Origin of the sequence: Alteribacter aurantiacus DSM 18675 (assembly GCF_000429705.1) — a bacterium.
GTDB classification, from domain to species: Bacteria; Bacillota; Bacilli; order Bacillales; family Salisediminibacteriaceae; genus Alteribacter; species Alteribacter aurantiacus.
On sequence record NZ_KE386941.1, the window covers coordinates 804,714 to 862,384 of the forward strand.

Annotated in this window: 61 protein-coding genes (2 of these 61 cut by a window edge); 43 read left to right on the plus strand and 18 right to left on the minus strand. The window is 39.9% G+C overall.

Annotated elements, in window-relative coordinates; all coding sequences use genetic code 11:
* Positions 1-101 carry the 5' portion of a hypothetical protein gene (locus tag G476_RS24020; protein WP_281170441.1) on the minus strand. The gene continues 28 nt to the left of window position 1, outside the view, so 101 of the gene's 129 nt are visible here — the first part of the coding sequence; the start codon lies at positions 99-101; its stop codon lies beyond the left edge, outside the window.
* Between the two features lie 264 nt (positions 102-365).
* Between G476_RS24020 and racA the strand changes: the two genes are divergently transcribed.
* From racA to G476_RS0107355, 3 genes are all read left to right on the plus strand, one after another.
* Positions 366-908, plus strand: a complete 543-nt coding sequence (gene racA / locus G476_RS0107345) for a chromosome-anchoring protein RacA (RefSeq protein WP_026689529.1) — start codon at positions 366-368, stop codon at positions 906-908.
* Between the two features lie 49 nt (positions 909-957).
* Positions 958-1,332 carry a YppE family protein gene (locus G476_RS0107350; protein WP_026689530.1) on the plus strand — a complete coding sequence of 125 codons (375 nt, stop codon included), beginning with the start codon at positions 958-960 and terminating at the stop codon, positions 1,330-1,332.
* Between the two features lie 101 nt (positions 1,333-1,433).
* Positions 1,434-1,880 carry a TcaA NTF2-like domain-containing protein gene (locus tag G476_RS0107355; RefSeq protein WP_026689531.1) on the plus strand — a complete coding sequence of 149 codons (447 nt, stop codon included), beginning with the start codon at positions 1,434-1,436 and terminating at the stop codon, positions 1,878-1,880.
* A gap of 102 nt (positions 1,881-1,982) precedes the next feature.
* Here the strand turns inward: G476_RS0107355 and G476_RS0107360 are convergent, their stop codons facing one another.
* Entirely contained in the window at positions 1,983-2,591 is a 609-nt protein-coding gene (locus G476_RS0107360) for a trimeric intracellular cation channel family protein (protein ID WP_026689532.1), read from the minus strand.
* Between the two features lie 132 nt (positions 2,592-2,723).
* On the opposite strand from G476_RS0107360, the gene G476_RS21445 reads away from it, so the two are divergent.
* Positions 2,724-2,984, plus strand: a complete 261-nt coding sequence (locus G476_RS21445; RefSeq protein ID WP_169720877.1) for a DUF2524 family protein — start codon at positions 2,724-2,726, stop codon at positions 2,982-2,984.
* Positions 2,985-3,338: 354 nt separating this feature from the next.
* Here the strand turns inward: G476_RS21445 and G476_RS23250 are convergent, their stop codons facing one another.
* Positions 3,339-3,422, minus strand: a complete 84-nt coding sequence (locus tag G476_RS23250) for a YjcZ family sporulation protein (protein WP_035186236.1) — start codon at positions 3,420-3,422, stop codon at positions 3,339-3,341.
* Positions 3,423-3,585: 163 nt separating this feature from the next.
* Between G476_RS23250 and G476_RS0107380 the strand changes: the two genes are divergently transcribed.
* The gene (locus G476_RS0107380; RefSeq protein WP_026689534.1) at positions 3,586-4,164 is read left to right on the plus strand and encodes a cysteine hydrolase family protein; all 579 of its coding nucleotides are present in this window, start codon (positions 3,586-3,588) and stop codon (positions 4,162-4,164) included.
* 42 nt (positions 4,165-4,206) lie between these two features.
* Here G476_RS0107380 and G476_RS0107385 read toward each other — a convergent pair whose 3' ends face one another.
* Entirely contained in the window at positions 4,207-5,448 is a 1,242-nt protein-coding gene (locus G476_RS0107385) for a YeeE/YedE family protein (RefSeq protein WP_245579642.1), read from the minus strand.
* A gap of 300 nt (positions 5,449-5,748) precedes the next feature.
* Between G476_RS0107385 and G476_RS0107390 the strand changes: the two genes are divergently transcribed.
* The 8 genes from G476_RS0107390 (at position 5,749) to G476_RS0107425 (ending at position 11,457) form a co-directional block, all read left to right on the plus strand.
* Positions 5,749-5,940, plus strand: coding sequence for a hypothetical protein (locus tag G476_RS0107390; protein WP_026689536.1), 192 nt, complete (start codon positions 5,749-5,751; stop codon positions 5,938-5,940).
* A gap of 486 nt (positions 5,941-6,426) precedes the next feature.
* A complete protein-coding gene (locus G476_RS0107395) occupies positions 6,427-7,068 on the plus strand; it encodes a cyclase family protein (RefSeq protein ID WP_026689537.1) in 642 nt (213 codons plus the stop codon).
* A complete protein-coding gene (locus tag G476_RS0107400) occupies positions 7,065-7,382 on the plus strand; it encodes a thioredoxin family protein (RefSeq protein WP_026689538.1) in 318 nt (105 codons plus the stop codon). The genes G476_RS0107395 and G476_RS0107400 overlap by 4 nt, the downstream gene beginning before the upstream one ends.
* Positions 7,383-7,394: 12 nt before the next feature.
* Entirely contained in the window at positions 7,395-7,811 is a 417-nt protein-coding gene (locus G476_RS0107405) for a TlpA disulfide reductase family protein (RefSeq protein ID WP_026689539.1), read from the plus strand.
* An 85-nt stretch (positions 7,812-7,896) separates the two neighbouring features.
* Positions 7,897-9,030: a conserved virulence factor C family protein gene (locus tag G476_RS0107410; protein WP_026689540.1), complete on the plus strand. Its 1,134-nt coding sequence runs from the start codon at positions 7,897-7,899 to the stop codon at positions 9,028-9,030.
* A 177-nt stretch (positions 9,031-9,207) separates the two neighbouring features.
* On the plus strand, positions 9,208-9,432 hold the full coding sequence (locus G476_RS0107415; RefSeq protein ID WP_026689541.1) for a hypothetical protein: 225 nt from the start codon (positions 9,208-9,210) through the stop codon (positions 9,430-9,432).
* A gap of 5 nt (positions 9,433-9,437) precedes the next feature.
* Complete coding sequence (locus G476_RS0107420) at positions 9,438-9,935, plus strand: PH domain-containing protein (protein ID WP_035186241.1); 498 nt, start codon at positions 9,438-9,440, stop codon at positions 9,933-9,935.
* The gene (locus tag G476_RS0107425) at positions 9,928-11,457 is read left to right on the plus strand and encodes a PH domain-containing protein (RefSeq protein WP_026689543.1); all 1,530 of its coding nucleotides are present in this window, start codon (positions 9,928-9,930) and stop codon (positions 11,455-11,457) included. The genes G476_RS0107420 and G476_RS0107425 overlap by 8 nt, the downstream gene beginning before the upstream one ends.
* Positions 11,458-11,485: 28 nt before the next feature.
* Here G476_RS0107425 and G476_RS0107430 read toward each other — a convergent pair whose 3' ends face one another.
* Together G476_RS0107430 and G476_RS0107435 are read right to left on the minus strand one after the other, a co-directional pair.
* Complete coding sequence (locus G476_RS0107430) at positions 11,486-12,451, minus strand: DUF2777 family protein (protein ID WP_026689544.1); 966 nt, start codon at positions 12,449-12,451, stop codon at positions 11,486-11,488.
* A gap of 103 nt (positions 12,452-12,554) precedes the next feature.
* Positions 12,555-13,502, minus strand: a complete 948-nt coding sequence (locus tag G476_RS0107435) for an MBL fold metallo-hydrolase (RefSeq protein WP_245579643.1) — start codon at positions 13,500-13,502, stop codon at positions 12,555-12,557.
* 264 nt (positions 13,503-13,766) lie between these two features.
* Between G476_RS0107435 and sigI the strand changes: the two genes are divergently transcribed.
* The gene (sigI, locus tag G476_RS0107440; protein ID WP_084405773.1) at positions 13,767-14,453 is read left to right on the plus strand and encodes an RNA polymerase sigma-I factor; all 687 of its coding nucleotides are present in this window, start codon (positions 13,767-13,769) and stop codon (positions 14,451-14,453) included.
* Positions 14,450-15,634: an anti-sigma factor domain-containing protein gene (locus G476_RS0107445; RefSeq protein ID WP_026689547.1), complete on the plus strand. Its 1,185-nt coding sequence runs from the start codon at positions 14,450-14,452 to the stop codon at positions 15,632-15,634. The genes sigI and G476_RS0107445 overlap by 4 nt, the downstream gene beginning before the upstream one ends.
* A 256-nt stretch (positions 15,635-15,890) precedes the next feature.
* Here G476_RS0107445 and G476_RS0107450 read toward each other — a convergent pair whose 3' ends face one another.
* Together G476_RS0107450 and G476_RS0107455 are read right to left on the minus strand one after the other, a co-directional pair.
* Positions 15,891-16,796 (minus strand): hypothetical protein, encoded by a 906-nt coding sequence (locus G476_RS0107450; RefSeq protein ID WP_026689548.1) that lies wholly within the window; start codon positions 16,794-16,796, stop codon positions 15,891-15,893.
* Positions 16,797-16,880: 84 nt separating this feature from the next.
* On the minus strand, positions 16,881-17,906 hold the full coding sequence (locus G476_RS0107455) for a toxic anion resistance protein (protein ID WP_026689549.1): 1,026 nt from the start codon (positions 17,904-17,906) through the stop codon (positions 16,881-16,883).
* A gap of 219 nt (positions 17,907-18,125) precedes the next feature.
* Between G476_RS0107455 and G476_RS0107460 the strand changes: the two genes are divergently transcribed.
* The 5 genes from G476_RS0107460 (at position 18,126) to tatC (ending at position 21,792) form a co-directional block, all read left to right on the plus strand.
* Positions 18,126-19,448, plus strand: a complete 1,323-nt coding sequence (locus G476_RS0107460; RefSeq protein WP_035186245.1) for a purine-cytosine permease family protein — start codon at positions 18,126-18,128, stop codon at positions 19,446-19,448.
* A 14-nt stretch (positions 19,449-19,462) separates the two neighbouring features.
* On the plus strand, positions 19,463-20,224 hold the full coding sequence (locus G476_RS0107465) for an NRDE family protein (protein ID WP_026689551.1): 762 nt from the start codon (positions 19,463-19,465) through the stop codon (positions 20,222-20,224).
* Between the two features lie 95 nt (positions 20,225-20,319).
* Positions 20,320-20,646: a hypothetical protein gene (locus G476_RS0107470; RefSeq protein ID WP_026689552.1), complete on the plus strand. Its 327-nt coding sequence runs from the start codon at positions 20,320-20,322 to the stop codon at positions 20,644-20,646.
* A 100-nt stretch (positions 20,647-20,746) separates the two neighbouring features.
* Positions 20,747-20,944 (plus strand): twin-arginine translocase TatA/TatE family subunit, encoded by a 198-nt coding sequence (locus G476_RS0107475; RefSeq protein ID WP_026689553.1) that lies wholly within the window; start codon positions 20,747-20,749, stop codon positions 20,942-20,944.
* A 122-nt stretch (positions 20,945-21,066) separates the two neighbouring features.
* A complete protein-coding gene (gene tatC / locus G476_RS0107480) occupies positions 21,067-21,792 on the plus strand; it encodes a twin-arginine translocase subunit TatC (RefSeq protein ID WP_026689554.1) in 726 nt (241 codons plus the stop codon).
* Between the two features lie 132 nt (positions 21,793-21,924).
* On the opposite strand, the gene G476_RS0107485 is transcribed toward tatC, so the two are convergent.
* On the minus strand, positions 21,925-22,617 hold the full coding sequence (locus G476_RS0107485; RefSeq protein WP_026689555.1) for a deoxynucleoside kinase: 693 nt from the start codon (positions 22,615-22,617) through the stop codon (positions 21,925-21,927).
* 18 nt (positions 22,618-22,635) lie between these two features.
* Positions 22,636-23,277, minus strand: coding sequence for a deoxynucleoside kinase (locus G476_RS0107490; protein WP_026689556.1), 642 nt, complete (start codon positions 23,275-23,277; stop codon positions 22,636-22,638).
* A gap of 499 nt (positions 23,278-23,776) precedes the next feature.
* Here G476_RS0107490 and yfcC point away from each other — a divergent pair, with 499 nt between their 5' ends.
* From yfcC to G476_RS0107540, 10 genes are all read left to right on the plus strand, one after another.
* On the plus strand, positions 23,777-25,288 hold the full coding sequence (gene yfcC / locus G476_RS0107495) for a putative basic amino acid antiporter YfcC (protein ID WP_035186248.1): 1,512 nt from the start codon (positions 23,777-23,779) through the stop codon (positions 25,286-25,288).
* A 13-nt stretch (positions 25,289-25,301) separates the two neighbouring features.
* Positions 25,302-26,474 (plus strand): beta-aspartyl-peptidase, encoded by a 1,173-nt coding sequence (gene iadA, locus G476_RS0107500; RefSeq protein ID WP_026689558.1) that lies wholly within the window; start codon positions 25,302-25,304, stop codon positions 26,472-26,474.
* Positions 26,475-26,834: 360 nt separating this feature from the next.
* Positions 26,835-27,680 carry a DegV family protein gene (locus G476_RS0107505; protein ID WP_026689559.1) on the plus strand — a complete coding sequence of 282 codons (846 nt, stop codon included), beginning with the start codon at positions 26,835-26,837 and terminating at the stop codon, positions 27,678-27,680.
* Positions 27,681-28,139: 459 nt separating this feature from the next.
* Positions 28,140-29,003 (plus strand): patatin-like phospholipase family protein, encoded by an 864-nt coding sequence (locus tag G476_RS0107510; protein ID WP_026689560.1) that lies wholly within the window; start codon positions 28,140-28,142, stop codon positions 29,001-29,003.
* Between the two features lie 228 nt (positions 29,004-29,231).
* On the plus strand, positions 29,232-29,603 hold the full coding sequence (locus G476_RS0107515; protein ID WP_156906532.1) for a hypothetical protein: 372 nt from the start codon (positions 29,232-29,234) through the stop codon (positions 29,601-29,603).
* 54 nt (positions 29,604-29,657) lie between these two features.
* Positions 29,658-30,905, plus strand: a complete 1,248-nt coding sequence (locus G476_RS21455; protein ID WP_281170442.1) for an MFS transporter — start codon at positions 29,658-29,660, stop codon at positions 30,903-30,905.
* A gap of 59 nt (positions 30,906-30,964) precedes the next feature.
* Positions 30,965-31,144, plus strand: coding sequence for a hypothetical protein (locus tag G476_RS23800; RefSeq protein ID WP_245579644.1), 180 nt, complete (start codon positions 30,965-30,967; stop codon positions 31,142-31,144).
* Positions 31,145-31,266: 122 nt separating this feature from the next.
* On the plus strand, positions 31,267-32,493 hold the full coding sequence (locus tag G476_RS0107530; RefSeq protein ID WP_051314698.1) for an MBL fold metallo-hydrolase: 1,227 nt from the start codon (positions 31,267-31,269) through the stop codon (positions 32,491-32,493).
* Between the two features lie 6 nt (positions 32,494-32,499).
* Positions 32,500-33,054 carry a DUF420 domain-containing protein gene (locus G476_RS0107535; RefSeq protein ID WP_035186255.1) on the plus strand — a complete coding sequence of 185 codons (555 nt, stop codon included), beginning with the start codon at positions 32,500-32,502 and terminating at the stop codon, positions 33,052-33,054.
* Positions 33,055-33,194: 140 nt separating this feature from the next.
* The gene (locus tag G476_RS0107540; RefSeq protein WP_026689564.1) at positions 33,195-35,012 is read left to right on the plus strand and encodes a S8 family peptidase; all 1,818 of its coding nucleotides are present in this window, start codon (positions 33,195-33,197) and stop codon (positions 35,010-35,012) included.
* Positions 35,013-35,059: 47 nt separating this feature from the next.
* Here G476_RS0107540 and G476_RS21460 read toward each other — a convergent pair whose 3' ends face one another.
* Both G476_RS21460 and G476_RS24025 read right to left on the minus strand, forming a co-directional pair.
* A complete protein-coding gene (locus tag G476_RS21460) occupies positions 35,060-35,206 on the minus strand; it encodes an aspartyl-phosphate phosphatase Spo0E family protein (protein ID WP_156906533.1) in 147 nt (48 codons plus the stop codon).
* A gap of 106 nt (positions 35,207-35,312) precedes the next feature.
* Entirely contained in the window at positions 35,313-35,444 is a 132-nt protein-coding gene (locus G476_RS24025) for a hypothetical protein (RefSeq protein WP_281170443.1), read from the minus strand.
* Positions 35,445-35,811: 367 nt separating this feature from the next.
* On the opposite strand from G476_RS24025, the gene pgmB reads away from it, so the two are divergent.
* Complete coding sequence (gene pgmB, locus G476_RS0107555) at positions 35,812-36,462, plus strand: beta-phosphoglucomutase (protein ID WP_026689565.1); 651 nt, start codon at positions 35,812-35,814, stop codon at positions 36,460-36,462.
* A 52-nt stretch (positions 36,463-36,514) separates the two neighbouring features.
* A complete protein-coding gene (locus G476_RS0107560; protein ID WP_026689566.1) occupies positions 36,515-38,830 on the plus strand; it encodes a glycoside hydrolase family 65 protein in 2,316 nt (771 codons plus the stop codon).
* A 281-nt stretch (positions 38,831-39,111) separates the two neighbouring features.
* On the opposite strand, the gene yppF is transcribed toward G476_RS0107560, so the two are convergent.
* Both yppF and G476_RS0107570 read right to left on the minus strand, forming a co-directional pair.
* On the minus strand, positions 39,112-39,327 hold the full coding sequence (gene yppF / locus G476_RS21465) for a YppF family protein (RefSeq protein ID WP_035186259.1): 216 nt from the start codon (positions 39,325-39,327) through the stop codon (positions 39,112-39,114).
* Between the two features lie 117 nt (positions 39,328-39,444).
* The gene (locus G476_RS0107570) at positions 39,445-41,097 is read right to left on the minus strand and encodes a PucR family transcriptional regulator (RefSeq protein WP_026689567.1); all 1,653 of its coding nucleotides are present in this window, start codon (positions 41,095-41,097) and stop codon (positions 39,445-39,447) included.
* Between the two features lie 181 nt (positions 41,098-41,278).
* Between G476_RS0107570 and G476_RS0107575 the strand changes: the two genes are divergently transcribed.
* The 8 genes from G476_RS0107575 to G476_RS0107610 all read left to right on the plus strand — a co-directional run bounded on the left by G476_RS0107575 (position 41,279) and on the right by G476_RS0107610 (position 50,092).
* Complete coding sequence (locus G476_RS0107575) at positions 41,279-42,640, plus strand: aspartate aminotransferase family protein (protein ID WP_026689568.1); 1,362 nt, start codon at positions 41,279-41,281, stop codon at positions 42,638-42,640.
* 13 nt (positions 42,641-42,653) lie between these two features.
* Positions 42,654-43,361 (plus strand): CoA transferase subunit A, encoded by a 708-nt coding sequence (locus G476_RS0107580; protein WP_026689569.1) that lies wholly within the window; start codon positions 42,654-42,656, stop codon positions 43,359-43,361.
* A complete protein-coding gene (locus tag G476_RS0107585; RefSeq protein ID WP_026689570.1) occupies positions 43,340-43,996 on the plus strand; it encodes a 3-oxoacid CoA-transferase subunit B in 657 nt (218 codons plus the stop codon). The genes G476_RS0107580 and G476_RS0107585 overlap by 22 nt, the downstream gene beginning before the upstream one ends.
* 45 nt (positions 43,997-44,041) lie before the next feature.
* Entirely contained in the window at positions 44,042-45,316 is a 1,275-nt protein-coding gene (locus G476_RS0107590) for a peptidase (RefSeq protein WP_026689571.1), read from the plus strand.
* A gap of 4 nt (positions 45,317-45,320) precedes the next feature.
* Positions 45,321-46,667: a 4-aminobutyrate--2-oxoglutarate transaminase gene (gabT, locus tag G476_RS0107595; protein WP_026689572.1), complete on the plus strand. Its 1,347-nt coding sequence runs from the start codon at positions 45,321-45,323 to the stop codon at positions 46,665-46,667.
* A gap of 6 nt (positions 46,668-46,673) precedes the next feature.
* On the plus strand, positions 46,674-48,092 hold the full coding sequence (locus tag G476_RS0107600; protein ID WP_026689573.1) for an aldehyde dehydrogenase family protein: 1,419 nt from the start codon (positions 46,674-46,676) through the stop codon (positions 48,090-48,092).
* 238 nt (positions 48,093-48,330) lie between these two features.
* Complete coding sequence (gene ablB / locus G476_RS0107605; protein ID WP_026689574.1) at positions 48,331-49,119, plus strand: putative beta-lysine N-acetyltransferase; 789 nt, start codon at positions 48,331-48,333, stop codon at positions 49,117-49,119.
* A gap of 580 nt (positions 49,120-49,699) precedes the next feature.
* Complete coding sequence (locus G476_RS0107610; RefSeq protein ID WP_026689575.1) at positions 49,700-50,092, plus strand: hypothetical protein; 393 nt, start codon at positions 49,700-49,702, stop codon at positions 50,090-50,092.
* 366 nt (positions 50,093-50,458) lie between these two features.
* Here G476_RS0107610 and G476_RS0107615 read toward each other — a convergent pair whose 3' ends face one another.
* The 3 genes from G476_RS0107615 to G476_RS0107625 form a co-directional block, all read right to left on the minus strand.
* On the minus strand, positions 50,459-50,737 hold the full coding sequence (locus tag G476_RS0107615; protein ID WP_026689576.1) for a YokU family protein: 279 nt from the start codon (positions 50,735-50,737) through the stop codon (positions 50,459-50,461).
* 16 nt (positions 50,738-50,753) lie between these two features.
* The gene (gene kamA, locus G476_RS0107620; RefSeq protein WP_026689577.1) at positions 50,754-52,163 is read right to left on the minus strand and encodes a lysine 2,3-aminomutase; all 1,410 of its coding nucleotides are present in this window, start codon (positions 52,161-52,163) and stop codon (positions 50,754-50,756) included.
* A gap of 161 nt (positions 52,164-52,324) precedes the next feature.
* Positions 52,325-53,719, minus strand: coding sequence for a sigma-54 interaction domain-containing protein (locus G476_RS0107625; protein ID WP_342664047.1), 1,395 nt, complete (start codon positions 53,717-53,719; stop codon positions 52,325-52,327).
* A gap of 216 nt (positions 53,720-53,935) precedes the next feature.
* Here G476_RS0107625 and G476_RS0107630 point away from each other — a divergent pair, with 216 nt between their 5' ends.
* The gene (locus G476_RS0107630; protein ID WP_026689579.1) at positions 53,936-54,538 is read left to right on the plus strand and encodes a cell wall hydrolase; all 603 of its coding nucleotides are present in this window, start codon (positions 53,936-53,938) and stop codon (positions 54,536-54,538) included.
* Between the two features lie 76 nt (positions 54,539-54,614).
* On the opposite strand, the gene acsA is transcribed toward G476_RS0107630, so the two are convergent.
* Positions 54,615-56,324, minus strand: a complete 1,710-nt coding sequence (gene acsA / locus G476_RS0107635) for an acetate--CoA ligase (protein ID WP_026689580.1) — start codon at positions 56,322-56,324, stop codon at positions 54,615-54,617.
* A gap of 402 nt (positions 56,325-56,726) precedes the next feature.
* On the opposite strand from acsA, the gene G476_RS0107640 reads away from it, so the two are divergent.
* Positions 56,727-56,951 carry a hypothetical protein gene (locus G476_RS0107640; protein WP_156906534.1) on the plus strand — a complete coding sequence of 75 codons (225 nt, stop codon included), beginning with the start codon at positions 56,727-56,729 and terminating at the stop codon, positions 56,949-56,951.
* Positions 56,952-57,110: 159 nt separating this feature from the next.
* A protein-coding gene (gene fumC / locus G476_RS0107645) for a class II fumarate hydratase (RefSeq protein ID WP_026689582.1) crosses the window boundary here: on the plus strand, positions 57,111-57,671 show its 5' end (the start). The gene runs 825 nt beyond the window's last position; the window shows 561 of its 1,386 coding nt (coding positions 1-561); its start codon is at positions 57,111-57,113; its stop codon lies beyond the right edge, outside the window.

Genomic DNA, 57,671 nt, shown 5'->3' on the forward strand with positions numbered 1-57,671 from the left:
GTCTTTTTATCGCCATAACCAACTTTAGATTGTGAGGCTTGGCGACTTTTCGCTTGTTGCTTTACTTGAGGCGGGTTTTGAGCTTGTTTCTTATGGGGCATTGTATTCGCTCCTTTCATTAACGATTTTTCCGAATAATGTTTTTCTCCGTTAAAGGTGATGCAACGTTCTCTTTAAGGTGTAACCCTTTAAATAAAAGCCTTTGTCGGGCATTTATTAGGTTTCCTTTTAAAGGTCGAAATCATGTGTCTAATTTACGCACATCCATTTTCTTTGCCGAATACAAACTAGTTTTGTCATCCATAAAGGAAGTTGCAAGGGGAAGGGCGAAAATATGAGCAAATGAAAGCGAGGGGGAGTTAAAAATGAGTACAGCTTTCAAAACAAAAAAAGTGGCGGAAGAGATTGGGGTTAATCCCACAACAGTTCAAAGGTGGATCAAGTATTTTAAAATAAACTGCGAAGTCAATGATCTAGGGCATTATGTACTTAATGAGGAAACAGTTATGATGCTCAAATCGATTCATCATCAACTCAGTGAAGGGAAAAGATTAAAGGACGTAAAAATCGAAGGGTTGAAGGTGGATAAAGAAGATGAGAATCGAACTGGAATCGTGTCTAGTCATATCTTTAATGAACGGTTTGGTCAAATCCTTGTCCATGTAGATCAATTGGAAAAGAAATTGTCCGAGAAGGCTGATGAAGTCGTTGAATACCAAATGCTTCAGCACCGTCAGGAAATCGATGAATTGTCTCAACTATTGAGAACAGTGGACCGCAGACTAAAGTCTTTGGAAGACAACTTGTCGGAAAAGGAAAAGCAAGTTGTATATATGAACAAAGGAAAGAAGAACAAACCAACACGTAAAAGGATGTTTGGGAATATCTTTTCATTTATGCTCAAGTAGGATGTTCCTTTTCCTCTTAGTCTGATACGATAAGAGGGGAGGTGAGCGTATGAGTGAACAAGAAAGACTTCTTACACTCACAAATGAATTACTCAAATTAAATGATGAGGCACTTCAGTATTTCGAACGCTATGCAAAACAAAAGGAAAATGCACCTTTTAATGAATTTGTTAAACCCTTTGCTGATCGTGTTAGGGAAGCGAGTGATCAATGGTTGCCATTAGCTGCCGAATACGTCACTGCTAAAAAGCCTAAGTACATTCATTTAAAACAAATCGAAGCTGCACATGAGAACATTAACATTACTGCCGTTACATGCTTTCAGGCAGATACGAAAAAGAAACGCTTTATCGAGACGAACAAGTCGATTCGCTATACGGTTGAAGCAGTACAATCGGATATGGAAAAGGTCAATGACAACTAATTGTCATTGACCTTTTCTATGTAGATCATAGCGCACGCTACATTTTTTAGATATACTAACCTTTGAAGCGGTTATTGACAGAAGAAGAGAGGGACACGGTTTTGCAAAAAAAATGGTTTATTTTTCTAATGACATCGCTACTCATAATTCTTTCTGCATGTGATGATAAAGAGTGGTATGAAGCTGATGAAGAGACGACAGAGGAAGTCGAAGAATTCATTATCTCTTTTAGAGAAGCTTGGGGGGATAGTTTATCCACACAATCGTTTAGGCCGGTCGAGGAATTTCTTTATCCCAACTCCCAATTTTTCCATATGAAGCGACGAAACCACCAACAGTATGCGAGCCAACGAATCGTTGAAGAAACGGTCTCACTGGAAGTTGCATCGGTTGAAGCAAGTGATGATGGAGAAGTTCGTGCCAAAGTTGAGGAAAAGATTGAACAAACTGGAGGTCAAATAGGAGAGGAAGAAAGAATTCGTACCTACTACCTTCTACCTTTTCGTGATACGTACCGAGTAGTATCAATGGAAAGACACGATAATTAAAATAAGGCCGGGACAGAAGAAGTGTTTCTTAGAATCCGTTAGTGGGAAGTCACTCGGATTTTAAGCTCGTCATTCTTCTATGTCCTAGCCTTTTTTACATGTTTAGTGTGAAATCTCTTTAACATGCCTGTGTGGAAGTTGCCATTTATATTGCACGCTTAGCATCCTAAGTGTCACAATGACCATAGCCAAAATGACAAGTTGCCATGTAGAACTTGCAATACCAAGGCCAATTACGAGGCCCCCTAGAATTGCCCATAATACGTATATGTCACTTCGAAAAACGAGTGGTTTCCTTCCAGCTAAAATATCACGAATGATACCTCCGCCAGTTCCGGTCAATACTGCTGCTACAATAACTGCGCTTAACGGGAGTCCCATCCCTTTTGCAAAGAGTGCTCCTTGAATAGCAAAGGCAGCTAACCCGATCGCATCAAAAAACATGCCCCACTTCAGCCATTTATTAATCCAGATTGGAAAAACAAAAGCAAAGGTCATTACAATCAACGCAATGGTAAACAACGTCCCTTGTTCCCAAAGGGCAGTAACAGGTAGTCCAATCAGAAGGTTACGAACAGCTCCACCTCCAAAAGCGGTTACAAGGCCAAGTATATATACACCCATGATGTCATAGTCCTCTTCCATTGCTACGATGACGCCACTTAACGCAAATGCAATAGTTCCGATAATATTAAAAAGATCCCATGTCACGATTGCGCTCATCCTTTCTGCACCAGAATAAAGTACCACGTATCTTTGTTTGTGCCAACCTATTTTTATTGGATAAAACATGAGTAATGGAAAAATAATAGGTACAACATATGAAGGGTGAGGTGTATGGATATGGCAAATTATAATCAAATGGAAGAATTTATTACTGAAATCAGATCCGTCATGGATGAAGCGCAAATACAATTAGACAATTCAAGGAGGGTAAATCCTGGTGATCCAGCTGATTTCTCTGATGCCCAGCGTCATTTAAATGACGTTCATATCGAGCTTGAAAAAATGATCCGTAGTGCTTCACCTGAACAAAGAGACCAATTATTGAGAGTTGAACAACAAATTCATCAGCTCCAAAACCGTATGATCCTAGGTATGTAATCCTCTATTGTTTCTTAAACGCTGTTTTGGGAAGCATTGTTGCTTTTATACAAGAAAAGTTGAAGCAGAAGGGCACAAGACTCCTGTGGCCGTGGGGGCAATGCAAGACCCCACAGGGCGCAGTCCGAGGAGGCTTGCTAGCACCGCCACGGAAAGTAAAGGGCCCGTATGCTTCAACAACAATTCTAGTGATGAAGAATATAATAAAAAAGCAACAATCAATACGAATACAGCGTTCTTAAAAAACATGATTGGTTTATCATGGTTTATGACGACAATGCCTGGAAACGATCTGACTAATATGTATAAGAGAAGAGGGTTCCGAACTCATTCGGAACCCTCTTCTTTAAATAATTAACAGATGTAAGCTGACCCAACGATTACAAGCAAAATGAAAAGCACAACAATTAGCGCAAACCCGTTGTAGTATCCAGACATGAAACAAACCCTCCTTTGTTTCATTAGATAGATGTTCATAATTAACATATGAGTGGGAGAACAAAGTGTATAGGCTGTTATCATATAGCGAAAATAAATTCCGTGCGCTATAGGATTTTGCACTGCTATAATATATAGAAAAGACTTCTAGGAGGCAGATCATATGCGCGCGTTACTTGTGATTGACTATACCTACGATTTTGTTGCGGATGATGGGCGGCTTACATGTGGTAAGCCGGCACAGCAGATTGAACAGAGAATCGTATCATTAACCGAGGAATTTATTACGAATGGAGATTTTGTCGTTATGGCAGTGGACGTTCATGACGAGGGAGATCATTATCATCCGGAGAACAAGCTGTTTCCTCCTCATAATATTAGAGGCACAAAAGGAAGAAAACTGTTTGGGGATTTAGGGGATCGTTATAATCATTATCTAAAATCAGAAGAAAATCATCTCTTATGGATGGATAAAACGAGATACAGTGCTTTTACAGGGACAAATTTGGAACAGAAGCTGTCTGAGCGCTCCATCAGAGAAGTACACTTAGTGGGGGTTTGTACGGATATTTGTGTCCTTCATACTGCAGTAGATGCTTACAACAAAGGGTATCACATCGTTATTCATAAAGATGGAGTCCAAAGTTTTAATCAAAAAGGCCACGAATGGGCTCTTGGTCACTTTAAAGACGTTTTGGGAGCAACAATGATGGAAACCGGAAGAAAAATGATTGAGGAATAAGAGTAGAAAAAGCCCGTTCATTTGAATGAACGGGCTTTTGATTTAACAAAATTTATCGTCTTTACTTGGGTTCTTAATGCCGAATATTGGTCGGATAAATAAAGCTACATATGTTCCTAACATACCGAAAATCATCCACACCCAGCCGTGAACACTGAATGAAGCAATTCCGCCAAAATAAGCACCAATGTTGCATCCAAAAGCAAGCCTTGCCCCATAACCCATTAATAGACCGCCTACAATGGAAGCTAAAGCAATATTTAAGGGAATTCTCTTTGCAAAGCTAAACATTCCTCCAGCGGCAGCTGCGATAAAGGCTCCGGTCATGACTCCAAAGTTCATGACACTTGTAGAGTCATGAAATACCGATTGTTCAAGCTGCTGTGCATTCTCGCCTTGCCAATAACCCCATTGAGTGACGTCAATGCCAATCAATTGGGCAATTTGAGAGCCCCACAAAGCAAACGCACCGGTAATGCCCCATGGTTGTCCTCTGACCATCAAGGTTAAAGCGTTAAACACAGCCAAAACAACAGCTGCGACCCAGATCGGCCAAGCACCTCGTATTATTCGTTTCCAGCCTGTTGTAGATGGAAGAACCGCCACAGATGGGGGACGACGTTTTTTTCTAACATAGAAAGTCAATAGAATAATCCCACCGAAAATACCCATTTGTAATAACCAAGCCCCAAAATATCCAAGACCAGTATCTTCTGCAAGGCTGATGGGAGCCATATTAGGCATACTTTCTGTCCAAAATTCAAAGTGCCAAGCGCCAATAACAGATCCAATGATAAAGCTAATAAGCACAAGAATCATGGATGAACGTCCACCACCGATGGAATAAAGGGTACCAGAAGCACACCCATTACCTAATTGCATGCCTATACCAAACAAAAAGGATCCAACGATTACACTTGTTCCAACAGGGGAAACAAATCCTTGTGGATCAGCCTCGAAAAAACCAATTCCAAAGTGAAGTATTGGTGCAAATAACGTAATGGCAACAGCAAGCATCAGCATATGTGCACGTAATGCCTCGCCATTACCTACAGCAACGAATCGTCTGTATGCTGAAGTAAAACCGAATCTTGCATGAAATAAGGCAAATCCAAAGACGAGGCCAAAACTTAATAATATGACCATCTCAATCCCTGAAACCAAGTAGCTTACAAATGCAAGAATCAAAAAGGCAAACGTCCCTATTGCAACATTCCCCTTTTGCATGGGTGGAAGGGGCGAGTGTATCGCTTGTTCTTTTTTGGCTAGTTGATTATTGTTCACTTCTATCACCTCATTAATCCCTATAAGTGCGATCGGGATTGTTGTCTTTACGTATCCTAACTTATTTATTTAAGAATGTAAACTCATATGCCCTTGTTGGAAAACACTTCTTGAAAGTGGAGGTTATAGTTTGATTAGTATAGGGAAACAGAATCATACTGAGGTTACTGAAAAAAGTGTAACCTGACTTTTTCACGGCCTCTATTTAAATGGCAATTACGCTTATTGCTTCAAAGCCATTGAAATAGTTTATGATCGAACTTTTTCAGTATTTTCAATTATAGTAAGGAGGGGTAACACATGGATGATTTAAGGATGATTAGAAGAAAGTTAAAAGACTTTACACACCAAGGTTCTGAAGTGAAAAATGAATTCAGAAGACTGGACGAAACAAGCAAAGAAGAGTTCCTAAAAGGGTATGAAAGTAATCAAGACTTCGAATCGCTAATCAACTCCCTTATGGATTGGATGGATGAACAAGCAAAACGTTAATACAAGAGGCTATGACACAAAAGGTAGTGTTGAAGCCACCGAAAAAGGAAAGACCAACTATTTTTCTGTGCGTTTATTTGAATGGCAATGGCCTCACTAGATCGCCTGTTACGAAAAAACCACTCGTATCAGGCTTATAAAACATGCAACCGATCCGTTCGTTAATTCGAAGGCACTGAAAAAGGTATAGATCGACCTTTTTTGGTGTCTTTATTGTTTAAAGGGAGTCCGAACAATTCTCTAACGGAGTAGCGGCTTATTTGCACTGTATCCCATTGTCCGGATTTTCATATAACACTCATGTCTCATTCTCTTTCTAATGTTAAACTTAAACATAGGGTCAAATGAATAGATGAGTTTATATCTTAATCAAGGTGCCTCTTTACTATCGTTTTAGTGATAGTTTTTTTGGTTAAGCGTAGTTTGTTGCACTACATACTGCAATCAAAATATACTCATTACAATACATGCAGGAGGTCAATACTTATGAAAATGATTGATATTTCTCAACCGCTTCAAGCTGAGATGAATGTATGGCCCGGTGATACACCTTTTACATACGAACCTATGATGAAAACAAGCGATGGTGACAGTGTTAATGTTGCGAAAATGACGATGAGCACCCATACAGGTACACACATGGATGCTCCATTCCACGTGAATGGAAAAGAGAGGAAGATTGATGAATTACCTCTCGACTTTTTTAATGGGGAAGCAGTCGTAATTGATATTACGGATGCAAAGACAATTACTGTAGATTCTATTCAATCGATTCCTTTTAAAGGAGTAAAAAAAGTTCTGTTTAAAACGACAACTAGTCATGGAGGTCACACGTACGAAGGTTATCCTGAAATTGATCCAGGAATTCCACCATTCTTGCAACAAGCTGGTGTTCATTTAATCGGTGTTGATTTTCCATCTGTAGATCGGCTCACCTCAAAAGAGCTACCTATCCACCATGCTTTAAACAAAGCTGAAATCTTGATTGTTGAAGGTCTTGATTTAAGTAAAGTGAAGCAAGGCTTTTATGAGCTTTATTGTTTTCCATTACCCTTGGCTGATGGGGATGGAAGTCCTGTAAGGGCTGTTTTAAAAGATTTGGGTGAAGCAGGTGAGGATAAGAAATGATTGTTTGTGATCATGAAGAGGATTTAAGAAAGAAGATTGCACACAATAAAGTAATTGTGTATTTCCATACGCCAATGTGTGGCACTTGCGGAATTGCTGAGCATTTTTTAACACTTACAGAACCTCTTATTAGAGGTATTGCCCCTGTTTACAAGAGTAACATCTCATTTTTTCCAGAGTTTGCGAAAACCTTTGAAATTAAAAGCGTTCCGTGTGCTCTTTTTATTGATCAAGGTAAAGAAGTAAAGAAGGTTTATGCCTTTGAGTCTGTAACCAATATGTATGAGCATATTCAAACATTCATTTCGAAATAGGAGTTGGTTTTGTTGCAAGCACCTGAACTACAAGTGAAAAACCCCGACACCAATGAACCGATTTTGTTAGAGAATTATAAAGGTAAAGCGTTGCTTCTCACCTTTTGGGTGTCATGGTGCCCTGATTCAATGAGAGATTTGCCGAATAAGGAACAATTGTATAAAGCGATGGAAACAAATCAATTGGACCTTCTCATGATTAACGTGACAGGACGGGAAGGGGAGCAAGATGCAGGAATTAACTATTATAAAGAGAATCATTTTACTGCTCCCCTAGGGCTAGACACAGGGACAAAAACATATGATTCATACCGTTGCATGAGCGTTCCAACGACTTTTTTGTTGGATAAAAACCATAACATTGTAGCGAGCTTCAATGATAAAGCACCTTTTCAAGAGATCTTGGGAAGTTTAAGTCGCGTTCTCTAACCTGTTGAGCTCATTGCTTGGGCTTCTTTTGGCACTGTGTTAGGATTTATAGTGGATATTACACAAAAAAGGGGATTGATCAAGGATGAGGATTAAAGATATCGAACCAACACCTAGTCCGAATACAATGAAGCTTACGTTAACGGAATCGTTGCCTGAAGGAAAAAGCAACAACTATACCCCTAAGAACATTGATGAAGCTCCGAGCTTTGTAAAAGAACTTTTCGCTATTGAAGGGGTCAAAGGTATTTATCACGTAGCCGACTTTATTGCTGTTGAAAGAAACGGAAAAGTCGATTGGCAACTCATCCTTCCAAAAGTACGAGAGGTCTTTGGAGAGGAAGGAGGAGAGTCCGAAGGTCATCAAGTTACCATAGATGAGCACTATGGTGAAGTAAACGTCTCAGTACTTATGTTTAAAGGGATTCCCATGCAGGTGAAAGCCACTTCTGGTGATGAAGAAGTTCGAGGAGGACTTCCAGAAGAGTTTCAAAAAGCCTTGCTTGAGGCTCAACTCCCAGATGACAATGTCGTTTTTCAACGAAAGTGGGTTGACCAAAAACCTCGATACGGTGACGTAAATGACGTTATGAAGGAAGTGGTCGAAGAACTTGAAGCAGCTTATACGGATAAACGACTTGCTAAATTGGTCGAGGAAGCCAAAAATCCATCCCTTTCAAAGGAACAAGGAAAAAAGAAAGAATGGCTAAAAGTGACTCTGGAAATGCTTGAGGAACCCGACTGGCGAAAAAGGTTCGAGTATTTTGAACAGATGAATCCAACTATTGACGACCTTCCAGTAATTGAAAAGGCCTTGGATGATGAAAAAGCATCCATGCGAAGGTTAGCCACAGTATATCTTGGTATGATTGAAGATGAGAGCGTACTTCCTTTATTGGAGAAGGCGTTAAAGGATAAGTCTGTGACAGTAAGAAGAACAGCTGGTGACTGTATGTCAGATATCGGCAGTGAGAAGGCCATTCCAGCAATGATAGAATCCCTGAAGGACAAAAACAAACTTGTTCGTTGGCGTGCTGCCATGTTTTTATATGAAGTAGGAGATGAGAGTGCTGTTGAAGCTTTAAAACAAGCTCAAGACGATCCTGAGTTTGAGGTAAGTATGCAAGTTAAGCTTGCTCTTGCTCGAATTGAAGGTGGAGAAGAAGCGAAGGGATCTGTTTGGAAACAAATGACGGATACGATTCAGTCAAAAGGATAAAAGTAAAATAGCAATGGTCCCACTTCTAGGACGAGGCCACGGAAAAAGTAAAACCACACTTTTTCAATGTCTTGTAGGACGTTTATGGGACCATTGCTTTTATTACTGGTGCTTGAAGATACAAAATCTCTTATGATAGGATAGAAATGGTAATAAAAATAGCAAAGGAGTTTAACAATGAAAAGGGAAGAATTGATTACGGTACTTGAAAAAAACAATTATGCTGAAGTGTTGGAATTAATTGAGGATGCAGAAAGAGGCCGACTTGAAGAGTTGGAACTGGCAGAATCTTTGGGGCTCTTATATGATAAAACATTAAACGATGAAGTCATTCACTATTTAAAAGAACAAGGTGTAAACATTATCTATGTAAGTGATGATACACCGGCAGAAGAGGAGTAGTGACATTGAATGAGCATGAAAGTAGACCCTTACCCGATCAAAAAATTTCTCTTAAAGCTTTAACTGTATGGAGAATTGCTTCAGGTATTGAATTCTTATTGTTCGCACTGGCTCCATTCGCTTATTGGTGGCTTTCAAACACGGTTGAGTTTTTGCCGTTTTGGATCATCTATTTGTTAGCTGTAGCATGGCTTCTATATGGTTTATTAAACGTCGTTCTTTTACCGAAATGGCAATGGAAGCGTTGGAGATACCGTATTTATGAAAATGAAGTTGAATTGTATTATGGTGTTATTGTGCGAAGACGGGTCATTATACCAATGATTCGAGTTCAGCATGTAGACACAGAACAAGGACCATTACTTAGAAAATACAGCCTTTCTTCTGTAAAAATATCTACGGCCGCTACAACACATGAGATCCCTGCCTTAGAAGAATCTAAAGCGGATGAAGTACGTGATCATATCGCTCGCTTAGCAAGGGAAGCGGATCCTGATGAGTGAATTTAAACGACAACACCCAATATCCATATTCGTATCTTTTTTTAGTAACTTAAAACAAATGATTATTACATTAGTCGTGTTATTCTTTTTCGGGTCCTCTCAAACAAGAGGTCCATGGTATTACTTAATTGTGTTAGGTGGACTCCTTGTATTCTCGTTTTTATCCGGATTCTTACATTGGCTTACTTTCCGTTATCGACTTGAAGAACAAGAATTACATATCAGGCACGGACTTATTTTCAGGAAAAAACGATTTATCCATCGAGATCGCGTTCAAAGTATCGATCTAAATGCAAAAGTGATTCAAAGAATGTTCAATCTTGTTGAAGTGCGAATCGAGACTGCAGGTGGGGGAGAAGAGCCTGAATTCCGTATTATTGCTCTTAACAAAAATGAGGCGAACGACATACGAAAAGAGCTTTTGTATGGAAAGAAAAAAGTCGTTAAAAATGAGGAAGACCTTTCTCTAAACGCTGAATCTACAGATGAGGATCAAGAAGCCTTTGAAGACCTAGAAGAAGTAATAGAAGAGGAAAATGAGAAAGAACCCGATTATAAATGGAGCCTTTCTACCAAAAGATTGCTGATTGCTGCCTTAACTTCCAGTGGAATAGGCGTGGCGGCCACGTTTGTAGCTGCGATCTTTTCGCAATTCCAGCAATTTATTCCTGAAACTTGGTACGAAACGGCCGTTGGTTTTTTAATTGAGTCTTCGATTGCTTTTATTTTGTCTTTCATTATATTTGTGGTTATTGTAGCTTGGATGATTCGTTTTGTGAGTACTGTTCTAAAGTATGGGAACTTCACACTTGAAAAGACAGGGAATGACATCGTTATCTCAAGAGGTCTTCTTGAAAGACGGCAACTGACGTTAAATAAAAAAAGAATTACAGCCGTGAGACTTGTGCAAAATGTTCTGAGACAGCCCTTCGGCTATACTTCTGTCTATGTAGAGAGTGCCGGTGGTGGGACAAAGGATGAAGATTTATCCACCATTCTTATACCATTATGTAAGGAAAAAGAGGTCATGGACCATCTCGAAGCGATTGCTCCTGAATTTTCTTTTGAACGCCCTATGTCGAAGCTGCCTAAAAAAAGCATGAGGCGTTATGTGATTCGTCTAACTGTGCCAGCGATCCTTGTGGCGTCTTTTTTAACTTACTTCATAGATTATGGGTACTATAGCTTTATCGCCATTTTATTTGCCCTGGGTCTTGGCTATTGGCAGTATAAAGACGCAGGAATTGGCGTTAACGACCGTTTCTTGTGGATGAGAACGAGGAAGTTTGCTCGGACCACAGTTGTTGTTCCAAAGAAACGAATTCAGACCATTGAAGTGTCGAGTAATCCGCTTCAACGGTTAAATGACCTTACCACATTGGAAGTGTCCATTCTTACAAGTATTACGGGTAAAACGTTTGCTTTGAACCATCTGTCAGAACAACAATCCATTAAGTACTTCACTTGGTATTCGTACGAAGAGCCAACAGACAATAAAAAAAGGGATGACGAGGAAGACTGAACAAGTCTAACGTCATCCCTTTTTTATGTTAGTCTTTTGAAAGCTGTGTAGCATAAGTTGTAATAAGTCGTTCACCTGTATCCGATGTGAATTCGAAACGGTCATATGTTAGATCAGGAGCATCTTCCATTATTTCTCGTTCATAATGATGTTGCACCATAAATTGATGCTTATCGGTTGCATAAGAAATAAAGTTAACACCTTTGAATGTCGTCTCTTCCACAGTACTTAATAGTTGAATCAGTAATGAGTTATGACAATAAACACTATTCTCATGGAAGATGTCAAGTTTTTTTAACCCACGCTCCAAGGCTTGGAGAGCAGGGAGGTCTAGCTCATTAATGAGAATTCGGTACGGATCGAATTGGGACTTATTAAGTCTTAACCGATCACCGTGACTAAGTTCAACTTGCTTTTTATTTTCAAGTTCGAATGTGGATCCTGATACATTGTGAGCTCGTTTCCATTGATCTTTTACTTTCACTTCAAATTCGAATGGACAACCATCTAATGAAAGAGCTTCCTGTTTTTCTTCATCATACACATAGTAATGTCGTGCTTTTTTTACAAGGCTGTAGTAAACATACACTTCTCTATAAAGAAGATGGTCTGCTTTTCTTCGTTTTAACTCTTGATTAATCATGGCTAATACAGATTCGTTGTTTTCCTTTTCATCATCGACTTCATTCCATCTGCTGGCTAATGCATAATCAACAGATTCTTTATACGAGTATGGGAAATCTTGTTTTAGTGGTGAAATTTTGTTTCCGTTACAAAACACCTTTTCTCCATCATCGTAAAGAGGTGTTGGAAGAGTCTCGGAGTGTACATGAATCTCTGGGTATAGGAGAATACCAGTGATTTTCACAAAACCGCCCCACATTTTTTTAGGTTCGGCTTCTATGCTTTCCAAAACACCTACATAACGGCCATGCTTACCTTCATTCACTACGACATACTTACCGGCAAAAGATCTTGCTGTTTGTCGATCCATGGTCATCCCCACTTTAAAGAGTAAATTTCCAAAAATTTGGATGGATCTTATTCATTCCATTATAATACACTTTTTTCGTAAAAAAAAACAATACGCCTTTTACTTATTTCCTTCTCTTTTGTCGAGAAAGGTAGTCAAGAATGCCCATAGTACTTACGAATAAATCAACCTCTATAGATCTATATGCTTCTTCAGGTATATCATCAGCGAATTTGAGCAACTCTTTTTGAACTTTAGTAAACAATGCCTCTTTCAATCCTTCAAAATCATTTTTCTCTAAAAAGCTTTCGCCAAGTTGCAGGAAGATTGGCAGCCAATATGTTAACTGTTCATATACCATAGAAGGATCGTGGCTGACACCAAAATGTCCGAATGCGATACGTTTTGGAGACAGACTTTTTACAAGTTCCTTTGATTTTAGCATCAGCTCCGGGTCAAACTGATTCGGAGAAGTGGAAGGTAGCACAAGTTTGATCCCTACTCTTTCTAATGAGGGATAGATGACCCCAAGTGTGTCTCCTGCGAAAAATGTCTTCTTTCTTTCATCATGTATGCCTATATGATGATTTGCGTGCCCCGGTGTGTGGTAAAAAGTAAGGGTGGATTGATCACCAATCGTTAAAGTACCTAAGTGTTGAGCAGGACGAACTCGATTTTCGTCCACCGGTAATACAGGGCTAAATAAGCTATCGAACGAAGAACCATAAACCACTTTTGCTCCTTTTATAAGTCTGGTGGGGTCGATTAAATGTCGAATTCCCTTGTCATGAGCATACACGGTTGCATTTGGACAATCGTTTAAGAGCAAACCAAGTCCGCCCGAATGATCAAGATGAATATGAGTGACGATGATATAACGAACTTGCTCAAGGCTATAACCAAGACTTTTTAACCCTCTCTTTATATATGGAACACTTATAGAGGGACCTGTTTCAATCAAGGTCAGTTGCCCTTCGTCTAGAACAAAAGTCCCAGTCCTTTCTGCTACACCTAAATCAAAACCATCAATTAAATATCGATCTTTGTCGATTGAAATCACTTGATCTGCCAACGCTCCACGCCCCTTACCTAAAAATGGATGTAGCTTCATTTTAATGGTTCGTAATACAACTGTAAACCGCCTAACACTGAAATGTAATTGATAGTTAGGTCGAAGGTCCACTGAATTTGTAAAAAAAAATCGTTAAGATATGAAAATGACCCCTAAAAATAATTGCGATAAGTCGAATACATATGAATACGCACAAGCGAGGTGCTAGTGGTGCTAAAGCGCTTAACAATAAATTCAAATAAAATAGATATTAATGAAACAGTAATGGAAATTCAACGTGGGAATGTAAGGTTAGAAAACGATCTAATCGAACAATACATTCCATTCATTCGTAAAACGACAGCAAAAGTTTGTAAAAGATATATTAATACATCTGAAGATGATGAATACTCAATTGCTTTAATTGCTTTTAATGAAGCTATTCATCAATATTCTCCCGATAAAGGAAGCTCGTTTTTATCTTTTGCAAGTTTAGTAATCAGAAGAAGAGTTATTGATTTTATTCGCCAAGAACAACGTAGAAAAACACCTCTATCGATTGATTACCAAGATGATGAAAACGAAAACATGGAGAATGTGGCTGAGATTCATGCTTCTTTTCAAGATTACTACGAGAAACAAGAGAGGGAGTACCGTCGCGAAGAAATCCTTCACTTGAATGAACAATTAAAAGCATTTAAGATATCGTTGTCTGATGTAGCCAAACAATGCCCCAAGCACCAAGATGCACGTGAAAATATGGTGCAAATAGCAAAGACTGTAGTAGATCATGATTTGTTACGTACAACGCTAATAACAAAAAAACGTTTGCCAATCAAAGAACTTACTAAACATATCTCAATGAGTCGAAAAACCATAGAAAGGAACCGTAAGTATATCATTGCGGTATCATTGGTACTCATGGAAGAATACCGTTATTTGAAGGACTATCTTAAGGAGTGGTTAGGGTGAAAAAAGGGGTCGTCATGGAAAAAAAGAAACGGTTTATGATCGTTTTAACGAAAGAAGGAGAATTCGTTAAAGCCAAACGATCGAATGACGCAAAGGTTGGTGAGGAAATTTCTTATCAACCGGCGAAAACCTTTCTTGTTTCCAAGGTATATCGAAACAAATCCATGACGATCCCACTAGCGGCAGCACTTTGTCTTTTCTTATTCTTTGTGTTTCCTTTCACAAATGAGGATAAAGTGTATGGTGTTGTTGCTTTTGACATCAATCCTAGTATCGGAGTCACGCTTGATCGTGACTATCGAGTACTTGATGTGGTGGCATTTAACCAAGAAGGAAAACAGTTATTAGAAAAGATTGATAAGGTTGAGGATCTAAAAGATCGGGACTTTGACTATGTGGCAAATCTAATTGTAAATGAAAGTCATGAACGAGGATTTTTAACGGAAGACCATGACATCTATATATCTACTTTTGATTCTTTTTTCGAAGATGAAGAGTGGATGTTTCAGTATGAGCGTTGGGCGAAATCGATGGAAGAAGAATATACGATCAATATTGTTTCATTGCTAATAGACCAGCAATTATTGGATGCAGCCCGAGAAAAAGCTGTTTCACCAGGTAAGATGGCCTTATTTTATACATACCCACTTGAATTCAATGAGATAGAAGAACTTAGAGCGTTATCGATGAACCAAATTGTGTCACTTGTTGGCGCCAATATGACAGATACAAATCTTGTTCACCAGCCAACCCCAGAACCTGCACAAAAAGGACAAGAAACCATTGTAATAGAAAAGCAGGAGCAGCGGAAGTCTGAGGAGGAGCGCACCATTCAAGATTCGGATTATGAAAAAAATCTTGAAGATAGCGGCGCGGAAAAACAGAATACCGTTGAAGAAAGTACCGAACAGGGAAACCTTGATACCACGCACTCTGAGAGTGATGAAGAAGAAGTGAAAGCACGTAACCCTTCACAATCAACGGAAGAAATTGAGGAGAAAGAAGAAAAAGGGGCAGAAGAAGAGTCGGAAGAAAAACAAGAGTCATCAAATAGTGAGGAAAAGCATGAAACAGATGAAGAGATCGATGAAGATGAAAATAAAAATAAACAAAAGTGTCCACCCGGGCTTAAAAAGAAAGATGATGACCACCCTGGTAAAAAGAACAACCCGAATTGCTAAGCCTTGATCTAACTTATGGTTGGATTTAGTGTTAGGAACGTAAATCATTGAAATCATTATTTATACTTTTGACTTAACCCTGACTAATTCAAGGCAATAGCGATAATACCAACATTCTATCTGTTACTTCCTTTGTTTTATTAGAACGCCTCTAGTATCCGTAATCTTAAGCCGTTATTGCACTTTCACTTCAAATGACTCATTTAAATAAAAAAGGTTGCTTAATAAGGCATTAAACCTTATTAAGCAACCTTTTTTAGCTTTCGTCGTCATAACGCATCTTGTTTACCCTCAGAAGGTGATTTAATCGTTCAATGCGGTTGTTTTCCAGGGATATAATAATCTTTTGGAGAAAACGATTCATTTTTTCAAACGCAAGAATCATATTATCTTCCATTTCATTACGTTGTACCGGAGTTAGGCTTTGGTAGCTGGTTAATAATTCAGGAATTTCCTTTAAAACCATTCGCTTTATTTGGTGCCTTTCTTCTACGTCTAAAAGCTCGAACTCCTCCAGGCAACGGCTGAGGGAAGTGGCTACCTTTGAAAAAGCGTTCGACATGCCTTCGTTTACTCCTGTATAGCGATTACGAAGTTGCTTGAGTTCAGATAATAACTTTGCCTTATCTTCATCTTCATGAAGGTGAGAGTCAACTATCTGTTCATGGCCCCTTTCTGGGAGGGGGAGGGCACTTTGACCGGATAAGGAACTATCTAGTAAATGCAAGTGTGTAAAAACGGATCTGAACAGGTGGTGGTGCTTGATATTACGAACGACGTTTCTACCGTCCGTTTGGAAGTAGATTGTCGCATCAATACACTTTCCCAACCCTTTTTCTGCCTTGATTGATTTTCTGTAAATGGTAATGTAAATTCGCTTGTTGATTGAGGCATCTGAACGCTTAGTGTCGTGCATTTCAAGGTGGAGTTTTTTTGGTTTAATTTTTACTTTTAAAAGGAAACCTTTTATTTTTCGTTTAAAAGTTTTATTGAGTCTCGGTAATTCCGATAAAGAAGCAAGGTCTGAGAGGAATTCTTCCGTTTCATGTATCATGAGACTTGTGGCGTCTTCTTCAATCCTTGGCTCTTGTAACGGTTTCATATAATTAGGTAAAAAAGGCTGGATCCACTCTTGGTGAAGGAGCTTTTCTTTAAATGTCATGGTTTCTTCACCTGCTTTTCTTTAGGTGTTTATCAGAATGTATTGGAACGGACAGACAGATGATAAGGGATATGGCTTAAAATCCTAGTTTAAAAGTTTTTTCTCCATTTTCGTATTTAATTCATCCATCTCGGTGATAAACTGCTTACTAGATTCAATGATTCGCGCATTTGATTGTTCGGTCATTTCAATGGCGGCGTAAACGTCTTCATAAGCCTTTTTAAATGTTTCAAGAGCAATGGACGGCTTCTCGAGTGTCTTTAATGTTTCTTCAGTGTTTGATTTGAGAAGTGCGGCATTCGATAACAGCATCGCTTCTGTAGATTCATTAACATTCTGCACAGCGTCAATTACTTTTTTCTGATTTCCAAGGGCAAGTTGGATGGATGCAGTTACAGTAATAATGTTTTTCGTCATCGTTATAGCATTAAAAATTGCTTCTTCTAACTTCTCGTTATTTTCGGCGATAATATCTACAGATGCTAAAGATTGTTGAAGTACCAGGACTGCTTGTTGCATGTTTTTTACTCGTGATAGCACTTTTTGCTGCCCTTTTTGAATAGGAACAGGATCTTTTTGCCACTCTTCTTTCCGCATTTCTTCTTCGAGCATTTGGTTTAGTTCTTTACCCAGGACGATTTGCTCTTCGAGTGAAGCCATGCGTTCCTTGGCTACAACCTTAAGTTGCTCAAGCATAACAGTATCTTCTTGAAGTTTGTCTTTACCGTGAAGGAGAGCTTCAATAATTGTTTCTACCTCAGACTCGATCGATTGGTATTTCTTTGCGTATTTATCTATTGGACTTTTACGTACAAGCTTGCTCATAAACTTTTCAAAGCGCCCTTGCTTTAGGTAATTCGGTTCCAAGTCGGCTACAACCTCTTTGAGTTTGGAGAGTTGTTCTGGTAATTCGTGATTAGGGTTATTCATCATATCGCTAACAGGCCTTTTAAGTGCCTCCAGGGTTTCACCTGCTTTCTCTTGTTCCTGGGTGCCGATTCGCCCGATGGATTCGAGTATCTTTTCAAGGTTTCCGTTTGAACGAATCTCCTCAATCATGTTCTTTGTTGTATTGTCTTTTTTTACTTCGTTGTTTTCTGACACAAACATAACCTCCCGACTAAAATTGACTCTTTTATTTACGAATGAACCGCGTAAAAGTTCCGTATCTTTTGCAAAGATTATATAATGCTTAAATGATCGTGAGCAAGAATTTCATTTCACTTTTATTCATTCTTTACCCGTTCTATCTTGTTGGGAACCTTTCACACAAGAAAAGAAAGGTAATATGAGAACTAGTATACACGATAGGGAAAGGGGTTGCACTTAGTGGGAGAAACTGTATCGAAGAGACAAACAACATTTGAAAGACTCGGGCTTGAGTCTGTGCCATTAAATATGAAAACGACGAAAGCGTCTGATTATGTGAGGATCCAAACAGCTGTGGCTATAAATGCAGGGAACTTTCTTGTTCCGGCTATTGCTGTACTAGAAGGCGGGTTGAACTTTTACGCAGCTGTTCTTTCTACTATGCTCGGTGCTTGCTTTGCCTTTTTATTTGTTTCCCTTTTAGCAATACCGGGGGCGAAGTATGGATTGCCCGCTCAATTTGTGATTCGTTCTATGATTGGTACAAAAGGGGCTATGTATTTATCATCACCCGTTCGGACAATTACCTCTCTTTATTGGTTTGGTGTACAAACAGTTGGAGGTACGTACATACTAAAAGAAATACTGTTTCGTTCATTTGGTGTGAGCGTTCCTTTTTTATGGCTCTCATTACCATTAGCTTTGCTTATGGCTTACTTGGCGTTAGTCGGTTTTGATGCACTCAAACGCCTAACTGTTTTTGTGCTTCCGTTAATGGCGGTAGCTGCCACTTTGATCGTATATGTATATGTAACAAATGATTACGACGGTCAATCAGCAAGAGAAGTTGTTCATTTTATTGGTCATTGGTCGTTACCGACGATGATTTTATTTGGTAGCTTAGCTTTTGTGCAATACGTATCAGGTGCTGGTACCTCATCGGATATCGCACGGTACGGAAAATCGCCAAAGCATGCCTTTTGGGGAATTTTTATTGGTAATAGTTTCGGCTTTTTCATTACGTCAGTACTAGGGGCATTTACAGCCACTATAGCTATGGATTGGAATCCTTTTGTTGTAGCTACTCAAATGACGGACTCGTTTTTAATCATAACCATTATTTTTTTGGCTGCAATTTTGTCGATGGTTACGATTAATTTAAACAATGCTTATACAGGAGGGTACAGCTTACTTAATAGTTTTCCTCGATTAGGGAGGGTAAAGAGTGCGGCTGTTTTTGGGCTAATGGGCATTTGCATCAGTGGCTCGCCGGTTATTGTTGAAGAGGCTGAGCAATTTATTTATCTGTTGGGAACAGTGATCATACCTTTAACAGCTGTATTTATAGCCGATTACGTATTTGTAAAAAAGAGGACATTAACAAACACAGTAGTGGATCGACTGATAAGTGGTGGTGAATCCTTAAACAAAGTTGGAGCTTGTGCCTTTTTATTTGGGGTCGTTATCTATATAGTGGTACCTGAAGGGTACTCACCAAGTTTTGTATCCTTCTTTTCAACACAAATGGCATATCTAATGTTGGTATTCATGAATAGACGATAAGGTGGGATCATCTGATGTGTTTGATTGGAGTATCAATGAAACAAAATAAGGACTTTCCATTTATATTGGCTGCTAACCGAGATGAGTTTTACGATAGACCAACTGCTGCTCTTCATAAATGGGAAAGTGCCGGCTCAATATACGCTGGAAAAGATCTCGAAAAGGGAGGAACCTGGATGGGAATCTCCAAAAAAGGATACATAGGTGCCCTGACCAATGTGAGAGAGAAGCCGTTACGTTTTGAAGCTCGGTCTAGAGGTGAACTGGTGGTGAACTTCTTAAAGGACGAAGAAAAGGACCCTGAGGGGTATATAGAGCGTGTTGTTAAAAATGGTGATTGGTATCAAGGATTCAACCTGTTAGTAGGTACTCCGGAAACATTATGGTTTGGTTCCAATCGGAAGGAGCGTATTCAAAGGCTTACAAATGGAGTATTTGGATTAAGTAATGCCTCACTAGATACGAATTGGCCTAAAGTAAATGCCATAAAGAAAGCGTTACACGAGATCAGTAACGAGTCGGAGAAAACAGTAGTTGTTGAACATTTGTTATCTGCTCTGAATCAAACTCATCCTTATCCCTCAAAATATTTAACCGATACAGGGGTCGGTGTAGAAATGGAAAGAATGCTATCGCCGATGTTTATTACCTCTCAAACTTATGGGACGAGGTGTTCTACCATCATTGCTATGGATAAAAATCGTTTAGTCACGATCATGGAACGCTCGTATGAGAAAGGTCTGATAACTGACAAGAAAGTTGATGTTCAAAGGTAGATGACAGACGTTGGCATTTGAATCTCCTGTCAAGAGTATGGTATATGTAGTATATGTATAGTATAGTCATGTCTTACAATAGAGGAATGGGTTTAGTGTTGAATCAACGTTTGCTGTTAGGAGCTTTAAGTGCCGTTTGTATTGTTGTATGGGGAATGTTATTTTTCGTGTTTATAGGCAATACAGAGCACGTTTCCTTCTCAGAGCACGGACTAAGATCGGGGTTTGAGCGGTCCGGCGCACTCACATTGGCCTATCTAAATGAAGAGATTGCCTTGCAAGTGGAAGTTACAGACACTAATGTTGAGGAAGTGGAGTCGGTTGAAATAGAATCGATTACCTGGGATAATGAGGCGATCAATTTAGGTGATGGGATCTCAATTGATGTTGTCCTTGACTCCTTGGCTTCATGGAAGGAATAGGGGATGATTTAAACAGATTCGTTCTATCTATAGTAAAATAGTAAAAAACGCTTTATAATAAGAGTACATGATATAACGAGCTTTTAAGGAGGTTTCGTAAATGATTCCAAACATCGGTATTCCCGGTTTGATTTTAATATTGGTCATTGCCCTTGTGATTTTTGGTCCGAAAAAACTACCTGAAATCGGTAAGGCAATGGGACAAACATTGAAAGAGTTCAAGGCATCTGCTAAAGACCTAACGAACGACGATGATGATCGACCTTCAAAAAAACAAAACACGAACGATGTAAATTAAAAGTATCTGCTTGAATTAGACAAAAAAGCGTCGTTTTAAAAAGGTGTGAGGGGTGTTAGAATAATTACCCTTACACCTTTTGCGCGTCTAAAGGACACGGAGCGGTTGAAGGAGCGTAAGTCATGGTAGAACAGAATATGGAGATGCTTGATCATCTAAGTGAATTAAGAAAGCGGATTATAATAGTACTAGGATCATTTATATTATCCTTTGTTGTCAGTTTTATTTTTGTCAGAGATATCTATGAGTGGTTGATCAAAGACTTGGATATGCAACTTACTATCCTTGGACCGATGGATATCTTATGGATCTTTTTTAGTATTGCTGGACTAATTGCGTTTGCTGCAACACTGCCGATCCTCTTATTTCAAATTTGGCTGTTTGTTCGCCCTGCTCTTACGAAACAAGAAACGCGAGTGACATTAATGTACATCCCAGCCTCATTGCTGTTGTTTCTAGGTGGACTTAGTTTTGGTTATTTTGTAGTACTTCCTATTGTTTTGAATTTTCTTTTAACACTAGGGGACGGTATGTTTCAAACGATGTTTACCCCTGATAGGTACTTTCAATTCGTCCTACGCATGACGGTGCCATTTAGTATATTGTTTGAACTTCCGTTGGTTGTCATGTTTCTTACAAGTTTAGGGTTGATTACACCATACGGGTTACGTAAGAATCGAAAATATGCATTCTTTGCCATCGTGGTTGTGTCAGTTTTAATCTCTCCACCTGATTTTATTTCCGACATTCTCGTGATTATTCCTTTGACGATTTTGTACGAATTGAGCATTTGGTTATCTTCAATCATCTATAAAAAGAAAATGGCAAAAGAACAGTTGGCTGAATAGAAAAAAGGCTGTGTCGAATACATCGACACAGCCTTTTGTTTTGTTTAAGTAACTGTAAGGGATTTGCTCCTGTTTATGAAAGTGAACATTCGGGAGCGTCCCTTAGCGTTATAGAAAAATAGATAAGTCAGTTTATTTATGAATCGTTTCTATTGGGGTGATTTTCAGGTATTTCATATCTGGTGATTGGATTAAGGTTTGAACACCATCAATGATGCGTTGGATCGAGTGTGGATCTCTGCAGTCGTAGGCTTCAATATCCAAATGGAGGACCGGACATACATTGAATTCCAAAATCCAGTCATGATACCTCTTATAAAGGTCTTCCCAGAATGTTCGGGGAGTTTTAGTTTCCATCTCGCGACCTCTTTTGCCAACTCTTTCGAGAATCTTGTCCAAGCTTCCGTCAATATAGATGAGAACATCAGGTTTTGGGAAATATGGTGACATTACCATAGCTTCAAACAATGAGTGATATGTATCGAAATCTCGCTTCGTCATATTTCCATTATCGTACTGCATTTTCGCGAAGATCCCAACATCTTCATAGATGCTTCGGTCTTGGACATACCCGAGTTTGGTTTCGTGCATCAGTTTTTGCTGTTTAAATCGTTCTGCGAGAAAGTAGATTTGTAAATGAAAAGACCATGTCTTGAAATCTGAGTAATAGTCCTCCAAATAGGGATTCCCATCTACTTTTTCGAAGGAGGATTTAAATCCTAATGCGTCGGCCAATGTGTTTGTCAATGTTGATTTACCAACTCCTACCGTGCCTGCAAGAGTAATTAACGCGTTATCTGGTATTTTTTTTCGATCATATTTCATCGGTTCACTCCGTTCTTTTTACTTTAAGGCAGTCGTCACTTTCATTGCATGATTCACTTGCTCAATGATGGCTTGGTAGTCATTAGTGCGCTCGACGAAATCCAATTCATCACCGGAGATCGTAATGACTGGGATGTCAGGATGTGTCTCTTTGAATGTATGGATAAACATCTCGTAGTCTTTGGACAACTGTTCCAAGTATTGTGGATCGATCTGTTTTTCGATGCTTCGACCGCGCTTGGCGATTCGTTTTAGTAATGTGTCCAAGCTTGCATGTAAGTATATAATCACATTTGGCTTAGGTAAGTCTGCTGCCAATAAATGATAGATCTGATCATATTTCTTAAAATGGCTGTCTCTTAATGTTTGTTTAGCAAAGATGCGATTTTTAAAGATATGATAATCACTTACGACAGGCTTTTTCTGATTGAGTTGAAGCTTTTGGATGTCCTCTAATTGTTTAAATCGATTGCACAGAAAAAACATTTCAGTTTGAAAGCTCCACTCGCTAATATCTTCATAAAATTTGCCGAGGAAAGGATTTTCCTCCACAATTTCTTTTAATAAAAAATACTGATAATCATTGGCGAGCTTTTCGGCGAGAGACGTCTTGCCAACGCCGATTGGACCTTCGACGGCTATAAAAGGTACGTGTTCCATAGCCTTTCCTCCTCTCTGACTCAACTAAAACTTTTATAAAACCACGTTTATTCTACCATATATCAGCAAAATTCTTTACAAAATCGACAAATTTCTCTGAGGACTGGATAAAATTAAAAGGGTTATTAGTGGTTTAAATGGGTGCTTACAATTAAACTATAAAATGGTGGAAGCAATTATTGAAGCGTCATAGAAGAGGAGGTAGTACCTAGAATAAAGAGGGGCGTTTTAAAAAAGAGTAGAGCGAAGGCCTTACACCGTGAGGCTTATAGGAGTGGAACGTTTACATATCTTCTAAAAGAGCTGTGCTTTTGAAAATTGGCATCTAAATTGCATGATTAGGGATTAAATGAAATAATGCTTTTTTCATTTAGGTTGTTGCTCAGAAATGATTCTTTTCAAAATGCCTAAGTCCGAAGCAAGCTGGTTTTAACGGGAGTAAGTATAGGGGCAACGACAACAAATTATCTGAAAACAGCAAAAAGAGGAGAGATAGGCTATGGAAAACAGAAGAAAAAGTAAATTTCAAATGCCTGATACGTTCGTCATTATTTTTTTCGTCGTATTGGCAGCTGCACTGCTTACATACGTTTTGCCGCAGGGGCAGTTTGAAACAGAAGAAGTAACGTTCACAACAAGTGATGGCGGGGAGGATACGCGAACCGTTTTAGTGCCTGGGAGCTTTGAAACGGTTACAGATGACGACGGATCACCTGTTCGAGATGGTGTTAGTTTGTTCGAGGGCGGAGGAGGAGTCGGTTTCTTAAACTACGTCTTTGAAGGCCTTGTTTCAGGTGATAAGTGGGGCTCTGCCGTTGGAGTTGTCGCTTTTATCATTATCATTGGTGGTGCCTTTGGCATTATTATGAAAACAAGGGCAATTGAAGAAGGTATTTTTGCGATGATTAAGAGAACAAAGGGACGAGAAAACTTAATTATCCCGATTATGTTCGTTTTGTTCTCTCTTGGTGGGGCTGTCTTTGGAATGGGAGAAGAGGCCATCGCTTTTGCTATGATTTTGATCCCGTTAGTGATTGCACTTGGTTATGATGCCATTACAGGAATCATGATTACGTATGTGGCTACACAGATCGGGTTTGCAACAAGCTGGATGAACCCATTTGGTGTTGCGATTGCTCAAGGTGTAGCTGATGTCCCGGTATTGTCCGGAGCGCCATTTCGTATAGCTATGTGGGTCTTCTTTACCCTTGTAGGTGTAACGTATACGTGGATCTACGCATCACGCATTAAAAAAGACCCGACTCGCTCCGTTTCTTATGAGTCTGACGAATATTTCAGAAAAGATTTTAAACAAGAGGATATCAAAAGTAAGTTTGGTTTAGGTCATGGGTTGGTGGTAGGTACGATTGTCATTGGAATCGTGTGGATTGTTTGGGGTGTTGTTCAGCATGCCTACTATATCCCTGAAATCGCCACTCAATTCTTTACAATCGGACTAGTAGCAGGAATCATTGGCGTCATATTTAAGCTTAATGGTATGACAATCAATGATATTGCATCTGGCTTTACCCAAGGGGCGAGGGATTTATTGCCTGCAGCTCTAATTGTAGGGATGGCCAAAGGAATTGTGATCATCTTGGGTGGAGATGATCCTGGGGAGCCTTCTGTATTAAATACAATCATGAATGCTGCAGGAGGATCCATTGAAGGACTGCCTGTCGCGTTGTCTGCATGGTTTATGTTCTTGTTCCAATCCATATTTAACTTCTTTGTTGTTTCAGGTTCAGGACAAGCTGCGCTGACTATGCCTTTGTTGGCTCCACTAGCTGATATTGCTGGAGTATCAAGACAGGTAGCTGTGTTGGCGTATCAACTTGGTGATGGGTTTACGAACATGATAGTACCAACGTCAGCAGCATTAATGGGAGTTTTAGGAGCTGCACGTCTTGACTGGGGTAAATGGTTCTTATTTGTCATTAAGTTTCAAGTTCTATTATTTGTATTAGGATCAGCATTTGTCATTATTGCTGCACTTATTGGATTTAGCTAAGGAGGAACCATCCATGTTTACACTCATTAAACACGCACATGTCTATGCACCTGAGGATTTAGGGGTAAATGATGTCCTTCTTGCAGGTGAGCGGATTGCATCAATTAAACCGTCCATTTCTATTTCTGGAATTGAAGATTTAAAAGTGATTGAGGCTCAGGGAAAAAAACTGGTCCCCGGGTTTATTGATTCCCACGTTCATATAGCAGGCGGAGGTGGAGAAGGGGGCTTTCATACACGTACGCCTGAACTAACAATTGATGATTGCATTCGTGGTGGCATAACGACTGTGATTGGTGTAATCGGTACAGATGGAACAACAAGAAGGATGGAAGATCTTATTGCTAAGGCGAGAGGGCTTGATAATGAAGGGATTACCGCATACGCGATGCTGGGCTCTTATCACTTGCCGTTGCGGCCTCTTACTGGAAAAATAGAAGATGACATGATTCTTATCGATAAGATTATCGGGGTTGGAGAGATTGCGATTGCTGACCACCGTTCGTCACAACCGAGATGGCAAGACCTTGCCGAAGTGGCAAGTAAGGCTCGCGTTGGCGGTATACTTTCTGAAAAAGCAGGAAAAGTGAACGTACATGTTGGGGATAGCCACGATTTTATAAGCGTTTTAGAAGAGGTAGCTAACCATACTGATCTGCCATTACAACAATTCTTGCCCACTCATATGAATCGAACAGGTGAACTCTTTGAACAGGCAATAAAGTATGCCAAAAAAGGTGGGCTTGTTGATTTTACAACGAGTACAACTGAGAAATTTTTAGCTGAGGGAGAGGTTGCTTGTTCAATTGCGTTACGCCGTATGCTCGAAGAAGATATTCCTATCGAACAAATCACCTTCACGTCGGATGGGCAAGCAAGTCTACCAGAGTTTGATGAAGAAGGAGAGTTTGTCGGCCTGCAAATCGGGAGGGTAACGACGCTTTATCCCCCGGTTAGGGAAGCTGTAATCGAAAAGGGAATTCCATTGGAAACAGCGATCCGTGTCATCACATCTAATCCGGCTAAGCACTTGAAATTGAAGAAAAAGGGGGCAATTAGACAGGGCTTCGACAGTGACCTTGTTTTGCTCAATAAGGATTTGGAAATTGATACTGTCATTGCAAAAGGAAAAATGATGATGGAAGAAAATGAACAAAAGGTATTCTCCACCTTCTATCAAAAGTAATTACGATAGGGAAGAACTGCAATAGTGAATAAAATGTGCCTCTTTAACTGAAGGCCATTAGCGACACTCCTGCGGTAGTGCCGAGCGTTTACATTGTGAGTTTTCTGAGAGTCGTATAAGCAGACCACTACGAGGCGTTACTTGCAGAGGAAGAAGCAAGGTTTTGCTAATGGCTCGCTAGCACCGCCGCGGGAAGGGAGTGGATGGTATGAAGCGGAGCGTTATGCACTAATCCAAGGGCATACTCATTACTAATGATCAATATAATTCATTCATTTGCCATTCTCTATCTTAACAACCTTCTCGCCATGTAGTATGATAGAAAGAGCATTTTTAGAGAGAGTGTAAAGGGGTGCTCATGTGAATAAAAAAGTAAAGATTGTTACAGATTCTACTACCGACTTATCAAAAGAAATGATTGAAGAACTTGATATCACCGTTGTGCCACTGTCGGTTACGATTGATGATCAATCCTATATTGACGGCATCGATATTACACCCGATGAATTTATTGAAAAGCTTGTCACTAGTGATAAAATTCCGCAAAGCTCACAACCATCCGTAGGTTCTTTTGCAGAAGTATATGACAAGCTTGGAGAAGATGGGAGTGAGATCTTGTCTATCCATATGACTGCCGGAATGAGCGGGACTTTCAACTCGGCTCAAACGGCATCTACTATGACGGATAGTCATGTAGAAGTGGTCGATTCAGGTTTTATATCTCAAGCTCTTTCTTTTCAAGTAAAAGAAGCAGCTAAAATGGCTCTTGAAGGTGCCTCGATACATGAGATACAAGAGCGAATCAAAAAAGTTAGGGATAACTCCTCACTCTATATTATGGTTGATACCCTTGAATACCTGGTAAAAGGCGGGCGCATTGGACGAGGGAAGGCTTTGGTAGGCTCCCTGTTAAAAATTAAACCCGTTGCATCCTTGGCCGATGGGGTGTACACACCTGTTACGAAAGTAAGAACCCATATGCAAATGATTAATTTCTTTAAAAAGCAGTTCCAAGAAGAAACAGCCGGTAAAACGGTGAAAAGCATTGGCATTTCTCATGCAGATGCATTGGACCTTGCTAAGAAAGTAAGAGATAACCTTCAGCAGTTAACGGATCTTAAAGACATTCAAATCCGTCCGACTACACCGATTATTAGCACCCACACTGGACCAGGTGCGATTGCACTCATGTACTACGCAGAGTAAAATAATTTTTTTGGCTGCTCCTACTAGTATGATAGGAGCAGCTTTTTTATAGTCATGGAACTCTAGGTTTTCTGGATGTAGGCTTATCGCTTTTTTAAAGCGTCATTTTTTCTGTTGGATGTCATTATATTGACTGTACTTCACCACAAGGGTTAATGACCTATCGCCAGCAGTGGGCTATTGCACGAACAAACAAGTCCAAGCGCAAGATCATTCAGAAACGCTGTTTTCGGAAGGGTTGTTGCTTTTACACAAGAAAAGTTGAAGCAGAAGGGCCCGTATGCTTCAACCACCACTCTAGTGATGAAGATTGTATTAAAAAAGCAACAAACTATAGAAAAATAGCCTTCAGAAAACGACAGGTGTTGCGCAAAATATTTGTAGAAAGGTGGTTCATTCGTTAAAATAGATATACGGTCAAACGTTTACAACCGTGTTTATGGTAAGGAGGAAGAAACGTTGTATCAGCCAAATGATGTCGGATTAGTATTGGAAGGTGGCGGTATGCGCGGGATGTATACTGCTGGAATATTGGAATATTTCTTGAAAAATGATTGGTATTTTCCTTACGTTGTAGGTGTATCTGCAGGAGCATGTAATGCAACTTCATATATATCAAAACAAGTCGGTCGGAACGAAAAGGTCACGATTGGATACTGCAAACACCCTGAGTATATCTCGTACAAACGATGGCTCTCCAAAGGTGAGTTGTTCAATATGGATTTGATCTTTGATCGCATCCCCAACCAAGAAGTATTTTTTGATTTTGATGCTTTTTTCAATTCCGATCAAACGTTTCTTGTTGGGACCACTGATTGTATTACCGGTGAGACGATCTATTACGAAAAAAACGAAGTTAAGGATCACTTTCTTGATATTTTAAGAGCATCTAGCTCTCTCCCATTTGTTGCCCCGGTAACAAAACATAAAGACAGATTTTTGATGGATGGGGGCATTAGTGACCCAATTCCGTTAAAACGCTCAATTAACGATGGAAATGAAAAACATGTGGTTGTCCTAACACAAACGGATGGTTACATAAAAAAACCATTCAAGCGTGGTCGTTGGATGTTTAAACAGAAGTACAAACTCCAACCTGGCCTCATCAAAGCGGTAGAAGGGCGTTCCGTTGTTTATAATCAGGCTATTGAAGAAGTAAAGCAAGCAGAAAGAGAAGGTAGAGCTTTCGTATTCAGACCTGATGAACTTAAAGGCGTATCAAGAGTTGAAAAAAGAGAAGAAAGATTAAGAAGTTTGTATGATCATGGATATGAACATGCAAAAAAGAGAGCAGAGGAACTGAAAGCTTTTTTATCATCTTAAGTAAAAGGATAATGATTGACCTTAAAATCCCGGATGCTTACCGGGTTTTTCTATTTTGTAAAAAAGGATAGGTTCTTTTCAAACAGATGTGGTTTCAATCCTTTTATCTTCTTGGGGGACTGCTGATTAGTCTCATGCCGTTAAAGCCCTTGGCTCTTTTAGCTTCATTATAGATTAAGTGAAAATGACCATCTGCGTAAGAAACACCGAAAGGATAGACGAATGTTGATGAAATGGAGAAGATTTAGTTTAGTTAGCCTGCTCTTATTCATAACAACCATAAGTATTGTTTCTCGTTCGATTGCCTATATCGCCCTTAGCATAACGGCGCTTGTTTGTATGTTCTTGGCTATAGGTTATGTTAGAAAAGAGGTACGATCAAAAAACGGCTTCCACTTATATGTTTTCATAGCTACGGGTGTTTTAGCATTTGCATACGGAGTGGCAGGGTTATACTCTGAACAAAGCATGTTTCACTATATGGGGATCTCCACGTCGAACACGATCATACTTCTATTGGCCACTACCGTTGGCTTATTGTTGTTCATGGTTGGATTAACAGGGAAAATGGTTGCATTTTTAAGAAGGACTTCTTTTTAGGAAACGCTTTTCATAAACAAAATGATTCGCTATACTGATATTTAGGTATACGAAATGAATAAGAAGAAGGTGTTTCACATCTCTAGAGAAACAAGGAATTTACTTATCATGTGGATCGCGAACTTCAGTGTTGCCGCGAGTGCCACAATGGTTTTGCCGTTTCTCTCATTATATATAGAAACGTTTGGTGATTATTCACCTGCTTTCGTACAGCGGTGGTCAGGTTTTGTTTTTGGAATTACGTTTCTCGTAGCATTCCTCGTATCGCCACTTTGGGGAAGATTCGGGGATCGATTCGGTCGAAAGAAAATCCTACTTATGACCGGTTATGGAATTGCACTCTCAATCTTTTTAATGGGTTACGTCGATTCAGTAATGGAATTGTTTATATTAAGGTTGTTTATGGGTTTGGTTACAGGGTTTATTCCTACATCCCTCGCGCTTATTTCTTCACAAACGGATAAAAAACATGCGGGGAAAGTTCTTGGTACATTGCAAACAGGTACAGTAGGCGGGGGATTAATTGGTCCATTAATTGGAGGAGCACTTGCAGACGGATTTGGTTTTACATATACATTTGTGATTACAGCTTTTGTAATTACCTTAGCTACCACATTTGTTGCGATCTCGATTAGAGAAGTCCGTCAAACAAAGTCTGGCGAGAGGTTGAAGCACCAAAGTATGGGGCAAGTCCTTCGTTTTATTGCAGGAAACCGGATGCTGTTAATGATTATGATTATTTCTTTACTTGTTCAAACAGCCAACTTCAGTATCCAACCTCAACTTGCTCTTTATGTAAGCTCCCTTGTGTCGGCTGAAAATATCGCTTTTCTGGCAGGTTTTGCGTTTTCGGTTACAGGACTTGGGAATCTGGTGGCAACAAGGTCCTGGGGAAAACTTGGCGATGAGATTGGTCATGAGAAAGTTTTAGTAATCTGTGTGACATTAGGTGCTATATTTTTTATCCCTCAAGCCTTTGTAACGGATATATGGCAGTTAATTGTGCTTAGGTTTTTATTTGGAATTCAGATTGGTGGCATTATTCCTTGTGCTACTGCTTATATAAGAAGAGTAGTACCATTACATGTTCAAGGAGAAGTACTTGGGTATAATCAAAGTTTTAGGTTTTTGGGGAATGTAACAGGCCCTGTTCTTGGAGGGATCATTGCAGGGTATTATACGATTTCTGCTATTTTCTTTTTCTCAACTTCTTTATTCGTGCTAGCGGCCTTCGGTTTGTGGTGGGCTATAAGTAAAAACGCGAAGAGAGGTAGTTCAAGGCACTCGTCAATGGGCAATTAGGTGTTAGAAACAGACAACATTGACCATGGATGGTAAACTTGATAAAAAGTGAAAGAGGAGTGAGACCGTTGCTATTAACCAAAAAAGAAAAGCAGCTTCTCATCCGCGTATTAAAAAAAGAAAGGAATCGCGTGTTTGGCTTGAAAGAGAACAAAGACGAGGTCCGTGAGCTTTTGGATAAGCTCGAACAGAATACGCGCAATGAAAAGGTTAATAAAGTAAAACCATCAAAATTATAAATGCATTCATAGACCGAAGAAAACGATGTGAGGTGACACAAATGTGTCACCTTTTGTCTTTTTAAACCTTAGAAAACATTGTATACTACAAAGGGTCAATCATATACGATTAGGGGGTTCTTGTGAAAACATTATATTGGAAAAGCTTCATCTTTGCTATGCTTTTTGTTTTAATGGGTTGTGGCATAGAAGAGGAAGTGAGCCATTCACCTCACTCAGAGGCTGAAGAACCAAAAGCAACCGTGAATAATGAAAATGAAACGTTAAGTGTAGCAAAGGAAAGTAGTGAAAATAAGACGGAAAAGCTAGAAGGAGACGGAAAACTAGAAATCCATTTCCTAGATGTTGGACAAGGTGATGCTACGCTGTTTCTAACCGAGGAAGTGACGATATTAGTTGATGCAGGACGGCATGACAGGGATGATGTAGTTACTTACCTTGAACACATAGGTGTTGAAGGTATTGACTTGCTTGTTGGTACACACCCCCATGCTGATCATATTGGTCAGATGCCTGATGTTCTTGAAGCGTTTTTCGTAGAGGAAGTATGGATGTCAGGTGGAGAAGCTTCTAGTCAAATTTTTAAACGGACAATTGAATCTATCTTGGCATCTGATGCTTCTTATCATGAGCCAAGAGCAGGAGAGTCTTTTGTTGTTGGGGATTTAAGGATTGAGGTTCTTCACCCACTTGAGTTATCTGGAGATTTAAACGATGATTCAGTAAGCATGAATGTATCCTTTGGTGATGTGAATGTTTTGATTACTGGTGATGCTGAGCTTGGTGCAGAACGGGAGATATTGGAAAGGGGAAACCACCTTGATGCAACCGTATTTAGAGTTGGACATCATGGTTCTTCTACTTCAAATGGACGCTCTTTCGTAACAACGGTCAATCCGGAAGTTTCTGTTTACTCGTCAGGTGAGGGTAACCAATATGGACATCCTCACAGGGAAGTAGTCGACCTTTTCAGTGAGCTTGATATTCCTCTCTATGGAACGGCAGAGCACGGTACCATCACGATTATAACTGATGGATCGGGATATGAACTTTACACTCAAAAAAAGCCAAACGATCAATCAACGAGTCCAGGGAGTAATGAAGAAGAAACAGACGATGAAACAAAAGATGAAACAATAGATATGGCAGTTGAAAATAGTGATTGTATTGATATAAACGAAGCTGTTCTAAACGAATTAGTGGAAATCATTCATATCGGTGAAGCTAGGGGGTTGGACCTAAAGGAACTTCGTCCGTTCGAGTCGGTCAGGGACCTCACGCGTATCAATGGTATATCTGAAAGCAGGCTACAAAAAATAAAGCAGCAGGGCTTAGCCTGTGTTTCATAAACAGAAATGGAGCGATGCACGGTGTTATCAGTATGGAAAAAAATTAATGAGCATTATGTAAAAACAGTGATTGTGATTACTATAATTGTTAATGCCCTTGTCGTAGCCCTTTCTTTTTTACCGGGTTACGACGGAGAACTACCTTATCTTATTCAACAACTCCCGCTCCTTAACGCCACATTGAACAGCTTTACATTTATCTTTTTGGTAGGAGCACTTATAGCTATCCTAAAAGAGAATATTACGATTCACAGGCGATTTATTTATGGAGCCTTTACCTCTACAACGGTCTTTTTGCTTTCTTATGTGACATATCACTTTATGGCACCGTCCACTTCATATGGTGGTGACGGATTTCTTGCCGGGTTTTATTATTTCATTTTGATTACTCATATCATCCTTGCCGCAGCTATTGTTCCTTTGGCGTTAATGAGTTTTTTCAGTGGGTATAATGATCACAGGGCTCGTCATCGTAAGTGGGTTCGTTTTGCCATGCCAATGTGGCTTTATGTAAGTTTAACCGGTGTTCTCGTATACATTTTAATTTCACCTTATTACTAATCACAGTACTTGCTCAATCATCATGGTTGAGCAAGTTTTTTATTGTGAATTTCAATAAATGTAAGCAACTTCATTCTCTTGCATGAAGTCCTCCATTGGGCGCATGCTAAGAACGTTAAAAAACAAATGGAGGAAAGATTATGAAACGAATCATTCAACTGTCTGCTTTCTTTTCCATAGCATTGTTAACCGTTTTGGCTGTCTGGTATTTTTCGGACCATCAAAAACAGGATGACCTAGCTCAAGACGGCTTGCAGGCCCATATGGACGAAGTATTTGCTGAAGACATTACGTACACCGTAAGTATGTTTATGGACAAGATGGAAGATCAACTAATAAGATGGTCACAACACCATACGAAAGAAAAGGACTTATCCGGTCTACAAGAAGAGCTCCACGACCATCCTCATTTTCATGGGTTCGCGGTCGTCCATGCAAGCGGGGAGACAACCAAAGTGGGAAATGTAACGGAAAATCCGGTAGATAAGTTAACCAAAGAAAAGAAAGAAGGAGTGTATATCTCCGAGCCATACGTCGAAAAAGGTACGCAAAAACTCTTAATGGGTACAAAAGACGGGGATGATTGGTGTATTGGTGAAATGGACCTTTCTTTTGTAAGTACCTTTGTTAAAGACCTTGCTGTGATTACAGGTGAAAACGGTCAGTTTTTCCTAGGTGCAAGTAATATGGCATTGGACTTTGATGCTCAAGAAACCGAAGCTCCTTATGTGAAAAAAAGAATTCCTGAGCTTGATTGGGATGTATTCGTTCACAGTGAACCGACAATAGAGCCCGACGCCCCGTATAGAGAAGGGGAAGTTGTTGTAAGGCTTAATGAAGGAAATGAGGGTAAAGAGTTAGCAAAGATCCACGGTGTATCTTTACTTGACGAAGAAGGAAGAGACTGTGTATTCCGTGACCGAACGAAAAACCGAACGACTGAACAATTGGTAGCGGAGTTTGCTCAAGATCCGGCTGTTATGTTTGCGGAGCCTAATTATTCGGTGGAGAAGCAAACAAGTTTTCATAAAAAGCGCTCACATCCGGCTTTAGATTACAAGCCTCGTCTCATTGAACCACAACAAGAAGGTACGACCCCTAATGATGAGTTGTACGACCCTTATCAATGGAACTTGGAGCAAATTACTGTTGAAGAAGGCTGGCAAATTACGTCTGGAAACGAAGAGATACCAATAGCGATCATCGATAGTGGTGTTGACCCGGAACACGTTGACTTGGAAGACAAGATTATTGGTGGTTACAATGCGTTTGAAAATAACGAAAACTATTACGATGAACATGGCCATGGTACTCATGTAGCTGGTGTAGCTGCTGCAGTTACTAACAATGTAGAAGGGATTGCTGGAGTCTCATGGACAAACCCGATCCTTGCTGTAAAGGCTCTGGATGCCAACGCTGAAGGGAACTCCTTTTCAATTGCAGATGCGATTCGATGGTCCGTAGATAACGGAGCACGAGTAATCAATATGAGTCTCGGTGATAGCCATGATTCAGAGGTCATGAGAGATGCCATTAGGTACGCATACGAGCAAGATGTTGTGTTAATTGCTGCCTCTGGTAATGAAGCGGTGGAAACTCCGATGTATCCTGCTGCCTATCCAGAAGTATTTACAGTGGCTGCACTGGACCCGGATGGGCAGCATGCCCAGTTTTCAAATTTTGGAGAACACGTGGACGTATCAGCACCAGGTGAACATATTCCAAGTACGTATGTTGGAAACGAATATGTAGCTATGAGTGGAACATCAATGGCTTCTCCTCATGTTGCAGGTTTGGCGGGGTTGATCTTAAGTATTAACCCGGAACTTTCAAATGAAGAAGTTTACGATATTATGCGCAACTCCTGTAACGACATAGGAGACAGCGGATTTGATATTTATACAGGACATGGAATCATTAATGTAACCAATGCAATAAAATTAGCAAATGGACAATAAAAACCATAATAAAATGACCGGAGTGACAATTTGTCACTCCGGTCATTTTATTCACGCAAACGGTTTTCCTGATATGCCCAAATAAGCTTGTCCAACTCCACGGAGCAATCAATGGTTTCCTTCGCCCCAAATCCAAACGTTTTTGCAGTTGTTAGTAATTCAGCTCTCTTTTTCTCGATATGGTTTTGTATCATTTCTTTTTCACTCCAAACTGAACCTTTTTTGCTATTATCTACGACCATTTTGCTGTTGGCTACCTATTCGTTGAAACCAGTCAAAACATTTAATGAATCGACAAGATTAATAATCCATTTCTTCTTCTTCTTTAGGGTGAGGCGTTCTTTTTTCCTGGATATATACTTGATAATGTAATTTACTGTCAATTTTCCTTCCGGGTTTGCGCTTCTGTCCTTTTTTCATTTTCTTTTCCAACACAGTCACCTCCATCGTCTTTAGTTTGACCTTCGATTCAGTAGTCATACTATGAGAGACCAATCTAAAAGCAGGTAAGGAAGAACACCTTGATGTTTGTGCATAGTAGTTATGTACACGAAACTTCTTCATTGATAAACTTCGATAAACTTCGAATTTAAGCCTCTTGGTTAAGCATTATAATGGGCATTCTTGTTGTAAGCGATCCTCAGAGAGTTTCCGCCTTTTTACCTTGAAAAAGTCTTTGTCTGTCTTTTAGAAAAGAAAAATAAACGTAAAATATTCGATAATAAAACGCTTTCTTTTTCCGTGGAAGTGTACTAGAATTAGGTTGGATAATAGTTGTTATTGAAAGGAGAGAGCAAGAGTGGGAAAACCCGAAGCGGTAATTTTTGATTTAGATGGAGTTATAGTGGATACGGCTAAGTATCACTTTGAAGCGTGGAAAAAGCTTGCCGAAAACATGGGTTTTACATTTACCGAAGAAGATAACGAACGATTAAAAGGGGTCAGCCGTATGGATTCCTTGAACATCCTTCTTGAAATCGGTGGGATTGAAAGATCTGAAGAAGAAAAACTAAAGCTCGCAACAGAGAAAAATGAATGGTATGTTTCTTCCATTTCAGAGATGAACGATTCAGAAATTCTCCCTGGAGCAAAAGAACTGATACAAGAACTTAAAAGTGAAGGTATTCCAATTGCTCTTGGATCAGTAAGTAAGAACGCTGAGCGAATATTAAAGAACATTGGCCTCTACGAAGAGTTTGATTCGATTGTTGATGGAACCAAGATTACAAATGCAAAGCCGGACCCTGAAGTGTTCTTGTTAGGTGCAATGGAATTGAATGCTGATCCTAAAAAATGCGTAGTATTCGAGGATGCATTCTCAGGAATAACAGCAGCAAGACGAGCAGGTATGTACAGCGTTGGTGTTGGTGATTCTTCAGTCCTGCATGAAGCGGACAAAAATATCACTAGCTTGACCGACATTTGTTTAAAGCAACTAGAATTGTTTTAAATTTTTTTAACCACAATCGTGCAAGCGGTTGCATGGGAAGGGGATCAGGGGAATGAAACAGTATTTGAAATTGGATGAATGGTCGATTATTGAAGAAGGATTTAATCCGGACAACCATGAAATTTCAGAGAGTGTTTTTAGCATCGGAAACGGTCACATGGGTCAACGGGCCAACTTTGAAGAAACGTATTCAGGTCCATCTCTTCAAGGGAGCTATATGGCAGGCGTTTATTATCCTGATAAAACAAGGGTTGGTTGGTGGAAGAACGGATATCCAGAATACTTCGCCAAAGTACTCAACTCCACAAATTGGATCGGGTTAAAGGTTGTTATTGACGGAGAAGATCTGGATTTATACAAAGCGAACGTAGAGGACTTTAAAAGAGAGCTTAATATGCGTGAAGGGTATCTAAAGAGATCTTTTACTGCGGAGTTGTCTTCTGGAAAAAAAGTTAAAATAGAAGCGGTGCGGTTTGTTAGTATAGTGGATCATGAAGTAGGTACTATTCATTATTCGATTACTCCGATCAATTTTGATGGACAGCTAACTCTTACATCTTACTTGGATGGAGATATAAAAAATACGGATGCAAATTATGATGAGAAGTTTTGGGACCATGTTACTTCGGATGCAAACGTTAATCAAGGAACGGTAGTTATAAAAACAAAGAAGCTCGATTTTAAGCTTGCTTCCACAATGAGAAATACCTTTACACAAAACCATACTTTCATTGAGCCGACACGTGAAGTAGTTACAAATGAAAAATACGTAGCGCATGTAATCAATGTACCTTTAAAGCATGGTGAACCAACAGTGGTCAACAAATTCGTTGCGAATGTTACGAATCGAAATCATGATGAGAGCGACTTGACAACCGTTTCACAAAGGGTAAGTGAAGAGGCTTCGGAAAAAGGTTTTGAGCGTCTGCTACAAGAGCAAAAAGAAGCATGGGCTGATAAGTGGGAAGATAGCGACATTGTCATTGAAGGAGACGTTAGTGCTCAGCAGGGGATCCGCTTTAACATTTTCCAATTGAATCAGACCTACAACGGTGAAGATGATCGATTAAACATTGGACCAAAGGGCTTTACCGGAGAAAAATATGGTGGAAGCACGTATTGGGATACGGAAGCGTATTGCTTACCATTTTATTTAAGTACATCAAATCAAGAAATTCCGAGGAATTTGCTTGTTTATCGATATAACCACCTTGAAAAAGCAAAAGAAAATGCCAAGAAGTTAGGGTTTAGTAAGGGTGCACTATATCCGATGGTTACGATGAACGGTGAAGAGTGCCATAACGAATGGGAGATAACATTTGAAGAAATCCACCGTAATGGTGCCATTGCTTATGCTATATACAATTACGTCAATTACACAGGTGACACCGATTATCTTGGAGAATATGGCTTGGAAGTATTGTCGGAAATCTCAAGGTTTTGGGAAGAACGGGTTAATTATGTGGGGAAAAAAGACGTATACATGATGCTTGGCGTGACAGGGCCAAATGAATATGAAAACAATGTAAACAACAACTGGTACACTAACCGTATTGCTGCTTGGACGCTTGATTATACGCTCAAAGCCCTTGCTCACGTAAATGAAACCGATCCTAAAAAATATGAAGAAATAGTAGATAAGCTTGGGTTGACCGAAGAGGAAACAATGAAGTGGTCTGATATTATCGAGAAGATGTACTATCCGGTAGATGAGGAAATAGGGATCTTTCTCCAACAAGATGGATACATGGACAAAGAGCAACTACTTGTTCGTGAGCTTGATGGGAAGCACCTCCCATTAAATCAAAATTGGTCTTGGGACAGAATTTTGCGTTCTTGCTTTATTAAACAAGCAGATGTATTGCAAGGTTTGTACTTTTTGAATGACGATTTTGATCTGGAAACGAAAAAACGAAATTTTGACTTTTATGAGCCTAGAACGGTTCATGAGTCTTCTTTATCTCCGTGTGTCCATTCCATTTTGGCATGTGAGTTAGGGTATAAAGATAAAGCCTATGAAATGTACCTCAGAACAGCGCGGCTTGACCTGGATAATTACAATAATGACACAGAAGATGGTTGCCACACGACGAGTATGGCTGGAACTTGGATGAGTGTTGTCCACGGTTTTGGAGGCTTGAAGGTGAAGAACGATCGACTCATTCTTAACCCGTTTATCCCTGGGCAATGGCAAGCGTTCTCATTTAAAGTTGTCTTTAGGCATGCTAGACTGAACATCCAAGTTACCAAAGATCAAGTGGTGGTCACAAATGAAACAGACCAAACTGTAGATATTACCGTTGGAAAAAAGGATTTCACAATAAAAGGGAACCAAGAAGTTAAAACAGTTTTAAAAGAAAAAGTATAAACAGTTTTAAAAAATGCTGTTTTCGGAAGGATTGTTGCTTTTATACAAGAAAAGTTGAAGCAGAAGGGCTCGAGACTCCTGTGGCCGTGGGGGCAATGCAAGACCCCACAGGGCAACGCTCGAGGAGGCTTGCTAGCACCGCCACGGAAAGCGAAGGGCCCGTATGCTTCAACCAGCATTCTAGCGATGAGAGAATTACATTTAAAAAGCAACATTCTGTACGAAAACAGCCTTAAAAAAAGAGAGTGGCGCAAGGTAAGACCCGCGTCACTCTTTCTATTTTAAGAAATATGTTTTTCTCTTGGGTATGGCTCTTCATTACAATAAGGCTTATACGCTCCTCGTTGTTCAAGCTCTTTTAATAGGCGCTTATAGTCATTAGGTGAAACAAACTCACTCAGGTAGCACCACGTTAAAACATCCATTAAATCATTAGCCTGAGTGGGAGACTGGTTGAAACGAACACGATAAAAATCAATTAATACCGCTAATGTCATATATACCCCTCCTCCATATTCGTTTGTAGTGTATCACGAAAAAAAGGAAAAGGAATATAATTGAAATTTTCAATCTTCAGACAAAATGTGCGCGCGGTGATCGGATTTTGACGAACATTAGCTTAACGGGTCGGTTTGGGAGAATTTATACGCCATTACAGCTAGGTGGAGGTTTAACCGATCGTCAGCACTATCCATACTCATCCCGGTTTTTTTCTCAATTTGTGATAGTCTGTATTTTAACGTATGCCTGTGAATATAGAGTTTGGTAGCTGTTTGTTGGATGTGACAATTATGCCCCAAGTAGGTCTCAAGTGTTAAAATTAAGTCGGTTCGATGACGGTCACCATGTACCAGTTCTCCTAAATAATCACTATAAAATTGCTCAAGTGGAACCCCGGATTCTTCCATTTGAATGAGCAAGTGATAAAATCCGAGGTCATCGTAGTGGATAATATCACTTTTCTTTAATAAAAGGGACGAGTAGGAGACAGCGTATTCGGCTTCACGGCCGCTTGTAGAGAGATCGTGTATAGATTGATAAGACCTGCCAATTCCGATTATTAAAGGTTCTTGATAGTGAAAGCGCCAACGTTCAATCATTCCTTGTGCATAGTGTTTTAATTGCTTTTTATCCTCTGCAATAGATTGTCCTGTTGTTTCAACCATAGCCACAAGAGCATCGGTTTTAGGCAACAAGATACATTGAGCACTTTCTTTTGAAAATTGCTGTGCAGCAATATAGTGGAGCTGTTTCCCAAAGTCCAATTCCTGCTTCGTATATGGACTTTCCCCTCTAACCTTGGCGTAGAGCACCGCTTGCTTTTTGGATAGATCAAAGCCTAGTCTTAATCCTCTTCTTAGTGCAGTTGCTGTATCCATATCCTTTCGTTGCAGAATTTCCTCTACGAGCTCTCCTTGAATACGCACCTTTGTTTCTTCTATGGCGTATTCTTTTACAAATTCAATCCCAACCAATGTAGCTACATGTTCCAATATCGCTTCATCCATTTCCGTTGAATAGGTTTTTTCTTTAATCATTAATAAATAACCGTAGACAAATTCACCAGATTTGACAGGAGTGAAAAAGCAAGGGAACCGTTGCCAATTGTGGTGGTGAAAAGCGTCTTTTTTAACTTTCACCACATCCATATAATCTTTTAATATAAAGGACTGATTGTTTAACATGATGGTGCTACCATGAACGTCCATTTCCTTATGCCTTTTAACAAAGGCGTGCATTTGAAACAAGTCATCAAACACAAACATGCTGGAGGACGTGAGAACACTTAGCTTTTTTAACATAGGTTCTAACCCGTCATGACGTAGAGCGAGCTTGGTCATTTCCTTATGAATGGAAAGAGACTCTTCCAAAATTCTGATTTGTCGGTTGGCCATTTGTTCTAAGATGGCTTTTGTTACCGTTGAAAAGTTGATTGAAGAAGGGATTTCAATTAAGGGAAGCCCCAATACATCTGCTTCTTCAATAATCTCTTTAGGAATGTGGGGGATATAAAATCCCGTATAAAGAGCCATCCCTGCAAGTTTCTTTTCGCGAATAAGCGAGAGGAGCCTCTCCTTATAGGGGGTGTCTTCATTTAATCCAAAACCGGTTGTAACAAGGAATTCTCCTTGCTGAAATCGTGTAATATCTTCAATGATTTCCACTGTCGTGACCCATTTTATCGTCTGATCCACACCAGATTGTCCTGCTCGTATGATCGTTTCTTGCAGAGCAGGGAGGTTCAACGCTTCTTGGATCGTTAGCATAGACAACACTCCTAAGTACAGCGTTTATACAAAATGTATAAAAAGCAATAAGAAAGATGATTAACATAAGCGAATAGTCATTAATGGGAATTTTGAATAGGATAAAGATAAGGATCCCCGTAATCTTAGTGTAGGTGTTATTTTCTGATTTTTCAATCTTTTGTATAAGGGGGGATAACAGATGAAAGAAAGTTATTTAATTAAACCCTTGTTAGATCTGGATTATCCTGTTGCTGCTTATGGTAAAGGAATCTATTTGTATGATTCGGAAGGAAAGGAATACATTGATGCTTCATCTGGTGCCGTCACAGCTGGAATTGGCCACGGTGTATTAGAAATTGCAGATGTGATGAAAGAACAGGCTGAAAAAGTGTCATTTGTATACAGGTCACAGTTTACAAATGAGCCTGCAGAACGATTGGCCATAAAGCTTAAATCTTGGGCACCGGGAGATGTGAATTGGTCGTTTTTTGTAAATAGTGGTTCAGAAGCAACAGAAACCGCTCTTAAAGTTGCTCTTCAGTATTGGCAGGAAAAAGGAAAGAAAAGTAAGACGAAAATTCTATCCAGGTGGATGAGTTATCACGGTATAACGCTAGGTGCATTATCCATGTCAGGCCATACAGGAAGGCGTGAGAGGTTTACGTCACTTTTGGAGGACTTCCCCACACTGAATCCACCTTATTGTTATCGGTGCCCATTTAACCAGACATACCCAGAGTGCGGTCTTCACTGTGCAAAGGAATTAGATACGGCTATTAGACGCATTGGAGCCGATCACATTGCCGCGTTTATAGCTGAACCGATTATAGGTGCTGCAGGTGCTGCTGTCGTTCCTCCAGACGGGTATTATGAAGCCATTAAAGAGATTTGTGAACAAAATAACATTCTTTTTATTGCTGATGAGGTGATGACAGGCATCGGGAGGTGCGGAACACCGTTTGCAATCGATCATTGGAAAGTCGTTCCTGACATTATTGCTATAGGAAAAGGCATGGGGGCTGGCTACACACCAATTGCTGCCACGATGATAAGTGATCGAGTGATGGAACCAATTTTCAAAGGATCAAAATTGATTATGAGCGGACACACTTACAGTGCTAATCCACAAAGTGCAGCTGTAGCGTTGACCGTTTTAGAATATATAGAAAGGCATGATTTAATCGAACAGTCTAAAAAAGTCGGGGAGTATTTAAAAGGACAACTAAAGGTATTACAGCAAAGGTATCCCATGATTGGAGATGTTCGAGGAAGAGGGATGTTACTCGGAGTGGAATTCGTTTCGAACCTGTTTAATAAGCTTCCATTTGCTACCGAAGTTCATGTATCCAAAACAATAATTGAGCGGGCCATGAAACGGGGACTAATCGTTTATCCTGCTTCAGCTGGTGTTGACGGGATGTTTGGAGATGCTGTAATCATAGCGCCACCATTGGTTACAAAAAAAGAAGAAGTGGATAAGATCATTCATTTATTCGATCAAACCGTCAAAGAAGTGCAAGATGAGCTTCAAATTGGAGGTTTCTTTAGTTCAGTTGGTTAGGGGGGCTAAGACGATGGCAAACACAGTGAACGCTTTGAATAAGAAGATTACCTTGGAACAAGCACTTTCGTATATGGAAGATGGCATGACCATTATGTTTGGAGGATTTGGAGGTGTGGGAAATCCTCCTTCTTTAATTGAAGGGATGCTTCAAAAGGGATTAAAGAATCTTACGTTGATCGGAAATGATGCCGGCTTCCCTCATATTGGTGTAGGAAAGCTGGTAAGTGAAGGAAGAGTGAAGAAGCTGATTGCTTCTCACATTGGATCAAATCCGGTAGCAGGAAAGTTAATGACAGAAGGAAAACTGGAAGTGGAGTTTTCACCACAAGGAACACTGGCAGAACGAATTCGAGCAGGAGGAGTAGGATTAGGCGGGATCCTGGTCGATAGTGGAATTGGCAATCCTTTTGTAGAAAAAGGGAAAGAGAAAGTGATTGTAAACGGAAAGACATTTCTGTTGGAAACACCACTCACTGCTGATATTGCCATAGTGTGTGGCCACACAGCCGACCACTTTGGCAATCTTACTTATAATACAAGTGCACGCAATACAAATCCCCTAGTGAGTATGGCGGGCAGAGTGACCATTGCTGAGGTTGATCAAATTGTTGAAACAGGTGCGTTGAGTCCTGAAGAAATTGTAACACCAGGTGTTTTTGTTAATGCCGTTGTCCAATCGGAAGGGGTGAATTGGAAATGGGCTTGGGAAGAGAAATAAGAGAACAAATTGCAAGGCGGGCAGCGAAGGAAATCAAGGCCGGTATGGTAGTGAATCTAGGGATCGGGATCCCAACCCTTGTGGCTGATTTTGTTCCCTCGTCTGTTGCGGTTATGTTTCACGCAGAAAACGGAGTACTTGGAACCGGTCCAAGCCCGGTAAAAGGGCAGGAAAACCCCAACCTATGTAATGCAGGCGGCTTTCCAATCACTGCCGGAGTGGGGGCGTCCTACTTTGACAGCGCCACAGCTTTTGCAATCATTCGTCGTGGAAAGCTTGATATGACTATTATGGGAGCTTTGCAAGTAAGTAAGTCAGGTGACTTGGCCAATTGGATTGTTCCAGGTAAGAGAGTCCCCGGAATGGGAGGAGCTTTAGAACTTGCCGAGAAAGCCAAACGGGTCATCATCCTTATGAATCATACAGATAAATACGGAGAGCCGAAGATTGTCAATGAATGCAGTTTACCATTGACGGCACGAGGGTGTGTTGATCTTATAATTACAGAAATGGCTGTGATCGAGGTTACCTCACTAGGGCTCGTGTTAAAGGAAGTGTTTAAACCCTTCACCGTCGAACAGGTGATGGCTTTAACAGAAGCCCAGCTGACCGTAGAAAGCACTGAAAGAAGTTGATCTTTTTCTTTTTTAGTGGACACACAGTAAAAGAGGAGGCGTCTTATGAATCATAAAAAGGAAGAAGTCCTTTCATGGATTGATCACGCAAAACAAGAAGGGACCATACTCTTACAACAATTCGTTCGTGAACCTTCCACTCAGATGAACGAAGCGGGCATTCAGAGTTTAGTTGCCAAGAAGCTGGACTCTCTCGGGTTTTCGGTGGATGTCTGGGAGCCTGGAGGAGAAGAACTTACGAAACATCAGGCATTTATATCACCGAGAGAATCGTTTACAGGGAGCCCAAATGTGGTTGGTGTTAAAAAGGGCAATGGAAATGGTCGTTCCCTCGTATTGAATGGGCATGTTGATGTGGTTCCAGAAGGAGATCCAAGAGACTGGGATATGGATCCATACAGTGGTGAAGTAAAAGATGGTCGTGTTTACGGAAGAGGAGCTACAGATATGAAAGGAGGAAATGTCGCGATGCTTCTTGCCATCGAGTCTCTTGTGAGATGCAAGATTGAACTGGATGGTGACCTTGTGTTTCATAGTGTTATAGAAGAAGAGAGCGGAGGAGCAGGAACCCTTGCTGCTATTTTGAAGGGATATACAGCAGATGCAGCTTTGATACCTGAGCCAACGAATATGAAGATTTTCCCGAAACAACAAGGATCGATGTGGTTTCGTCTTTTAGTCAAAGGAAAAGCCGCCCATGGAGGTACGAGATACGCAGGCGTATGTGCCATTGAAAAAGCGGCGTTTGTTTTAAAAGAAATCCGTAAACTAGAAAAAAATCGAAACGATCGAATCAACGATCCATTATACAAAGATATTCCTATCCCTATCCCTATTAACGTTGGTGTAATTGAGGGAGGCGATTGGCCTTCTTCGGTGGTCGATCTTGTGAAGATTGAAGGGCGATATGGTATTTCTCCTGAAGAATCAGTGGAACAAGCCCAGGCTGAGTTTGAAACGTATTTGCGTTTACTCAGTGAAAAAGACGAATGGTTTAAAGATCACCCAATCGAAATCGAGTGGTTTGGAGCAAGATGGTTGCCCGGAGCGGTTCATGAAGAGCATGGATTATTGAAATCGTTAAAAAAGGAGTTTGAATACGTTACGGGAAGGCAAGCAAAAGTTGAAGCTTCACCTTGGGGAACGGATGGAGGTTTATTAACGAATATCGGTCATACACCTTCAGTTGTCTTTGGTCCTGGCGTGACACAAATGGCGCACTTCTCAAACGAGTATATCGAAGTGGATCGCGTTTTAGAGTGTGCAAAGGTTATTGCTCTCACAATCATGGATTGGTGTAATCAACCAAAGGAGGATTAGTTGTATGAATAAACAAGTACGTACGAATATTCCAGGACCAAAGGGAAAAGAGCTTATGAAAAGACGGGACCACCATATTCCGAAAGGACCGTTTAATACAGCACCAACATTTGCTTCTAAAGGGGAAGGGGCTATTTTAACAGATGTTGATGGAAATGAATTCATTGACTTTGCAGGTGCCATCGGCTCCTTAAATGTGGGCCATAGTCCTAAAGAGGTGGTAGATGCAATCAAAGCACAACTCGATGCATTTATCCATCCATGCTTTCATGTCATGATGTACGAACCTTACATTGAATTAGCCGAAAAACTAAATGCTATTACACCTGGTGACCATTATAAAAAAACGTTCTTTTTAAATTCTGGAGCCGAGGCTGTTGAAAATGCAGTAAAATTGGCCCGAAAATACACGGGAAGAAAAGCCGTTATTTCATTTGAACGTGGTTTTCATGGCCGGACGTATATGGCAATGAGTTTAACAAGTAAGGTGAAACCATACAAGTATGAGTTCGGTCCTTTTGTAGGAGAAACCTATAAATTACCTTATCCATATTATTACCGAAAGCCTGAAGGAATGAGCAATGAAGATGTGGATATAGAGTGCCTAAAGCGCCTAGAAACGTTCTTCTTGTCAGATGTATCTTATGAAGAAACGGCTGCAATCATATTAGAACCCGTTCAAGGTGAAGGGGGCTTTGTAGCACCGAGTAGGAAATTTATCCACGGTGTGAAGGAGATTTGTGAAAAATATGGAATAGTGTTTATAGCGGATGAAGTTCAAACTGGATTCGGCAGAACGGGTGAAATGTTTGCGTGCGATCATTTTGACATCGTACCGGATCTTATGACCATGTCTAAGTCCATTGCTGCAGGTTTTCCCATAAGTGCTGTTACAGGACGTGCTGAGATTATGGATTCAGCCGGTATTGGAGAGATTGGTGGTACTTACGGGGGAAGCCCACTAGGTTGTGTATCTGCACTTGAAGTGATTCGTCTAATGGAGAGAGAGCAGTTGCCGAATAGAGCAAAAGCAATCGGGGAGACTGTGATGTCCGCTTTTTACAAGTGGCATGAGCAATTTGAGGAAGTAGGGGACGTAAGAGGCTTAGGTGCTATGAACGCTATGGAAATCGTTTCGAATAGGAAAACAAAAGAACCAGACAAAGCATTAACACAGACCATTATCCAAACATGTATTCAAAGAGGTTTACTCATTATGGGATCCGGCCTTTATGGAAATGTAATCAGAACCCTATCCCCACTTGTGATTACAGATAAGCAACTGAATGAAGGGTTACATGTTTTGGAGAGTGTCTTAAGCGAAGTATGTACTCATCGTCAAAAGGAGTGATTCGGTGTGAGAAAAAAGCTATTTATCGGTGGAGAATGGATAGAAGGTACGTCATACCAAGAACTTACATCTCCCTATGATCATGAACGACTAGGTGAAATCCCTATGGCTTCAGTTGAAGAAACGAAAAGAGCAATTGAAAGCGCGTATCAAACTCGAAAAACACTACGTATCCTTCCCGCTCATCAAAGGGCGGAAATATTAGAGAATGTGAGTCGTTTACTTGAAGAGAACAGAGAAGAAGCAGCCCGACTGATTTGCCAAGAAGCAGCAAAACCGATTCAAACAGCCCGTACCGAAGTAGCAAGAACGATTATGACTTATAAATTTGCGAGTGAAGAAGCTAGAAGAATAAAAAATGAAATGATTAATATGGATGCAGCCCCTGGAGGAGAGGGGAGAGTCGCCTATACGGTCCGTGAACCAGCTGGAGTTGTAGCTGCGATCACACCCTTTAATTTTCCTATGAATTTGGTTGCACATAAACTGGGGCCGGCTATTGCAGCGGGAAATCCCATCATATTAAAACCGGCTTCTCAAACGCCGATGAGTGCTTATTTTATCGCTGAGCTGTTTGATAAGGCAGGATTGCCAAAAGGGGCATTAAACGTTATTACAGGTAAAGGAAGCGTTGTTGGAGAGACTTTGGTTACTGATGATCGGGTCAGTGTCATCACCTTCACAGGAAGCCCTGAAGTAGGCATTTCTCTTCGAAATAAAGCAGGACTTAAAAAAATGACGTTAGAGCTTGGGTCAAACAGTGCCGTCATTATCGATGAAGGTGTGAATGTAGAGGACATTGCAGACCGCCTTGTGTTAGGCGCGTTTGCTTATCAAGGTCAAGTATGTATTAGTCTTCAACGAATTTTTGTTCACGAAACGCTTAAAGAACAAGTGATTGATGCGATGAAAGAAAGGGCCAGTCGTTTGGTATATGGCCACCCTCTAGATGAAGCAACCGATGTTAGCGCGCTCATTACAAAGGATGACTGCAATCGAGTGATGAAGTGGATCGATGAAGCAAAAGAAGGTGGAGCAAGTGTCGTATGCGGAGGAACGCAAAAAGGAAATGTGGTCTTACCTACTATATTGGCAGATGCTCCGTTAGATTCATCCGTGTCCTGCGAAGAAGTATTCGGTCCTGTGGTGCACATAAACGCATTTTCAAAATGGGAAGAGGCCATAGAAGCTGTGAACAACTCTGACTTTGGCCTTCAAGCCGGTGTGTTTACGTTAGACATGAAAAAAGCCTTTCAAGCTTCGGAAGAGTTGGAAGTAGGTGGCGTACTTATTAATGACATTCCAACGTTCCGTGTTGACCATATGCCCTATGGTGGTGTAAAAAAGAGCGGGTTCGGTCGTGAAGGAATTAAATACGCTATTGAAGAAATGACTGAATTGAAGCTCGTTTCATTTAAGAAATAACGTTGTACAGAAGTGGTGTAAGGGATCCCTTCTAGTAAGTGAAGAATAGTAATCATCTAAATGCAAACAACCAACAGAAAAACGGGGTGTCGATCGAACGGGCGCCTCGTTTGATTCAATCAATAACAAAAGGTGAGAACCCTTTTAAAAGAGTTATCTTTATCTTCTACTGAAGGGATCTTACAAAGACGAAGAACCTAGATCAAATACTACCATTGGGGAAGGGAGATTGATTTACATGGAAAATAAATGGGATTTTGACGAAAAAAACGACCGATTAGTCGCTTACCTGCCTTCTTTTACATACGATGATGAAGAAAAATTAAAAAAAGACCTTCAAGAAAAAACGAGAGGCAAACGGATTGTCTATACGACTTCGGAACACAAAGCAGCTCTTGAAAGTCAGGGGTTTGAACAAGAAGCTGTGACGAGTGGTTTTTTTGACGGAGAAATGGCGGTCATAATGACCCAATACGATAAAAAGGAAAGACAACAATCTACTACATTAGAAGATAACAAAAGCATTCTTCAAGTCGTTCAAAACGATCGTAAAACGCTCACGCCATCCACCGTTTATCCGATCGGTATTGTTCAAGAAGAGGAGCTATCTTCTCTTGCGAAGCTTTATAAAAAGGTTTTTCCAAAGTACCCTACAAATGTGTTTGAAGTGGAAGCGTTAAAAGAAGCCATTCGCACCGACTACATGTTTGTTGTAGCTAAAAATGGAGATGAAGTCATTGCTGCTGCATCTGCGATGAGAACCGGTTATAACAGTGCCGAAGTTACAGATTGTGCCGTTAATCCTGAATATAGAGGAAAACAACTGCTGCACATTTTGATTGAAGACCTAGAGAAAAGTTGCAAGAAGGAAGGCATTTACAACCTATTCTCAATTACACGTGCCCGTTCGACTGGAATGAACATGACAGTCAAACGACTCGGATATGATTATGAAGGTACACTAGTGAACAACTGTATCATAACGAGTGGATTTGAGGATATGAACGTGTGGAGTAAATCACTATAAAGAAACCTAACGACCAAAATGGTAACGGGTTTACTTCAGAGGTGCAAACAAGCCGTTCACAAGCAAAAACACATGCATTTTCTGCTGTAAATCGCATGTGTCTTTTGTTGTTATATCAGTGTTTTAACGTTAAATAGAGATGAAATCACACATAAATTCACAACCCTATTCACATAGGTGGAAATAAATATTTCCTTGTTGTGATTCTCATGTGAATCCCTATGTCATAGGGAAGGTTTTGGATATTTATGTTAAAAAAATGAAAGGAAAATAAAGACTTTGTCCAGCAATGCACTTAAACTAACGGGGAGGGAGAATCCTTAAAGAAGGAATTTTTTGGACTATAGAATAATGCTACAAATAGCAAAATTAAATAAGAAGGTGAAGAAATGAATATTAGGTTAGAAAAGGCAACCAATAATGATGCACAATCTATTTTTGATATTCATGTCAAGGCATTTATGCCATTGTTGATTAAATAACAAGGGGCAGTGCAGAATATATTTTGTGAAAAATATTTCTTTTTTAGACGCTCGATAAAATCAAGATTTAATTAAATTAAATATAGGGGCGAAGATTAATGGAATATAGTAATAAGCAACTAGCTTGTTTTTTTCTATTTATTCTAAATGTTGGTTTCCTATTTTTACTAGATAGAATATTAAAAGAGTATGAAGATTTTTTTGAGTATTTATGGTTTCTAAATTCATTTCGTTTTTGTTTTCTTATTTCATTAGTAATTTTCTTGGTAATAGCTCTATTGACTAACAAAAGCACAGCTATCGGTTATATATGTGCAGGCTTATTAGTTTTTCTTGTTACGGCTGCATTTCTCGAGGGATATGTAATCATTGTGTATCTATTATTTTATTTTAATTCAGTAATAGGAGCTTCTTGCGGAATAGGGCTTGCATGGCTTTATCGTAGAAAAACTAAAAATGCAGATCAAAATGATAAGCCTAAAGAAATATAAAGTACAAATTTCTACTCGACTAGTGTAATAAGAAAAAATACGAGAAAAACATTATAATTAGTGTATAAAAAAGCACAGATAGTTGTTAAAGACATTGAAGATTAATTACTGATGAAGATGGAGGGATTTGGTTTGGTTTATTGTTGAAATATAAAATACATTCTTCAACTAAAGGGTAAGCGTTAGTGCAATAAGCAAACATAAAAATAATGGCACGAAGACTCGGTTCTTCGTGCCATTTTAATATGCGAATTACACGGTGATTTTAATTGCGAAAGATGTGTGATTTAGCGTGTGAATTCGTCAGCGATTTCGCGTTTTGTACCTCTCAAGTAAACCCGTTACCAAAATGGTCGTTGGGCTTTTTTAGCGATCAAAATTAAAGTAATTCTTTTTTAGGAATTTTGGTTGGCTCATAAGTGTTTGATATGAGAAACTCATGTCGAGCTTCTTCGTATCGATGAGCATGAATTGATCTTCAATGTCTGAGATTTTTTCTTCTTCAATATAAACCATGTCACAATCAGGGCATTTGACTGATGGCACTTGAGTAATTTCTACAGCACGACTTCCATCGGGAAGCTCCCAGTAGGCTGACTCCAAACTGTGAATGGCATGATCTAATTCGCACCATTTACATTTCATATAAACACCTCCTGAGTTACGCTTCTTCTCGTTTGTCTGATTTTTCTTCGTACATCTTTTGCTCTTTTAAGAATTTGCGCTCTTTCATCTGATCTCTTTTTTCACGTTGATCTTTTAATGTCCGGTGTTCCTCGTTTTGTTCGTAAGTTTTACGACGTTCAAGACGCTTTAAACCCTCAGGTGTGATGGCACTTTTTTCATCATTTAGTAACGCTGAAATACCAATACGCGGTTCATCTTTCTTTTTATAATATTCATAGAAATAATCGTCAGCAGTGTCTGGAACATACCCCTTCGGTTCCGGATACGTAGAAATAACACCTTCGAAGTTTCTTAACACCACTTTGTCATGGCTTTGTGAAATTAAATAGTTCGGTTGAAGGGTAATCTTACCTCCTCCGCCTGGTGCATCAACAACGAATGCAGGTACAGCATAGCCAGAAGTGTGGCCTCTTAATCCTTCAATGATTTCAAGCCCTTTTGACACAGGGGCTCTGAAATGACCGATTCCTTCACTTAGGTCACACTGATAAATATAGTATGGGCGCACGCGAATTTTGACGAGGTCATGCATGAGTTTTTTCATAATATCAACACTGTCGTTAATACCTTTTAAAATTACAGCTTGGTTTCCAACAGGAACACCTGCATTGGCGAGCATTTCACACGCTCGTTTGGACTCCTCTGTAATTTCCAAGCTTGTGTTGAAGTGAGTATTCAACCATATAGGGTGGTATTTTTTTAAGATACTACAGAGGTTCTCTGTAATTCGTTGAGGAAATACGACTGGTGCACGAGTTCCAATTCGGATAATCTCAACATGATCAATTTCTCTTAAATTCTTGAGCACATACTCAAGAATTTGGTCATTGATTAAAAGTCCGTCTCCACCCGAAATGAGCACATCGCGAACTTCTGGATTGGATGCAATGTATTGAATTGCCCCGTCTAGTTGTTTTTTTGGTACACCCATTCCGATTTGTCCCGAGAAGCGTCTTCTCGTACAATAGCGGCAGTACATAGAGCATTGATTCGTGACTAAGAATAAAACACGATCCGGATATCTGTGCGTTAATCCTGGAACAGGGGAGTCGTCATCCTCTGATAAAGGATCTTCCATATCGTACTTGGATTTTTCAATTTCTTTGGAGATTGGTACACTTTGCATACGGATCGGACATCGAGGGTCATCTGGGTTCATTAAAGACGCGTAATATGGCGTAATGTTCAATGGAATTGTTTTTGTAGATATTTTTACCCCTGCTTCTTCGTCTGGGGTGAGGTTGATCACTTTTTTCAGGTCATCAAGCGTGCGGATTGTATTGGTCAGTTGCCAAATCCAGTCGTTCCATTTCTCCTCGGGTACATCTTTCCATAACTCGATCTCTTTCCAATGTCTTTTAGGTTTGTAAAGGTCCATTTTCATAAGGTATTTCCTCCCACAAAATATTCTCATGTATTAGTTAATGCAAAAGCCGTGCCAAGTGCATCTTGTAATTTAAATTCTCCTAAACCTTTGTGCAGTAAGAAGATGGAAAGGTGCATCTCATAAACAACTAATAAGAGGTGCCTAATTTTAGGCACCTCTTAAGGTTTAACAAGATTATATTTAATGAGCTTGTACTGTAATGTTTGTCTTGGAATGTTTAATAAGAGGGCCGCTCTTTTTACATTTCCACCTGTTTCTTGCAGAGTTTCTTGGATCATTTGTGCTTCATATGCGTCTACTTTTTCTTTTAGAGACGACGTGGTGGAGGTGTGCGGAAGGTGTGCTTTTTGTATGTGAAAAGGGAGGTCTTCATAGGTGATGTGTTCATCAGCGATATTCATGGCAGCCTCGATGGCATGCTTTAACTCCCGCACATTTCCTGGCCACAAATAGGATTTAAGAGATTGTAAGGCTTTATTATCGATTTTTGATACGAGTTTATTGAATTTAAAATTATATGTCGATATGAAGTGATCAACCAGAAGCGGGATATCACTCTTGCGCTTACGTAAAGGTGGTAACTCCAATGGTACAACGTTCAATCGATAGTATAGGTCCGGACGCATAAGCTTCTTTTGCAAAAGGTCTTCAGGATTTTCGTTGGTTGCTGCAATAATTCGAACATCTGTTGAAAAACTTCTATTGGATCCGACCCTTCTTACGATACCGTCTTCAAGAACGCGTAATAACTTGGCTTGTAGTTCCATAGGAAGCGTCTGGACTTCATCTAAAAATAATGTTCCACCGTGGGCTAGTTCAAAGAAACCTTCACGTTCTTCAGCACCTGTAAAACTTCCCTTAACCGTTCCGAACAAAATACTTTCTAATAATGTAGCAGGTATGGCAGCACAATTTTGAGAAATGAATGGTCGGTTTCTCCTTGGTGAATGATTGTGTATAGCTTGAACGAGGAGTTCCTTTCCAGTACCTGTTTCACCGTATACAAAAACAGGGGAATTGGTCTTTGCCACTTTCTTTGCTTGTTTTTTAATTTGAACAATCTCATTTGATTGTGACAGGATATGATCAAACTCGAAAGACACTTTGTCATGAGTCATTTGTTTTGCTTTTGTGGAGCGATCGTCAATCTTTGCTTGTAAGTCTAGGAGCTTAAGTGAAAGGTCTTTAACACGACTCATATCTTTTGCAATTTCAACAGACCCAATTAATTTGTGCGCTACGAATATAGGAATGGTGGTATTTACAGTGTCTATGAGTTGTCCTTTCATATTTCTGTATGTTTGGTGTTGGTTAAAGATTGGCTCCCCGGTTTTCATTACTTTGATTAAGGTGCTGGTTTCTTCTTTTAAGGAAGGAAAAACAGACAAAAGAGGTTTACCGATCACATCTGATACGTTTAGACCGTCATGGTCGGCTGCGATTTGGTTGTAGTAGATGGTTTTTGCATCTTGATCGATGACGTGAATCCCTTCATCTATACTATTCAAAATGGCTTTAAGCATCTCATTTGTATCTGTTTGGGTATAAAACAAGGACAACGCCCCCTTTAGGTGCCGGTTTTTTTGTAATGTGCTGAATTTTCAGCACATTTTAAGTGTAATGGTCCTTTAAAGAAATTGCAATAAAAGTTTCCAAAAAATTGATTTGTTACTATAAATCAACTAATGAAAAAAGAACGAAGGACACGTTACGATAATAAGTGTCATTTAGACACAGAAACATTGTTTATTCAAGGAGGTATTTATTTTATGAAGAAATGGATGATCGCAGGCGCGGTAGCACTGGCTGCTTTGATTTTGCCTGAGCAGACAAATGCGTCTTCAAATGAATATACAGTTAAAAGTGGCGATACACTTTGGAATATTAGTCAAGAGTATGGAACAACTGTTGATCAATTAAAAAATGCAAATGGACTAACAGATTCTCTGATTTACCCTGGACAAACCTTAACACTTACTGATGGTGATGCGGTTGTAAGTGAAGGCGAGATTGACATTCTTTCACGCCTTGTTCATGCAGAAGCTGAAGGTGAGTCCTACGAAGGGAAAGTAGCGGTAGCTGCCGTTGTTCTCAACCGTGTAGAAAGCTCTGATTTCCCAGATACGATTGAAGGGGTTATTTATGAAACGCACAACAGCGGCAATACGTTTGCATTCGAACCGGTACAAAACGGTCAAATTAATCAATTGGCAGATCAAGAAGCAATTGATGCAACACGTGAAGCTGTAAATGGTAATGACCCTTCTAACGGTGCCCTTTTCTTCTTTAACCCTGAAACATCTACTTCAGAGTGGGTAAACCGTTTAACCATTGATTCTCAAATCGGAAACCACGTTTTTGCCTCTAACTAAAAAGAGGTTCACATGGTGAAGTTATCGACCATAAGAAAAGCAGCCGGATGTGATTCCGGCTGCTTTTTTCATCTTTTTAATCTTCCATCGTTGAAAGGTCCCCGACAGGTTCACCGAGTTCCCACGCTTTTAATACTCGTCGCATAATTTTTCCACTTCGAGTTTTTGGAAGCTTATCCTTAAATTCGATTTCCCTTGGCATCGCATGAGCGGAAAGCTCTTTTTTGATAAATTGCTTAATTTCATCTACAAGTTCTTCATCTTCGGTATACCCGTCACGAAGAGAAACAAAAGCCTTGATAATGTGACCTCTCACTGGATCGGGTTTACCAATAACGCCTGCTTCTGCTACTGCACGATGCTCGACTAATTTACTTTCAATCTCAAAAGGACCTACACGCTCACCGGCAGTATTGATGACATCATCATTACGTCCTTGGAACCAGAAGTATCCTTCTTCATCACGATAAGCGGTATCACCAGAAACATACCATCCTTCAATGGCGAAATACTCTTTGAATTTTTCATCGTTCTTCCAGATCTTACGCATCATCGAAGGCCAGCCGGCTTTTATAGCCAAATTACCCATTTCGTTTGGTGGTAGTTCCTCACCGTGGTCATTAATAATGGCAGCTTCTACACCAGGGAAAGGTTTACCCATGGATCCCGGTTTAATGGGTTCAGTAGGGTAGTTACAAATTAACATCCCGCCTGTTTCTGTCATCCACCACGTATCATGGATGCGGCGGTCGAAGACTTCATTACCCCAACGAACGACTTCAGGATTCAATGGCTCCCCTACACTTAAAATATGACGAATGGAGCTTAAGTCAAACATTTCTTTAATGTTCGGATCGGCTGCCATTAGCATGCGAAACGCCGTTGGTGCACTGTACCATACAGTTACGTTGTATTTTTCTAAAGTCTCGTACCAATCTTGGGGAGAGAAACGGCCACCACGTACGACATTTGTTACACCGGTCAACCATGGTCCGAAGATACCATAAGATGTACCTGTTACCCAGCCAGGATCAGCTGTACACCAATACGTGTCGTCCTCTTTAAGATCCAACACCCATTTGGATGTTTGATAATGTTGAAGCATGGCATTGTGTACGTGATAAACCCCTTTAGGTTTACCAGTTGATCCAGATGTATAGTGAAGGATAAGTCCATCTTCCAAGTCGACCCATTCAACTACAGACTCTTTTGAAGCCGCTTTCATTTTATCATAATAAGAGACGAATTTTTCGCCATCCGGAAGTTCGTCACCAACAATAACGACTTTTTCAAGGTGAGGCAACTCGTCTAATGGAACTCGTGGTAGAAGGGCTGGTGTTGTAACCAATACTTTAGCTTCACTATCTTCCAAGCGAGCTTTAACAGCATCTTTCATGAATGCTTCAAAAAGTGGCCCTACAACAGCACCGATCTTTATTGTGCCGAGAAGAGAAACATAAAGCTCAGGAGAGCGAGGCATGAAAATAAAGACGCGGTCACCTTTTTCCACTCCTAAATCTTTTAACATAGACCCGGCTTGATTTGATAAGTCTCTCAGCTGGCGAAACGTATAGGTTTCGTCACGATCTGCATCTGAATAGAGTAAAGCTGGCTTATTACCAAGCCCATCCTCAACATGACGGTCAATCGCTTCATACGCTAAATTCACACGTCCTGTTTCGTGCCATGAAAATGCTTCTTTCACTTGATTCCAGTCAAAATTTTGTTTTGTTGCTTCATAATTTTCAAGCTGATGTAAAGTAGACTTTGGCTGTAATACTTTCAAAATCAAGCACCTCCGCGAATTATGTTAATACAACACTCTGAAATATCAGAATTTTAAGCATAGTTAAACGTTACCTAAAAAACCATTGAATTGTCAACACTCTACAGAAAGATACAATTAATTAAATGATTTTACAAAGGTGAGAGTGGAAAGGCTTGATGTATGATACAACAGTTATTTTTATAGAAGTATGGGGAAGAAAAGTGGGTAAAACACATGTGATAATACACCTAAGGCATTTTTTTTCGGGTCGTCTATGTCGCTTTTTTTCCGAAGTATTGACATGGAGATGGATCACGACTTAAAAGGTAAAATACGATGTAAATTTCGCCTTCGCACCGCCTCACATGATAAAATGTAGGAGGTTATCAATTGTATAAAATAGCGTAATGAATGATTTTCATGAAATCAACGTTGTTTATACTTGCAACAGCAGAAAGCAAAGGAGAGATTTTAAAGATGGATTGGCTAGGAATAGTAATATTAATCGTTGTTGGTTTTATCGTATTAAGAGTAGTTGGTACGATTTTAAAGTTTGTTATAACTGCAGGACTGATTCTCCTGTTTATTTATATCATTATGAGACTAGTTGATTCTGTGATGATGATTCCCTCTGTATGGTTTTAAATTATCACGTAATACGCGATCGACTACACATATTAAAAGGACACATATTTCCTCTAACATTCAGTAGCTTAATGACTATGAGGCATGCTCATTTTGTTTTAAGCATCGCTCGTTGGGGGTAGATTAACAGAAGAGATGAAACTAAAGGAGGAGCAAATGATGGATTATCGAATTGAACGAGATACTCTAGGTGAAATGAGAGTTCCCAAAGACAAATGGTGGGGTGCCCAAACTCAACGAAGCCTTGAAAACTTTAAGATTGGTAACGAAAAGATGCCTCCTGAAATTGTTTCCGCTTTTACTGTGTTAAAAGAAGCCTGTGCCAAGGCAAATGCTGATTTACACAATATGGAGTTTGAAAAGGCGAAAGCCATTACCCATGTGTGTGAAATGATCAGAAAAGAGAAGCATACAGAGCATTTTCCTCTTGTGGTCTGGCAAACAGGGAGCGGGACTCAGTCTAATATGAACATGAATGAAGTCATCGCCTATAAAGCGAATGAGCAATTAAAAAAGAGTTCCGATCTAACTGTTCACCCTAATGATGATGTCAATCAATCACAAAGTTCCAACGATACATTCCCTACTGCTATGCATATTGCAGCAGTTTTGGATGTATATGAAAGACTGCTTCCAGCTGTGAGACATATGAGGGGTGTATTGGAAGAGAAAGTCATTTCTTTTCAAGATGTCATCAAAATTGGACGTACTCATTTACAA

Coding starts and splice junctions, on each gene's coding strand:
- G476_RS21460 (WP_156906533.1), bottom strand. CDS start 35,206: ATGATACAAAACCATATCGAGAAAAAGAGAGCTGAATTACTAACAACT.
- G476_RS0107570 (WP_026689567.1), bottom strand. CDS start 41,097: ATGCTAACGATCCAAGAAGCGTTGAACCTCCCTGCTCTGCAAGAAACG.
- G476_RS0107615 (WP_026689576.1), bottom strand. CDS start 50,737: ATGAAATGTAAATGGTGCGAATTAGATCATGCCATTCACAGTTTGGAG.
- G476_RS21455 (WP_281170442.1), top strand. CDS start 29,658: ATGAATAAGAAGAAGGTGTTTCACATCTCTAGAGAAACAAGGAATTTA.
- G476_RS0107450 (WP_026689548.1), bottom strand. CDS start 16,796: ATGACATTTAAAGAAAAGCTCCTTCACCAAGAGTGGATCCAGCCTTTT.
- G476_RS0107455 (WP_026689549.1), bottom strand. CDS start 17,906: ATGTTTGTGTCAGAAAACAACGAAGTAAAAAAAGACAATACAACAAAG.
- G476_RS0107585 (WP_026689570.1), top strand. CDS start 43,340: ATGGGCTTGGGAAGAGAAATAAGAGAACAAATTGCAAGGCGGGCAGCG.
- G476_RS0107400 (WP_026689538.1), top strand. CDS start 7,065: ATGATTGTTTGTGATCATGAAGAGGATTTAAGAAAGAAGATTGCACAC.
- G476_RS0107485 (WP_026689555.1), bottom strand. CDS start 22,617: ATGAAATATGATCGAAAAAAAATACCAGATAACGCGTTAATTACTCTT.
- G476_RS0107590 (WP_026689571.1), top strand. CDS start 44,042: ATGAATCATAAAAAGGAAGAAGTCCTTTCATGGATTGATCACGCAAAA.
- G476_RS0107395 (WP_026689537.1), top strand. CDS start 6,427: ATGAAAATGATTGATATTTCTCAACCGCTTCAAGCTGAGATGAATGTA.
- yppF (WP_035186259.1), bottom strand. CDS start 39,327: ATGACATTAGCGGTATTAATTGATTTTTATCGTGTTCGTTTCAACCAG.
- G476_RS0107390 (WP_026689536.1), top strand. CDS start 5,749: ATGGATGATTTAAGGATGATTAGAAGAAAGTTAAAAGACTTTACACAC.
- G476_RS0107475 (WP_026689553.1), top strand. CDS start 20,747: ATGATTCCAAACATCGGTATTCCCGGTTTGATTTTAATATTGGTCATT.
- kamA (WP_026689577.1), bottom strand. CDS start 52,163: ATGAAAATGGACCTTTACAAACCTAAAAGACATTGGAAAGAGATCGAG.
- G476_RS0107640 (WP_156906534.1), top strand. CDS start 56,727: ATGAAATCAACGTTGTTTATACTTGCAACAGCAGAAAGCAAAGGAGAG.
- sigI (WP_084405773.1), top strand. CDS start 13,767: ATGGAAATTCAACGTGGGAATGTAAGGTTAGAAAACGATCTAATCGAA.
- G476_RS0107535 (WP_035186255.1), top strand. CDS start 32,500: ATGGAGCGATGCACGGTGTTATCAGTATGGAAAAAAATTAATGAGCAT.
- tatC (WP_026689554.1), top strand. CDS start 21,067: ATGGTAGAACAGAATATGGAGATGCTTGATCATCTAAGTGAATTAAGA.
- racA (WP_026689529.1), top strand. CDS start 366: ATGAGTACAGCTTTCAAAACAAAAAAAGTGGCGGAAGAGATTGGGGTT.
- G476_RS0107410 (WP_026689540.1), top strand. CDS start 7,897: ATGAGGATTAAAGATATCGAACCAACACCTAGTCCGAATACAATGAAG.
- iadA (WP_026689558.1), top strand. CDS start 25,302: ATGTTTACACTCATTAAACACGCACATGTCTATGCACCTGAGGATTTA.
- G476_RS21445 (WP_169720877.1), top strand. CDS start 2,724: ATGGCAAATTATAATCAAATGGAAGAATTTATTACTGAAATCAGATCC.
- G476_RS0107610 (WP_026689575.1), top strand. CDS start 49,700: ATGGAATATAGTAATAAGCAACTAGCTTGTTTTTTTCTATTTATTCTA.
- gabT (WP_026689572.1), top strand. CDS start 45,321: ATGAATAAACAAGTACGTACGAATATTCCAGGACCAAAGGGAAAAGAG.
- ablB (WP_026689574.1), top strand. CDS start 48,331: ATGGAAAATAAATGGGATTTTGACGAAAAAAACGACCGATTAGTCGCT.
- G476_RS0107515 (WP_156906532.1), top strand. CDS start 29,232: ATGAAATGGAGAAGATTTAGTTTAGTTAGCCTGCTCTTATTCATAACA.
- G476_RS0107465 (WP_026689551.1), top strand. CDS start 19,463: ATGTGTTTGATTGGAGTATCAATGAAACAAAATAAGGACTTTCCATTT.
- G476_RS23250 (WP_035186236.1), bottom strand. CDS start 3,422: ATGTCTGGATACTACAACGGGTTTGCGCTAATTGTTGTGCTTTTCATT.
- G476_RS0107580 (WP_026689569.1), top strand. CDS start 42,654: ATGGCAAACACAGTGAACGCTTTGAATAAGAAGATTACCTTGGAACAA.
- G476_RS0107490 (WP_026689556.1), bottom strand. CDS start 23,277: ATGGAACACGTACCTTTTATAGCCGTCGAAGGTCCAATCGGCGTTGGC.
- G476_RS0107540 (WP_026689564.1), top strand. CDS start 33,195: ATGAAACGAATCATTCAACTGTCTGCTTTCTTTTCCATAGCATTGTTA.
- G476_RS0107415 (WP_026689541.1), top strand. CDS start 9,208: ATGAAAAGGGAAGAATTGATTACGGTACTTGAAAAAAACAATTATGCT.
- G476_RS0107380 (WP_026689534.1), top strand. CDS start 3,586: ATGCGCGCGTTACTTGTGATTGACTATACCTACGATTTTGTTGCGGAT.
- G476_RS0107350 (WP_026689530.1), top strand. CDS start 958: ATGAGTGAACAAGAAAGACTTCTTACACTCACAAATGAATTACTCAAA.
- yfcC (WP_035186248.1), top strand. CDS start 23,777: ATGGAAAACAGAAGAAAAAGTAAATTTCAAATGCCTGATACGTTCGTC.
- G476_RS0107560 (WP_026689566.1), top strand. CDS start 36,515: ATGAAACAGTATTTGAAATTGGATGAATGGTCGATTATTGAAGAAGGA.
- G476_RS0107575 (WP_026689568.1), top strand. CDS start 41,279: ATGAAAGAAAGTTATTTAATTAAACCCTTGTTAGATCTGGATTATCCT.
- G476_RS0107630 (WP_026689579.1), top strand. CDS start 53,936: ATGAAGAAATGGATGATCGCAGGCGCGGTAGCACTGGCTGCTTTGATT.
- G476_RS0107430 (WP_026689544.1), bottom strand. CDS start 12,451: ATGGATCGACAAACAGCAAGATCTTTTGCCGGTAAGTATGTCGTAGTG.
- G476_RS0107425 (WP_026689543.1), top strand. CDS start 9,928: ATGAGTGAATTTAAACGACAACACCCAATATCCATATTCGTATCTTTT.